Annotated in this window: 55 protein-coding genes, 2 tRNA genes and 3 pseudogenes (1 of these 60 only partly in view); 24 read left to right on the forward strand and 36 right to left on the reverse strand. The window is 65.8% G+C overall.

All coding sequences use genetic code 11. The features are described from left to right. Window positions 1–46 precede the first annotated feature (46 nt). The 8 genes and pseudogenes from J7I79_RS06820 to J7I79_RS06850 form a co-directional block, all read right to left on the reverse strand. Window positions 47–697 (reverse strand): DedA family protein, encoded by a 651-nt coding sequence (locus J7I79_RS06820; RefSeq protein ID WP_214951651.1) that lies wholly within the window; start codon window positions 695–697, stop codon window positions 47–49. A gap of 18 nt (window positions 698–715) precedes the next feature. Then, window positions 716–2,023, reverse strand: a complete 1,308-nt coding sequence (locus tag J7I79_RS06825) for a glycoside hydrolase family 27 protein (protein WP_251042481.1) — start codon at window positions 2,021–2,023, stop codon at window positions 716–718. 71 nt (window positions 2,024–2,094) lie between these two features. Beyond that, on the reverse strand, window positions 2,095–2,277 hold the full coding sequence (locus J7I79_RS24170) for a hypothetical protein (protein ID WP_251042482.1): 183 nt from the start codon (window positions 2,275–2,277) through the stop codon (window positions 2,095–2,097). A 25-nt stretch (window positions 2,278–2,302) separates the two neighbouring features. Beyond that, window positions 2,303–2,572, reverse strand: a pseudogene (locus J7I79_RS24910) (YciI family protein); the annotation flags it as partial. Between the two features lie 104 nt (window positions 2,573–2,676). Beyond that, on the reverse strand, window positions 2,677–3,138 hold the full coding sequence (locus J7I79_RS06830) for a TIGR03086 family metal-binding protein (RefSeq protein WP_214952096.1): 462 nt from the start codon (window positions 3,136–3,138) through the stop codon (window positions 2,677–2,679). Then, window positions 3,107–3,652: pseudogene (locus J7I79_RS24175) on the reverse strand (SRPBCC domain-containing protein). Before J7I79_RS24175 ends, J7I79_RS06830 begins: the two are co-directional and overlap by 32 nt. Continuing rightward, window positions 3,652–3,972: a helix-turn-helix transcriptional regulator gene (locus J7I79_RS06845; RefSeq protein WP_214951659.1), complete on the reverse strand. Its 321-nt coding sequence runs from the start codon at window positions 3,970–3,972 to the stop codon at window positions 3,652–3,654. Before J7I79_RS06845 ends, J7I79_RS24175 begins: the two are co-directional and overlap by 1 nt. Window positions 3,973–4,079: 107 nt before the next feature. Further along, window positions 4,080–5,420, reverse strand: a complete 1,341-nt coding sequence (locus tag J7I79_RS06850; RefSeq protein WP_214951662.1) for an MFS transporter — start codon at window positions 5,418–5,420, stop codon at window positions 4,080–4,082. 256 nt (window positions 5,421–5,676) lie between these two features. Between J7I79_RS06850 and J7I79_RS06855 the strand changes: the two genes are divergently transcribed. The 4 genes from J7I79_RS06855 to J7I79_RS06870 all read left to right on the forward strand — a co-directional run bounded on the left by J7I79_RS06855 (window position 5,677) and on the right by J7I79_RS06870 (window position 10,548). Then, entirely contained in the window at window positions 5,677–6,381 is a 705-nt protein-coding gene (locus tag J7I79_RS06855; protein WP_311380544.1) for a GntR family transcriptional regulator, read from the forward strand. A gap of 164 nt (window positions 6,382–6,545) precedes the next feature. Continuing rightward, window positions 6,546–7,892 (forward strand): L-fuconate dehydratase, encoded by a 1,347-nt coding sequence (locus J7I79_RS06860; protein WP_214951666.1) that lies wholly within the window; start codon window positions 6,546–6,548, stop codon window positions 7,890–7,892. Next, window positions 7,889–9,364 (forward strand): aldehyde dehydrogenase (NADP(+)), encoded by a 1,476-nt coding sequence (locus J7I79_RS06865; protein ID WP_214951668.1) that lies wholly within the window; start codon window positions 7,889–7,891, stop codon window positions 9,362–9,364. The genes J7I79_RS06860 and J7I79_RS06865 overlap by 4 nt, the downstream gene beginning before the upstream one ends. Beyond that, complete coding sequence (locus tag J7I79_RS06870) at window positions 9,361–10,548, forward strand: fumarylacetoacetate hydrolase family protein (protein WP_214951670.1); 1,188 nt, start codon at window positions 9,361–9,363, stop codon at window positions 10,546–10,548. The genes J7I79_RS06865 and J7I79_RS06870 overlap by 4 nt, the downstream gene beginning before the upstream one ends. A gap of 7 nt (window positions 10,549–10,555) precedes the next feature. Here J7I79_RS06870 and efeB read toward each other — a convergent pair whose 3' ends face one another. The 4 genes from efeB to J7I79_RS06890 form a co-directional block, all read right to left on the reverse strand. Then, a complete protein-coding gene (efeB, locus tag J7I79_RS06875) occupies window positions 10,556–11,971 on the reverse strand; it encodes an iron uptake transporter deferrochelatase/peroxidase subunit (RefSeq protein ID WP_214951671.1) in 1,416 nt (471 codons plus the stop codon). Then, complete coding sequence (efeO, locus tag J7I79_RS06880) at window positions 11,968–13,197, reverse strand: iron uptake system protein EfeO (RefSeq protein WP_214951673.1); 1,230 nt, start codon at window positions 13,195–13,197, stop codon at window positions 11,968–11,970. The genes efeB and efeO overlap by 4 nt, the downstream gene beginning before the upstream one ends. A gap of 34 nt (window positions 13,198–13,231) precedes the next feature. After that, a complete protein-coding gene (efeU, locus tag J7I79_RS06885) occupies window positions 13,232–14,086 on the reverse strand; it encodes an iron uptake transporter permease EfeU (protein WP_214951674.1) in 855 nt (284 codons plus the stop codon). A 106-nt stretch (window positions 14,087–14,192) separates the two neighbouring features. Next, the gene (locus J7I79_RS06890) at window positions 14,193–15,242 is read right to left on the reverse strand and encodes a LacI family DNA-binding transcriptional regulator (RefSeq protein WP_214951676.1); all 1,050 of its coding nucleotides are present in this window, start codon (window positions 15,240–15,242) and stop codon (window positions 14,193–14,195) included. 91 nt (window positions 15,243–15,333) lie between these two features. Here J7I79_RS06890 and J7I79_RS06895 point away from each other — a divergent pair, with 91 nt between their 5' ends. Then, entirely contained in the window at window positions 15,334–16,449 is a 1,116-nt protein-coding gene (locus tag J7I79_RS06895) for a family 43 glycosylhydrolase (protein WP_214951678.1), read from the forward strand. 24 nt (window positions 16,450–16,473) lie between these two features. On the opposite strand, the gene J7I79_RS06900 is transcribed toward J7I79_RS06895, so the two are convergent. Beyond that, window positions 16,474–18,009 (reverse strand): alpha-N-arabinofuranosidase, encoded by a 1,536-nt coding sequence (locus J7I79_RS06900; protein ID WP_214951680.1) that lies wholly within the window; start codon window positions 18,007–18,009, stop codon window positions 16,474–16,476. Between the two features lie 334 nt (window positions 18,010–18,343). Here J7I79_RS06900 and J7I79_RS24565 point away from each other — a divergent pair, with 334 nt between their 5' ends. The 3 genes from J7I79_RS24565 (at window position 18,344) to J7I79_RS24570 (ending at window position 19,593) form a co-directional block, all read left to right on the forward strand. After that, the gene (locus J7I79_RS24565) at window positions 18,344–18,478 is read left to right on the forward strand and encodes a hypothetical protein (protein WP_285291310.1); all 135 of its coding nucleotides are present in this window, start codon (window positions 18,344–18,346) and stop codon (window positions 18,476–18,478) included. A 181-nt stretch (window positions 18,479–18,659) separates the two neighbouring features. Then, entirely contained in the window at window positions 18,660–19,364 is a 705-nt protein-coding gene (locus J7I79_RS06905; protein ID WP_214951683.1) for an ice-binding family protein, read from the forward strand. Between the two features lie 103 nt (window positions 19,365–19,467). After that, the gene (locus tag J7I79_RS24570; RefSeq protein ID WP_285291311.1) at window positions 19,468–19,593 is read left to right on the forward strand and encodes a hypothetical protein; all 126 of its coding nucleotides are present in this window, start codon (window positions 19,468–19,470) and stop codon (window positions 19,591–19,593) included. Window positions 19,594–19,689: 96 nt separating this feature from the next. On the opposite strand, the gene araA is transcribed toward J7I79_RS24570, so the two are convergent. The 7 genes and pseudogenes from araA to J7I79_RS24915 all read right to left on the reverse strand — a co-directional run. Beyond that, window positions 19,690–21,210: an L-arabinose isomerase gene (gene araA, locus J7I79_RS06910; RefSeq protein ID WP_214951685.1), complete on the reverse strand. Its 1,521-nt coding sequence runs from the start codon at window positions 21,208–21,210 to the stop codon at window positions 19,690–19,692. A gap of 33 nt (window positions 21,211–21,243) precedes the next feature. Next, window positions 21,244–21,924, reverse strand: coding sequence for an L-ribulose-5-phosphate 4-epimerase (locus tag J7I79_RS06915; protein WP_214951687.1), 681 nt, complete (start codon window positions 21,922–21,924; stop codon window positions 21,244–21,246). Beyond that, window positions 21,921–23,693 (reverse strand): ribulokinase, encoded by a 1,773-nt coding sequence (gene araB / locus J7I79_RS06920; protein WP_214951689.1) that lies wholly within the window; start codon window positions 23,691–23,693, stop codon window positions 21,921–21,923. Before araB ends, J7I79_RS06915 begins: the two co-directional genes overlap by 4 nt. 141 nt (window positions 23,694–23,834) lie before the next feature. Further along, on the reverse strand, window positions 23,835–24,848 hold the full coding sequence (locus J7I79_RS06925; protein ID WP_104176170.1) for a LacI family DNA-binding transcriptional regulator: 1,014 nt from the start codon (window positions 24,846–24,848) through the stop codon (window positions 23,835–23,837). 4 nt (window positions 24,849–24,852) lie between these two features. Beyond that, window positions 24,853–26,511, reverse strand: a complete 1,659-nt coding sequence (locus tag J7I79_RS06930) for a substrate-binding domain-containing protein (protein ID WP_214951692.1) — start codon at window positions 26,509–26,511, stop codon at window positions 24,853–24,855. A 168-nt stretch (window positions 26,512–26,679) separates the two neighbouring features. Then, entirely contained in the window at window positions 26,680–26,844 is a 165-nt protein-coding gene (locus J7I79_RS06935; RefSeq protein ID WP_214951694.1) for a hypothetical protein, read from the reverse strand. Window positions 26,845–27,283: 439 nt separating this feature from the next. After that, window positions 27,284–27,340, reverse strand: a pseudogene (locus tag J7I79_RS24915) (hypothetical protein); the annotation flags it as partial. Here J7I79_RS24915 and J7I79_RS24920 point away from each other — a divergent pair. Both J7I79_RS24920 and J7I79_RS06945 read left to right on the forward strand, forming a co-directional pair. Then, entirely contained in the window at window positions 27,335–27,559 is a 225-nt protein-coding gene (locus tag J7I79_RS24920; protein WP_396020176.1) for an SDR family oxidoreductase, read from the forward strand. The pseudogene J7I79_RS24915 and the gene J7I79_RS24920 overlap by 6 nt on opposite strands. 64 nt (window positions 27,560–27,623) lie before the next feature. Further along, the gene (locus J7I79_RS06945) at window positions 27,624–28,427 is read left to right on the forward strand and encodes a dioxygenase (protein WP_214951698.1); all 804 of its coding nucleotides are present in this window, start codon (window positions 27,624–27,626) and stop codon (window positions 28,425–28,427) included. Window positions 28,428–28,539: 112 nt separating this feature from the next. On the opposite strand, the gene J7I79_RS06950 is transcribed toward J7I79_RS06945, so the two are convergent. From J7I79_RS06950 to J7I79_RS06960, 3 genes are all read right to left on the reverse strand, one after another. Then, window positions 28,540–28,653: transfer RNA gene (locus J7I79_RS06950), tRNA-Thr, on the reverse strand. 140 nt (window positions 28,654–28,793) lie between these two features. Next, entirely contained in the window at window positions 28,794–29,714 is a 921-nt protein-coding gene (locus J7I79_RS06955; protein WP_214951700.1) for a hypothetical protein, read from the reverse strand. A 49-nt stretch (window positions 29,715–29,763) separates the two neighbouring features. Continuing rightward, window positions 29,764–30,510 (reverse strand): AbiV family abortive infection protein, encoded by a 747-nt coding sequence (locus J7I79_RS06960; protein ID WP_311380546.1) that lies wholly within the window; start codon window positions 30,508–30,510, stop codon window positions 29,764–29,766. 90 nt (window positions 30,511–30,600) lie between these two features. Here J7I79_RS06960 and J7I79_RS06965 point away from each other — a divergent pair, with 90 nt between their 5' ends. Beyond that, complete coding sequence (locus tag J7I79_RS06965; RefSeq protein ID WP_214951704.1) at window positions 30,601–31,299, forward strand: HIRAN domain-containing protein; 699 nt, start codon at window positions 30,601–30,603, stop codon at window positions 31,297–31,299. A 60-nt stretch (window positions 31,300–31,359) separates the two neighbouring features. On the opposite strand, the gene J7I79_RS06970 is transcribed toward J7I79_RS06965, so the two are convergent. The 5 genes from J7I79_RS06970 to J7I79_RS06990 form a co-directional block, all read right to left on the reverse strand. Continuing rightward, a complete protein-coding gene (locus tag J7I79_RS06970) occupies window positions 31,360–32,553 on the reverse strand; it encodes a phage major capsid protein (RefSeq protein ID WP_214951706.1) in 1,194 nt (397 codons plus the stop codon). Further along, the gene (locus J7I79_RS06975) at window positions 32,550–32,945 is read right to left on the reverse strand and encodes a hypothetical protein (RefSeq protein WP_214951708.1); all 396 of its coding nucleotides are present in this window, start codon (window positions 32,943–32,945) and stop codon (window positions 32,550–32,552) included. The genes J7I79_RS06970 and J7I79_RS06975 overlap by 4 nt, the downstream gene beginning before the upstream one ends. Window positions 32,946–32,962: 17 nt before the next feature. Beyond that, window positions 32,963–33,208: a hypothetical protein gene (locus J7I79_RS06980; protein ID WP_214951710.1), complete on the reverse strand. Its 246-nt coding sequence runs from the start codon at window positions 33,206–33,208 to the stop codon at window positions 32,963–32,965. 703 nt (window positions 33,209–33,911) lie between these two features. Beyond that, window positions 33,912–34,682 (reverse strand): hypothetical protein, encoded by a 771-nt coding sequence (locus J7I79_RS06985; protein ID WP_214951712.1) that lies wholly within the window; start codon window positions 34,680–34,682, stop codon window positions 33,912–33,914. A 115-nt stretch (window positions 34,683–34,797) separates the two neighbouring features. Beyond that, a complete protein-coding gene (locus tag J7I79_RS06990; protein WP_214951713.1) occupies window positions 34,798–34,968 on the reverse strand; it encodes a helix-turn-helix domain-containing protein in 171 nt (56 codons plus the stop codon). A 138-nt stretch (window positions 34,969–35,106) separates the two neighbouring features. On the opposite strand from J7I79_RS06990, the gene J7I79_RS06995 reads away from it, so the two are divergent. Both J7I79_RS06995 and J7I79_RS07000 read left to right on the forward strand, forming a co-directional pair. Continuing rightward, complete coding sequence (locus J7I79_RS06995; protein ID WP_214951715.1) at window positions 35,107–35,700, forward strand: helix-turn-helix transcriptional regulator; 594 nt, start codon at window positions 35,107–35,109, stop codon at window positions 35,698–35,700. Between the two features lies 1 nt (window position 35,701). Further along, the gene (locus J7I79_RS07000; protein WP_214951717.1) at window positions 35,702–36,955 is read left to right on the forward strand and encodes a site-specific integrase; all 1,254 of its coding nucleotides are present in this window, start codon (window positions 35,702–35,704) and stop codon (window positions 36,953–36,955) included. Between the two features lie 94 nt (window positions 36,956–37,049). On the opposite strand, the gene J7I79_RS07005 is transcribed toward J7I79_RS07000, so the two are convergent. Beyond that, a tRNA-Lys gene (locus J7I79_RS07005) sits at window positions 37,050–37,122 on the reverse strand. A 223-nt stretch (window positions 37,123–37,345) separates the two neighbouring features. Here J7I79_RS07005 and J7I79_RS07010 point away from each other — a divergent pair. The 3 genes from J7I79_RS07010 to J7I79_RS07020 all read left to right on the forward strand — a co-directional run bounded on the left by J7I79_RS07010 (window position 37,346) and on the right by J7I79_RS07020 (window position 39,947). Beyond that, entirely contained in the window at window positions 37,346–38,005 is a 660-nt protein-coding gene (locus tag J7I79_RS07010; protein ID WP_104176160.1) for a hypothetical protein, read from the forward strand. A gap of 306 nt (window positions 38,006–38,311) precedes the next feature. Next, window positions 38,312–38,929, forward strand: coding sequence for a DUF47 domain-containing protein (locus J7I79_RS07015; RefSeq protein WP_214951719.1), 618 nt, complete (start codon window positions 38,312–38,314; stop codon window positions 38,927–38,929). A 1-nt stretch (window position 38,930) separates the two neighbouring features. Further along, window positions 38,931–39,947, forward strand: coding sequence for an inorganic phosphate transporter (locus tag J7I79_RS07020; protein WP_214951721.1), 1,017 nt, complete (start codon window positions 38,931–38,933; stop codon window positions 39,945–39,947). Window positions 39,948–40,027: 80 nt separating this feature from the next. Here J7I79_RS07020 and pstB read toward each other — a convergent pair whose 3' ends face one another. The 4 genes from pstB to pstS all read right to left on the reverse strand — a co-directional run bounded on the left by pstB (window position 40,028) and on the right by pstS (window position 44,212). Then, window positions 40,028–40,807, reverse strand: coding sequence for a phosphate ABC transporter ATP-binding protein PstB (pstB, locus tag J7I79_RS07025; RefSeq protein WP_214951723.1), 780 nt, complete (start codon window positions 40,805–40,807; stop codon window positions 40,028–40,030). 45 nt (window positions 40,808–40,852) lie between these two features. Continuing rightward, window positions 40,853–41,962 (reverse strand): phosphate ABC transporter permease PstA, encoded by a 1,110-nt coding sequence (pstA, locus tag J7I79_RS07030; RefSeq protein WP_214951725.1) that lies wholly within the window; start codon window positions 41,960–41,962, stop codon window positions 40,853–40,855. Then, a complete protein-coding gene (gene pstC, locus J7I79_RS07035) occupies window positions 41,962–42,894 on the reverse strand; it encodes a phosphate ABC transporter permease subunit PstC (RefSeq protein ID WP_214951727.1) in 933 nt (310 codons plus the stop codon). The genes pstA and pstC overlap by 1 nt, the downstream gene beginning before the upstream one ends. Window positions 42,895–43,090: 196 nt before the next feature. Then, window positions 43,091–44,212 (reverse strand): phosphate ABC transporter substrate-binding protein PstS, encoded by a 1,122-nt coding sequence (pstS, locus tag J7I79_RS07040; protein WP_214951729.1) that lies wholly within the window; start codon window positions 44,210–44,212, stop codon window positions 43,091–43,093. 236 nt (window positions 44,213–44,448) lie between these two features. On the opposite strand from pstS, the gene J7I79_RS07045 reads away from it, so the two are divergent. Together J7I79_RS07045 and radA are read left to right on the forward strand one after the other, a co-directional pair. Then, on the forward strand, window positions 44,449–45,576 hold the full coding sequence (locus J7I79_RS07045; RefSeq protein ID WP_214951731.1) for an aromatic acid exporter family protein: 1,128 nt from the start codon (window positions 44,449–44,451) through the stop codon (window positions 45,574–45,576). Window positions 45,577–45,646: 70 nt separating this feature from the next. After that, window positions 45,647–47,020 carry a DNA repair protein RadA gene (gene radA / locus J7I79_RS07050; protein ID WP_214951733.1) on the forward strand — a complete coding sequence of 458 codons (1,374 nt, stop codon included), beginning with the start codon at window positions 45,647–45,649 and terminating at the stop codon, window positions 47,018–47,020. Window positions 47,021–47,040: 20 nt separating this feature from the next. Here radA and J7I79_RS07055 read toward each other — a convergent pair whose 3' ends face one another. Next, on the reverse strand, window positions 47,041–48,126 hold the full coding sequence (locus tag J7I79_RS07055; RefSeq protein WP_214951735.1) for a LacI family DNA-binding transcriptional regulator: 1,086 nt from the start codon (window positions 48,124–48,126) through the stop codon (window positions 47,041–47,043). Between the two features lie 150 nt (window positions 48,127–48,276). Between J7I79_RS07055 and J7I79_RS07060 the strand changes: the two genes are divergently transcribed. From J7I79_RS07060 to J7I79_RS07080, 5 genes are all read left to right on the forward strand, one after another. After that, entirely contained in the window at window positions 48,277–49,155 is an 879-nt protein-coding gene (locus tag J7I79_RS07060) for an ABC transporter substrate-binding protein (RefSeq protein ID WP_214951737.1), read from the forward strand. 121 nt (window positions 49,156–49,276) lie between these two features. Then, the gene (locus tag J7I79_RS07065; protein ID WP_214951739.1) at window positions 49,277–50,065 is read left to right on the forward strand and encodes an amino acid ABC transporter permease; all 789 of its coding nucleotides are present in this window, start codon (window positions 49,277–49,279) and stop codon (window positions 50,063–50,065) included. Then, on the forward strand, window positions 50,062–50,844 hold the full coding sequence (locus J7I79_RS07070; protein WP_285291312.1) for an amino acid ABC transporter ATP-binding protein: 783 nt from the start codon (window positions 50,062–50,064) through the stop codon (window positions 50,842–50,844). Before J7I79_RS07065 ends, J7I79_RS07070 begins: the two co-directional genes overlap by 4 nt. Beyond that, window positions 50,844–51,887 (forward strand): Gfo/Idh/MocA family oxidoreductase, encoded by a 1,044-nt coding sequence (locus tag J7I79_RS07075; protein WP_214951741.1) that lies wholly within the window; start codon window positions 50,844–50,846, stop codon window positions 51,885–51,887. The genes J7I79_RS07070 and J7I79_RS07075 overlap by 1 nt, the downstream gene beginning before the upstream one ends. Before the next feature lie 54 nt (window positions 51,888–51,941). Next, window positions 51,942–53,063 (forward strand): FAD-binding oxidoreductase, encoded by a 1,122-nt coding sequence (locus J7I79_RS07080; RefSeq protein ID WP_214951742.1) that lies wholly within the window; start codon window positions 51,942–51,944, stop codon window positions 53,061–53,063. A gap of 70 nt (window positions 53,064–53,133) precedes the next feature. On the opposite strand, the gene J7I79_RS07085 is transcribed toward J7I79_RS07080, so the two are convergent. Continuing rightward, a complete protein-coding gene (locus J7I79_RS07085) occupies window positions 53,134–54,309 on the reverse strand; it encodes an acyl-CoA desaturase (protein ID WP_214951744.1) in 1,176 nt (391 codons plus the stop codon). Between the two features lie 13 nt (window positions 54,310–54,322). Beyond that, the gene (locus J7I79_RS07090) at window positions 54,323–55,447 is read right to left on the reverse strand and encodes a ferredoxin reductase (protein ID WP_214951746.1); all 1,125 of its coding nucleotides are present in this window, start codon (window positions 55,445–55,447) and stop codon (window positions 54,323–54,325) included. Window positions 55,448–55,546: 99 nt separating this feature from the next. Between J7I79_RS07090 and J7I79_RS07095 the strand changes: the two genes are divergently transcribed. Beyond that, window positions 55,547–55,800, forward strand: the 5' end (the start) of a protein-coding gene (locus tag J7I79_RS07095) for a CdaR family transcriptional regulator (RefSeq protein ID WP_214951748.1). The gene runs 949 nt beyond the window's last position; 254 of the gene's 1,203 nt are visible here — the first part of the coding sequence; it begins with the start codon at window positions 55,547–55,549; its stop codon lies off the right edge, out of view.

The raw sequence follows: 55,800 nt of genomic DNA on the forward strand, positions 1-55,800 counted from the left end.
TGGCCATCCTTGGAACAGGCGGAAGCTCCACGCCACTCCGCATTCACTAGCGTGTGTGGTCGGTGCGCCTGGCGTTGCGCACGGGCTGGCGACCGGCTGCTGCGCGGTGCCGGCGGATTTGCCAGATGACCAACACGGCCGCGGCCACGGCGGCCACCACGACGGCGGCGGCGCATCCGGCCGTGCGGGCCACCTCGTCGTACAGGTCTCCGGCGAGGAAGCCGAGCGTTACGAACAGGCTCCCCCACAGCACGCCGCCGGTGATGTTCCAGAGCGCGAAACGCCGGTACGGCATGCCGCTGAGGCCGGCCAACGCGGGCATCACGGCGCGGAAGAAGGCGGTGAACCGGCCCAGGAAGATGGCCGGTCCGCCGCGTCTTTTGAGGAAGTCCCGGGCTTTGTCCAGCTGAGGGCGTTTCCGGTCGAAGATCTTCCGCGAGATCAGCCGCGGTCCCAGGTGCTTGCCGATTTCGTAGCCCACGGTGTCGCCCAGGATCGCGGCGGAGACCACCACAGCAATCATCGCCGCGAGCGGGATGCTGCCCTTGGCCGCGATCACACCGCCCACCACGGCCGCGGTTTCGCCGGGGATGACGAAGCCGATGAAGAGGGCGTCCTCGGCAAAAACGAGGGCGAACACAACACAGGCCACCAGGAGCGGGCTGGCGTTGAGGAGTCCGTCGAAGAATGCCTGCATCAGGACCAGTGTGGCAGTTCAGGCCGGCGGCGTCAGTACCTTTGTGGCCGGCGTGAACCGGTGGAACCGGACGCCGTGGGGAGGAATCGTGGAGTGCAGAACGACGGAAGGCAAATCGGAACCAGAGTTCGCCGCCCCGGGCCGGACGTCCTCCCCGGACCACGCTTCAACTGCGGACCAGGAGTCCCACGAGGCTTTCTCCCCGAGGCCAAGATCCCCCAGGGGAAAAGCCGCCTCCAGGGGCTCCTCCCCGGTGTTGAACAGCGCGACGAAACGGTCCGCCGTCGTGGTGCTCTCGGCGGCCCAGACCACCAGCTCCCCGTCGCGGAGGAGCTCGCGGTTGTTGCGGCTCGCCTTGAGGACCTCGAGCAGGTCGGTGTTGGTGAGGAGCTCCAGGGTTTCGGGCGGCGAGGAGGGCAGGTCGCAGCCCAGCATCAGCGGCGAGCGGGCCATGCACCACAGCGTCATCATGGCGCGCTGCTCGTCAGGGGTAAGCCGGGTGAGGCGTTCGGGGCCGCGCTCCGCCCGGTGGGCGATCCTGCCCACCGGCAGCATGTCCGCGTCAGCCCAGGCTCCCGGCTGCTGGTGCGGCGCCCAGCGCGCCATACGCGCGAACTGCGCGTCGACGTCGTCCCATTTGTCCCAGAGGTCGTCCGAGACGCGCCACATCTGGGCGTTGGAACGGAGGTGCTCAAGGTGCGCGAGGGACAGCACCCGTCCGGGCGAGAGGCTGAGGACCATGTCCCGCCCGGATTTGCCGACGGCGTCCTGGTAGGCGGCGATCTCCGAAGTGAAGTACGGCCCCAGCATGTCGTCCGCCTTGACGAAGTCCACACCCCACTCCGCGAACAGTGCCAGCTGCGAATCGTAGTAGGCCTGCGCCCCGGGGTGGCCGTGGTCAAGCCCGAAGTTGTCAGTGTTCCAGTCGCAGACGGAGCCGGTGTCCGCCACCTGGTCCGCCGTGAAGGCCGTTCCGGCAACCGGCAATCGGTCGCGGACCGCCTGGCGCGGTATTCCGCGCATGATGTGCAGCCCGAACTTCAGCCCCAGGGCGTGAATCTTCGCGGCCAGCGGGCCAAAGCCCTTGCCGTCCGCAGCCGAGGGAAAGCGGTTCAAGGCCGGCAACTGGCGGCCGAAGCCGTCCAGGACAAGGGCGGCGCCGTCGTTGTAGCCGCCCGCTTTGGCAGCGGGTTCGTACCACTGGATGTCGACGACGACGGTGTCCCAGCCGTGCGGCGCCAGGTGGGCGGCCATGAACTCGGCGTTTGCGAGGACTTCGTCCTCCGTGACAGTGGTGCCGAAACAGTCCCAGCTGTTCCAGCCCATGGGAGGAGTTTGCGCTAACAACATCTGTACAACGTTATAGAAGGTTCCGCCCGAAGGGAACCCCCGGAGTTTCAGCGGACCTGGCGTGTTTCGACGACGGCCTTCAGTTCCCGGAGCCGGGCAACCTCCGCCTGCATGGTCTTGGTGACCAGGCCGTCGGGGACTTTCATGAGGCCGGGGAGCTTGAGGTCCAGGACGAAGCGGACGGCGGTGATGCCGTCCGCTTCGGTCAGGATGTACTGGCCCGATTTCAAGCCTGAACTTACCACTGCCTTGTGACAGGAACGGGTGGCCGTCCGCGAGCGCCGTGGCCCCGTCGAGGGTGTCGGCCTCCACGATTGAGTAGCCGTTCAGGTCGGAGGCTTCAGCGAGGGTTCCGTCGTCCACCACCGAGGTGCCGGCAGCGAACGGTGCGCCGGCGTCAAGCAGTGCCGGGCCCAGCTTCTCCATCCAGGCACCCCAGGCGGCCATCTGTTCCGCGGACTGCTCCGGCGCGAACTGGTCCATCGGCGTGGCCGGTCCTTTGTAGATGTAAATGAACTTGCTCATGACTTGTCCTTTCAGCGTGATGTTCGCTTTCTGCGCGGCCGGGCCGGAATGCCTCGGCCGCCCCCTGCCCGGCGCGAAGCCCACCGGACAGTCGCTGAGCCGGCCTAGAGTCCGGCAACCTGCCGGCCGGTGAAGGCAACCAGGCGTCCCATGCTTGCCGCCGATTCGTCAACCAATGTCTCGGCGGCAAAGCTTTTGCCGCGCATCTGGGGGCTGATGGTGTTCCGTGCGAGGCCCAGGACATAGTCGGACAGGGCCGGCGAGACGCTGAGCTCCTGCCCGGTGGCCGTGGCGAAGTCCCAGGCGTGGACCAGCAGTTCAAGGTTCAGGATGTTCGCAACCAGGGTTGCCGGCAGCTCGGCAAAGCCCATGTCCAAGGCTCCCTCCGTGCCGCGGGCGCGGAACGCCTCCAGCGTGGTTTGCGCGGCGTCGGCAATCCTGGCCTCCGGCGTGGCGGACGGCTGATCCGCAACCGTCACATCGAGCGCCTTGCCGATCGATGCGATCGAGCCAAAGAGATGGTCCAGGAGGGCATCAACTGTGAAGTCTTCGCACGGTGTTGCCACACCAAGGTCCGAATCCTTGAGCCGCCGGAGGACGCGCTGGGCAACCGCCAGGGACGCTGGCGCTGGAGAGTTCGTCGATGGGGTCCGGGGCCGCAGCCCACTCGTCGGGGCCGGCATCGCCGTTGGTGGCCAGCAGGACGAGCCGCTCGAGGAAATGGTTCCAGCCTTCGGCGTGGCTGGCCTCCTGCTGCTCTGTGAGCCCCTCGTGAATCAGCTGGACGGTGGTTCCGCCCTCGACAGCTACCAGGTTCACGGTCACCGTCGATGCTCCCGGCGGCAGCCCGGCGTCGCCCTCCCACCCCCAGGTCTAGACGATCCGCTTGCCGGGCTCGATTTCGGTGAAACTTCCCATCGCCGAATGCCCCGGCGTGACGGTCCAGCGGTAGTCCCCGCCCACGCGAAGATCCACCCGCGCCGCCACGGCCTTCCAGCGCCGCAGGCGCTCCGGCTCCGTGATGAGCGCGAAGGCGGCGTCCGGGTCAACCGGGATAAACACTGTCTTGTTGAATGTCATCAGATATTCCCTTGCGATGATTGCGGGCCCAGCCGGCCGGCGTCGGCCACCAGCAGGTCCAGTTCGGTTGTCCAGAAGGCCTCGAATTGTTCACGCAGCCGGACCATCCCGGCACTGTCCAGCCGGTAGTACCTGTTCCGCCCGTCCTTCCGGGCGGTCACGAGCCCCACTTCCGAGAGCAGCAGCAGATGCTGGGAAATGGCCGACCTGCTGACCGGAAAGTGGCCCGACAGCTCGGTGACCGTTTTCTCCCCTTCTGCCAGGAGCCGAAGCAGCGCCCGCCTGTTGGGCTCCGTCGCGACTTCCAGAAGATCAGGCACAGAAAATACGTTAGTCGTCACTAACGCATTAAGCAAGGGCTCCTCCAAAGGCGCACGCTTTAAGGGCGGCGGCAACCCGACCGGGGTCACCGCCGCCCTTTCGGCGGTTACGCCGCCGGTACTGCTTCCTTGACTTTCAGGGGTTCAATGTCGCCCATGACAAACAGGTAGTTGGCGGCACCCAGGAGCGACACTGCACCGATGACCGCGAGCGGGGCTACAAAGGATCCCGTCTGGTCCACCAGCACACCGATCAGGATCGGAGTGAAGATGCCTGCGAGGTTGGAGGCGAAGTTCTGCAGGCCGCCAATCGATCCCACATGCTTGGAGCTCGGCGCAACATCGGCGGGCAGCGACCAGATGCCGGTCGCGGCGACGGTGAGGCTTGAGTAGGCGACGGATAGGAGCGCCAGCGCCATCCATGCCTCCGGTGCGAGGGCGGCAAACATAATGACGGAACCGCCGATCAAGCCGCCGGCAATCGTGGCTTTGCGCACCTTGGTCACGGAGACGCCGCGCCGAACAGCACGGTCGGCCAGGTAGCCGCCCAGCCAGCCGCAAAGCACCGCACAGATACCTGGAATTGCACCGAAAAAGCCCAGCTTGAGCAAATCAAAGCCACGCTCTTTGACGAGGTAGCTCGGGAAAAACGTGATGAAGAAGTAGATGGCGCTGTTCAGGCAGAAGAAACCGAACATCATGCTGAGGATCGTGCGGTACTTGAAGAGTGAGCGCCAGGGCAGTTTCGCGGCATTTGCGTCGTCGCTGCCCTCGCCGCGGGCACCGCCTTCCTCGATGTAGGCCACCTCGGCGGCGTTCGCCCGGGGGTGATCCTGGGGGCTGCGGTATACCTTCCACCAGACGGCGGCCCAGATGAGGCCGGCGACGCCGATAATAATGAACACTGCGTGCCATGACGTCAGCGCCACGATCAGGGTCACGATGGGAAGCGCGATCACGGCCCCCACGCGGGAACCCGAATCCCAGATGCTGGTGGCAAAGGCCCGCTCCCGGACCGGGAACCAGGTGGCCACCACCTTGGCCGCGGTACTGGGAGCGGGGCTTTCGCCGACACCCAGGAGGAACCGTGCCGCGAACAGGGACCAGAAGCTTGTTGCGGCTGCGGTCACCATAGTGAAGACAGACCACCAGACGGCGGCCAGCGAGAACGACCTGCGCGGGCCGACCTTGTCCACGTACCAGCCGGCCGCCAGCTGGCAGAAGTCGTAGGCCCAGAAGAATGCAGCGAAGATGAGGCCCTGCTGCGTGGCAGAGAGTTCGAAGTCCTTGCCCATGAAGGGCAGGGCAACGCTAAGGCTGGAGCGGTCAAGGTAGTTGATGCTCAACCCGACAAAGGCGAGCCAGATAATGGCCCAGCGCTTCCGGGTCATAGTGCGGGGATTTTTGAGGGATGACGTACTGGCAACTTTACTTCCGAGCGCAGTCATGTGGTCTCCTTCGACGTAAACATGGCTTCGGGTGCCTCTGGCACCGGGGAAGACACCGAAGATATCGATGCCAAATCATATAGGAATCTGGTTAATCATATAGCTAATGTGATCGAGATCAAGCCTTCACCGAAAAAACATCCGCAGCGGCTCCGGCACGCCCGGTGGAATATGATTCCCCCAGCGACTCCAACCCGAGCCGCGCATCCAACCAGCACTAAGAGGTCAGCGCGTGCCCCCACGTCAGTCTTCCGATATCTCCCGAGGCAAAGCCGCTGTCAGTGACGTGTATTCGTCCATGCGCGCCTCCATCCTCGAAGGCGAAATAGCACCCGGCACCCGTATCAACATCGACGCAGTTTCGCGGAGCCTCGGCGTTTCACAAACCCCGGTGCGTGAGGTGCTGCAGCGCCTGGAAGGCGACAACCTCGTGGTTTACAACCCCGGCCGGGGCTATAGCACCACGCCCCTGCTGGATCTGGCCGAACTGCGCTCCCTCTTTGAATTCCGGCTGCTGGTGGAACCCTGGGCGGCACGCTCTGCCGCCGTTGACCGCCTCGCCAACCCGTCCGCCGCCCTCGAAAAGGAAATTGCGGCGTTCCGCCGCACCATGAAGTCCGATGGCGACCTGCGGCAGGATCTGGTGGCCCACGACACCCGGTTCCACGACACGATCCTGGCCGCGGCCGGCAACACCGTGGTCCGCCACGCCTTCGCGCAGACGCACTGCCACCTGCACACATTCCGCCTCTACCCGGCCGACATAGACGGCGCAATAACGGTTACGGAGCATTCGGCCGTCCGCGAGGCCATCAAAGCCTGCCAGCCCGAGCAGGCCGAAGCTGCCATGGCGGAGCATATCCGGAACTCCTTTGCCCGCTTCGCGCAGGCTTTCGAAGGCCACGCGGACCTCGCTCCACTGGTGGGCAGCGGCCCTCCCCGACGGCACATCATGGAGTGAACATAAGCCCCGGCCCGACGGCCGGGGCTTTTTTCTTCCTTCGGGACGTCGTCGGAGGGCCGCAACCCCGGCGTCGCTTGATCTGGATCACATCTCCTATATGATTATGGAAATTCATATAGGAAATCATGCAACCCTCCAGATCAATCCGAGAGAAGAGATCCATGCCTTCCATCATTTCCATCAACACCCAGGACGTCCGCTTTCCCACCTCACTGGAACTCGACGGGTCCGACGCGGTCAATGTTGACCCCGACTACTCCGCCGCCTACGCCGTCATCCGCACCGATTCGGGCGAAGAAGGCCACGGCTTTGTGTTCAGCTGCGGCCGGGGCAACGAGATCCTGACTGCGGCCATCGACTCCTATGCAGCGCTCCTGCTGGGTAGGGACATCGACGGACTGATCTACGACCTGGGCAACGCTTCCAAGCGCCTCATTCACGACTCGCAGCTCCGCTGGCTCGGCCCGGAAAAGGGCGTCACCCAGATGGCGGCCGGCGCGTTGGTCAGCGCGCTCTGGGACATCCGCGCCCGCCGCGAACGCAAGCCGCTCTGGCTGCTCCTGAGCGAGATGTCCCCCGAAGAGATCGTGGACGTCGTCGACTTCACCCATATCCGCGACGCCCTGAACCCGCAGCAGGCGCTGGACATCCTCCGCGCTGGCCAGGACGGCAAGGCCGCCCGCATTGCGGGTCTCAGGGCGGACGGCTATCCCGCCTACACCACCTCGCCCGGCTGGCTGGGTTACAGCGACGACAAACTGGTCCGGCTAAGCAAGGAAGCGGCCGCAGACGGCTTCTCAATGATCAAGCTCAAGGTGGGCGGCGACATCGCTGACGACCGCCGCCGCATGGCCCTCGCCCGGCAGGCCGTGGGCGATCTTCCCATCGCCATCGACGCCAATCAGCGCTGGGAGGTGTCCGAGGCGATCGAATGGGTCAACGCGCTTGCCGAGTTCAAGCCGTATTGGATTGAGGAACCCACCAGCACCGATGACATCCTGGGCCACGCGGAGATCCGGAAGGGAATCTCGCCGGTGCGCGTTGCCACCGGCGAAGCGGTGGCCAGCCGCATCGTGTTCAAGCAACTCCTCCAGGCAGGCGCCATCGACGTACTCCAGCTCGACTCGACCCGGGTAGGCGGCGTCAACGAAAACATCGCCAACCTGCTGCTCGCGGCCAAGTTCGGTGTCCCGGTCTGCCCGCACGCGGGCGGCGTGGGACTGTGCGAGCTTGTCCAGCACTTCTCCTTCTTCGACTACGCAGCCATCACCGGAACCCAGGACGGCCGCATGATCGAATACGTTGACCACCTCCACGAGCACTTCGCGGAACCGGTCCGGATCATCAACGGACGCTATGCCGCGCCCGAACGACCGGGCACGGGGGCGGAAATGTTGACCGCATCGCGGACCCGTTGGGATTTCCCTTCCGGCGCCGGGTGGCTTGAAGTGGGCAACCGCGCCGCCGTCACGGGCGCCAGCCTTGCACCCGCGGGAGCCGGCCGATGAACACCACCGGTGCAGAACTGAACGAATCCGTCGAGGCTGCCCACGCAGCGTTCGAGAAGGCCCGCCTGGCCAGTCCCGGAACGAGGGCAGCCTGGCTTGAAGCGGTGGCCGCCGGCCTGGAAGGCAACGCTGATGCCCTCATCCGGATCGCAGCCAGGGAAACGCACCTGGCCGAGCCCCGCCTCCGGGGGGAACTGAAGCGTACCGCCTTCCAGCTCCGCCTCTTCGCTGACGAAATTCGTCGGGGTGAGCATTTCGACGCGACGATCGACCAGGAAGATGGCGCCTGGGCCATGGGGCCTCGGCCGGATCTGCGCCGCTACAACGTCCCGCTTGGCGTCGTCGGGGTCTTCGGGGCGTCCAACTTCCCCTTCGCCTTCAGCGTGATGGGCGGCGATTCCGCGTCCGCGCTGGCGGCCGGCTGCGCCGTCGTCCACAAGGCGCACGACGGCCACCGGGAACTCGCGGTCCGCACGGCAGAAACGGTGACCGCCGCACTTGAGGCAGCCGGGGCGCCGTCGGGTCTCTTCTCCCAGGTCACCGGCCGCCAGGCGGCAGAAGCGCTGGTTGACCACCCGCTGGTGAAGGCCATTGGGTTCACGGGTTCGACGGCGGGTGGCCGGGCGCTGTTCAACCGTGCGGCTGTGCGGCCGGAACCTATCCCGTTCTTCGGCGAGCTGGGCGGCATCAACGCCGTTTTTGTCACGGGCAACGCATGGTCTGCGCGCCGCGAGGAGATCCTTAACGGCTATGCGGGCTCCCTCACCCTCGGTATGGGGCAGTTCTGTACCAAGCCGGGCGTGCTGTTCGTCCCGGCCGGGCAAACTGACGAGGTCCGGGACGGTCTCCGGCGGGCCCTCGCGGGCTTTGCCCCGGCGCAACTGCTCAGTGAACGGCTGCACGAAGGGTTCCGGCAGGCAGTTACTGACTTGCGGGACACGGCAGGCGTGCAGGTACTGGTTGAGGGCGACTTCGCCGAAGCGCCGGCCCCCACTGTTCTGCTGACGACTTCCGATGCGGTGCGCCACGACCCAGGGATCCTTCGACAGGAAATGTTCGGCCCTGCCAGCCTTGTGGTGGAGTACAGCGGCGAATCCGAACTCGCCGCCCTTGCCGGGCTGCTGGAGGGGCAGCTGACCACCACGCTGCACGCCGAATTGGAGGACGACGTGGCTGAGCTCGCCGGCAGGCTGGCGGATATTAGCGGGCGCCTGCTCTGGAACGGCTGGCCCACAGGAGTGACCGTCAGCTACGCACAGCACCACGGCGGGCCGTACCCGGCCACGACGTCGGGAACCACCTCCGTGGGGACAGCCGCCATCCGGCGGTTCCTGCGGCCGGTGGCATTCCAATCCTTCCCGGCGTCACGGCTGCCGGAACCCCTGCAGGACGCCAACCCGTGGAACATTCCGCAAAGGGTCGACGGCGCCTGGCAGCATCCGTTTGCTACCCGGAAGGACGGCAAGCTGTGACCGCGCGGACCGCTTCGCCCGCACTGGTTCTGCCGGAGGACGCGCAGAACGCCCTTCTCATCGGACGCCTCTGGGATGTGGAAACCTCAGGACCCCGGGTTGTGGCGGTGCGGGGCGCCGACGTGTTCGACCTGCAGCACGTTGCCGGTACTGTCTCGGAGCTGCTGGAACGCCCGGATCCGGCGGCTGACGTCCCCTCCGCCATGACGATGGCGCGCTGGAATACGGCTGACGTGCTGGAGGCGTCGCTGTCACAGGACACGTCCCGTCCGCACCTGCTGGCGCCCGTTGACCTCCAGGTCATCAAGGCCTGCGGAGTGACGTTCGTGGACAGCATGATTGAGCGGGTCATCGAGGAGCGCTGCGGCGGAGATGCCGGCAGGGCCGCCGAAATGCGTGACCTTGTGGGTAGGGCCCTCGGCGGCAGCATCGGCGACGTACGGCCGGGTTCCCCCGAGGCCGCAGAAGCCAAGCGGGTGCTAATCGCCGAAGGACTGTGGTCGCAGTACCTGGAAGTGGGCATTGGCCCCGACCCCGAAGTCTTCACCAAGGCACCGGCGCTCTCCTCCGTCGGCCTCGGCGCCGGCATTGGAATCCCATCGTTCTCCTCCTGGAACAACCCTGAACCGGAACTGGTGCTGATCGCCACGTCCACGGGCAGGGTTGTTGGCGCCACGCTCGGCAACGACGTCAACCTCCGCGACGTTGAAGGCCGCAGCGCCCTGCTCCTGGGCAAGGCTAAGGACAACAACGCCTCGAGCGCGCTGGGGCCGCTGATCCGGCTGTTCGACGACTCGTTCACACTCGAGACGCTGCGGCAGGAAGAGATCCTGCTCCGGGTGGAGGGCGTGGACGGTTACCAGCTGGAGGGCCGGAACACCGTGGCCCGGATCAGCCGTCCGTTCGAGGAACTGGTAGCGGCGACCTTCGGCAAGCACCATCAGTACCCTGACGGGTTCGCGCTGTTCACGGGCACGCCGTTCGCACCCACGCAGGACCGTGACGTGCCGGGGCAGGGATTCACCCACCGGATGGGGGACGCGGTCACCATACGGAGCCGCCATCTTGGCGCCCTGGTCAATACAGTGGGCGCCGCGGAGGAACTGCCGGAATGGCGCTTCGGACTCCAGCAGCTGTTCCGTTACCTTGCAGCACAGGAGCAAGCCACGGCTGCGGTCAACTAAGGCGCGGTCAGCTGAACAGGCCTTCGCCGATAAAGCCGCCGGGCCTGATGCCCGGCGGCACCGCGGCCAGCGCGGAGCCGGTGTGCTTGAGGTACTCGATGGCCAGCGTGTCCTGCTTGGCCATGGCCATCTGCATGGGCACGTAGTGCGTGCGCGGATCCTTGACGAAGGCGATGAAAAACAGGCCTGCGTCGAAGTGCCCCAGGCCGTCGGAACCGTCCGTGTAGTTGTACCCCCGGCGCAGCATCCTCACGCCGCCGTTCTGGTCGGGATGGGCGAGGCGGACATGCGAGTCGGCTCCCATCAGGGGCTCACCGTCCCTGCCCTGGATGTTGAAGTCCGGGGCGGTGAATTCCTGGCCACCGGACAGCGGAGCGCCCTCGGCCTTTGTCCGCCCGATCAGGCCTTCCTGTTCGCCCAGCGACGTCCGGTCCCAGATCTCGATGTGCATCCGGATGCGGCGCGCCACCAGGTAGCTTCCGCCCTGCATCCAGGCTTCGCCCGCCCGGGTGCCGCCCCCCGCCCAGACATGGCTGTCCAGCAGGCCGGCATCCTCGACTTTGAGGTTGTTGGTGCCGTCCTTGAAGCCGAAAAGGTTGCGGGGCGTCGTCTGAGCCCGGGAAGTGGAGGACGTGCGTCCGAAGCCCAGCTGCGACCAGCGGACGCGGACCTTCCCGAACCCCAACCGGGCGAGGTTCCGGATGGCGTGCACGGCCACCTGGGGATCGTCGGCGCATGCCTGCAGAATGATGTCTCCGCCGCTGCGTCCGGGCTGCAGGTCGTCGCCGGGGAAATGCGGCAGGTCTATCAGGGCGTCCGGACGCCGGCCCTCGAGCCCGAACCGTGCCTTCCCGTCCTTTTCAAACAGGCTGGCGCCGAAGCCGAAGGTGACGGTGAGCTTGCCGGCGCTGAGGCCCATCGCTTCACCAGTATCCTGCGGCGGGGCGTCATAGGACCCGCCGGCTGCCCCGGTTTCACCGGTTTCCCGCCCCTGGGTCATGTCCTCCGCAGCGGAAGTCCAGTCCTTGAGGAGCCGGATCAGGGCGTCGCGGTCCTCGGTGATGACATCGAAGGCGGCCATGTGCAGGCGGTCCTGTGCCGGCGTCGTAATTCCCGCCTGGCGGTCCCCGTAGAACGGGACCGTGTCGGCGGCAGTCACCTCGGCGGCAGGGTTCGACGCGAAGACGGCGTCGCGCCCCAGCAGTCCGGCGGCGAGGCCTGCCAGCGCGCCGGCGCCGCCGACACCGGCAAAGGAGAGCATGCGCCGGCGGGACACGCCGCGCCCGGCAACCTCTTTGTCAGCCGCGCCCCCGGTGGCGGCCCCGTCAGTGTCGGTTGCGGCGGCGGCAGCAGCCGGGGACGTGTCCCGCTGGACTCCGCCCTGGCCGCGGCCCTGGCCACCGCCGAAGGGGCAACCGGTCACAGCACTACTGCCGCGGTGAGGTTGGACAGCGGTTCGCCAAGGGAATCCACCAGTGCGGCGAGGCGCTGGATCTGTTCCGGGGTCAGTTCGTTGTAGTAGGCAAAGCCGTCGCCCCTGGCGTGGGTCTTCAGTTCAGCCTGCAGCTCCGAGAACTTCGTATCGAGGGTCTTGGCGAGCTCCGGGTCCTTCTGCTCCAGCACGGGCCTGAGGTTTTCGAACGCGATCCGGGCGCCGTCCACATTGGCCTGGAAATCCCACAGGTCGGTGTGCGACCAGGCCTCCTCTTCGCCGGTGACCTTGCCGGTGGCCACCTCGTCCAGCAGTTCCTTGGCGCCGTTGCCCAGCTTGTCGGCAGTGAGCTCCACCGTCCGCGTGCGCTTGGCCAGCTCCTCGGTGTCGGCCACCAGGTGGGCTGACAGCTTTTCACGCTCTGCGGCGCTCAGTGCCTGGAACCCGGCCGGCGGGTACAGATCCTTCTCGGCACGGTGCCAGCCGGTCCACTCCTCGCCCTCGGCCAGGTCCGCTTCGCGGGCGTCCAGCTTGGGGTCGAGGTCGCCGAAGGACTCGGCTACCGGCTCGATCCGCTCCCAGTGCATGCGGGTTGCGGCGTAGAGCTCTTTCGCGGTGGCAGCGTCGCCGGCGGCGTAGGCCTCGGCAAACTTCTTGGTGCCGGCCACCAGCTGTTCGGTCTGGTCCTTGACATACGCTGCGTACTGCGCCGTCCCCTGGCCGATGAGCGCCTGCAGGTCCTTGTCCACTGCCGGCTGGGTGCCCGAGTCGGCCACGTCAAAGCTGGCGCGGATGCCCTCACCCACCATTCCGGGCTTGCAGGCGGTGTTGTACTTGCCGGCAGGGACCGTGACCACCAGGTTCCGGGTCAGCCCCGGGCCGATGTTTTCCACTTCGCCCAGGATCCGCAGGCCGTCCTCCGCCAGCAGGTAGAACTCGGTGACCTGATCGCCGTCGTTCTTGACGGTGAAGGTGAGGTTGCCGCTTCCCGCGGTGGCCGTGGACACCTTGCAGGCATCGCTGGTGCTGGTGACCTGGATGGGTCCGGCCGCCCCCGCGGTCGGTGAAGGTGCGGCGTTGTCCGTGCACGCGGCCATAGTCAGGGGGAGGGCGACGACGGCGGCCGCTGCGGCCAGGCGGCGTGCAGCTCCAGGCCGGCGGCCCTGCCTAAGGGCTGATGCCGAGCGGTCACAATCGGGCAGGCTGGGGCTTGGCATGAGGGTGTTCCTTTGGTGGTGCGGGAGTGGTGGGTCAGGAGGCCGCGACGGCAGTCCGGGCGGATGTTTCGGCCTGCGGGGAGACGCGGGTGCGGCGGTTGGCGCGAAGGTAGAAGAACAGCACGGCAGGGACGTACAGCAGCCAGGCCGCCGCTTCCAGCCAGGTGGTGGCAGGCGAGAAGTTCAGGGTGCCTTTGAGTACCGTTCCGTACCAGGACGACGGCGGGACTGCCGCCGTCACGTCGAAGGCCAGGCTGTGGAGGCCGGGAAGGATTCCGGCCTCCTGGAAATCGTGGACAGCGTAGGCGAGAACACCCCCTGCGATGACGACGAGGGCGGCACCGCTCCAGGTGAAGAACACCCCGAGGTTAATCTTCAGGACTCCGCGGTGCAGCAGGAAACCGAGCAGGACGGCAGTCGCCAGGCCCAGGAGGGCACCGAGCAGCGGAGTTGCCGACTGCCCGGCGGCTTGGGTGGCCGCCCAGAGGAACAGGGCAGTCTCGAGGCCTTCGCGACCCACGGCGAGCGCGGCCACGGCGGCCAGGCCCCAGCCGGCGCCGCCCGCAGCCCTGTCCACGTGCGAGCGGAGTTCGGCACCGAGGGTGCGGGCGGTGCGGGCCATCCAGAACACCATCCAGGTCACCAGCGCCACGGCCACGCCGGAAAGGCTGCCACCGATGGCTTCCTGCGCTTCGAACGTGAGTCCGCGCGGGCCGAAGGTGAGCAAAGCCCCGAATCCCGCCGACACGGCAACTGCGAATCCGACGCCCGCCCAGAGCCGGGGCAGGAGGTGCCGCCGTCCGGCCTTGATGAGATAGGCCATCAGGAGTACGACGACGAGAGTCGCCTCAAGGCCTTCGCGCAGGCCGATCAAATAGTTTGCTGTCATGAACGTGGAGCCTCAAATATCCGCAGCCAAGGTTAGGCTGGCCTTATAAGAGGATTACCCACGAGTCCAAATTAAGCAACTCAAACGTGCGCTAATTCGCCGAACATTACGCCCGCTCCGGTCCCACAACGCCGCGGGCCGCGCCCGGACCGTACGGGGCCGAGTCCCGCACCTTAAGTTCGAAACCCGCCTCGATGTGGAGTCCCCCGGGGGCGGACTCCGCACCTTCGATCCGGTCGATGAGCAGCTTGATGGACCGCTCGGCGATCTCCTCCATCCCGGGAGACACCGTGGTGAGGGAGGGGGAGGCGAAGCGTGCCTCGTCGATGTCGTCAAAGCCCGCCACTGCGACGTCATCCGGCAACCTGATGCCGCGGACCAGGAGCTCGTGCAAGGCACCGAGCGCCATCGCGTCATTCAGGCCAAAGACGGCGTCGAACCGGACTCCGCTGTCCAGCAGGCTGCCGACGGCGGAGGCCCCGCCGTCACGGCGCCAGTCGCACTGCACCACCAGGTCCGGGTCAAACTCCGCCCCGGCAGCCTCCAACGCTTTCCGGTAGCCGTTCAGGCGCAGGCCGGGGCTGTCCGTCGTGGCGCCCGCCGTCGCGCCCAGGACGGCAATCCGGCGCCGGCCCCCGGCCAGGAGATGGGCGGTGATGGCTTCCGCGGCCTCGGCGTTCTTCATGGTCACCAGATCGAAGCGCGAATCCGTGATGTGCTCCCCAAGCATCACGATCGGCTTGGTGCCCTGGTGCGCGGCAATGGTGTCGACATCGAGGGTCAGCGGGGTGAACAGCAGCCCGTCCGTGAGCTGGCGGAACGGACCCTGGAGCGCGCTCAGCTCGTGTCCCGCGACGCCGCCGGACTGCTCCACCAGGACGCGGTAGCCCCGGCTGGCCGCAACGGTCATCAGCCTGGACGCAAGCTCGCCGTAGTAGGGAATGGACAGGTCGGACAGCACCAGTCCCAGCATCCGGGTTTTGCCGGAACGCAGGCTCCGGGCCGTCAGGTTGGCCTCGTACCCCAGCTCGGCGATGGCGTCCAGCACCTTCTGCTTGGTGGCTGGCCGAATGAACTCGTAGTCGTTGAGCACATTGGATACTGTCTTCAACGAGACGCCGGCGGCGCGCGCAACGTCGTTCATGGTCACAGCCACAGGTGATTCCCTTCCCCGTCAACACTTTCAGCTACATCGTTGCAGACGCGCTCCGGTTTTGCCCTTTCCGCAACATTTACAACGTTATAGAATGGATTCGGCCGCGGCATCCGAACCGGCCCTCCGCCAGCACTTCACAAAGGAAACCGCCATGCCGTCCGCTGCCTCTCCCCTCTTCCGCTGCCCGGTGTTCGACGGCGCCGCCGACCCCACGGTCATCCACCGCCGCGGCACGGGCGAGTGGTGGATGTTCTACACGGCCCGCCGCGCCACGCTCGCCACCGATGGCGTGGACTGGATCACCGGCACCAGGATCGGAATCGCGGTGTCCTCGGACGCAGGAGCCAGCTGGCAGTACCGCGGCGTGGTGGAGGGCCTCGATCCGGAGGACTCCCCCGGCCTGAACACCCATTGGGCCCCGGAGGTGGTGTGGCATGACGGCAGGTACCACATGTTCCTCACCTGGGGCGCCGGCGCTCCGCGCACCTGGGCCGAGCAGACCCGGCGGCGGCTGGTGCATTTCACCAGCCCCGACCTGGAGCAGTGGGAGTTCCGCGGGCGGGTGGATGTCGGTTCCGAGAACGTCATTGACGCAGCCTTCGCCGTGGTGGCGGACGGCCGTCCGCGCCTCTGGTTCAAGGATGAGGTGGACGGCTCCACCACCTGGTCGGCGGTCTGGGAGGGTCCGGCCCTCCGGGAAGAAGCGGACGGCGGCAGCGGCAGCATCGCCGTCGGACGCCCCGGGCGCCGGGAAACGGTCGGCCGCTGGCGCGCCGAGGGGCAGGTGATCGGGCTGCCTTCCCATGAGGGTCCCAACGTGTTCCGACTGGGCGGCTGGTACTGGATGGTGGTGGACGAGTGGCGCGGCCAGGCCGTGCACCGCTCGGCGGACGGCCTCGCCTGGACCCGGCAGGAAGCCAACAACGGCCTCATCCTGGATGCGCCGGGCGCCGGGGCGGACGACGCCACGTACGGCAGGCACGCCGACGTGGTCACCCAGGGCGACCACGCCTACATCTTTTACTTCACGCACCCGGAGTGGCAGGACACCGAAATGGCCAACGGCCTGGCGGACCCGGCCCGGGCGGTCCGTGAACAACGCACCAGCATCCATGCGGCGCGGCTGCACGTGGAAGGGGACGCCCTGGTCTGCCTGCGCGACCTGGACGCCCCCGTCCACCTGGATCCGGCGCTCCTTGCGAGCTAGTTCCGGCGCCGGGTTCCCTCTCGCCTAGTGTCCGACTCCGTCGACGGAGAGGCGGATCATGCTCCAGGACACCGCGGGAAGCTCGGCGGTGAGCCGGCCGCCGTCGACCTGGACACTGACGTTCTCGCCGGGCAGCACCGAGGTGGAGTCATCCGCCGTCGCCTGCCAGTAGGGATCCTTGTTCGTGTAGGTTACCGCTTCAACAACCTTGGCGTTCCCCAGACCGGCGACGGCGGCGTCCAGCGTGAGGGCGTCCGTTGCCGAACGGTTCACGGCAAACACCACCGCCTCGCCGGCGTCCGCATCGAAAGTGGCGACGGCGGACAGGGCGGCAAAGTTCGCGGTCTTGCCGCCGCTGAGCAGCGGGGATTCGACGGCGAGCTGCAGCACCGTGCCCTTGGCGTGCTGTGACGTCAGGGCGAACGGGTGGAAGGTGGTCTGCTTCCAGGCGCGGCCGCCGGGTTCGGTCATGATCGGGGCGATGACGTTGACCAGCTGCGCCAGGCTGGCGGAGTGCACGCGGTCGGTGTTGCGGAGCAGCGTGATGAGGAGGTCGCCCACCACCACGGCGTCCGCCACGGTGTAGCGGTCCTCGAGCAGCACCGGGGCCACGGGCCAGTCTTTCCCGGTGGGTGCCTTGGATTCGTCGCGGCTCATGTGCCAGACGTTCCATTCGTCGAAGGAGATGTTCACCTGCTTGGCGGACTTCTTGACCGACTTCACGTGGTCGATGTGGGCCACGATGTCCTTGATGAAGGCCTCCATCCGGTGGCCGGAGGACAGGTGTTCCTGCAGGTCGCCGAAGTCCTCGAAGTACTGGTGTGCGGAGATCAGGTCCACCAGGTCGTAGGTTTCCGTCAGCACAACCCGCTCCCACTCGCCGAAGCTGTCCATCGTGGGGGCGGAGCTTCCGCAGGCCACCAGCTCCAGGTCCGGCTCCACCATCCGCATGGCGCGGGCGGTGTCCGCCGCCAGCCGGCCGTACTCCGTGGCGTTCTTGTGGCCGATCTGCCAGAACCCATCCATCTCGTTGCCCAGGCACCACATCTTGATGCCGTAGCCGTTTTCGGCCCCGTTGGCCCGGCGCTGATCGGAGAACGCCGTCCCGCCGTCGATGTTGCAGTATTCCAGCAGATCGAGGGCTTCCTGGGTCCCGCGGGTGCCAAGGTTCACGGCCATCATCGGCTCGACGCCTGCTTTGGCGGACCATTTGGCAAACTCGTCCACCCCCACATGGTTGGGGTCGGTGGAGTGCCAGGCCAGGTCGAGGCGCGCCGGACGCTCTTCCACCGGCCCAACGCCATCCTCCCAGCGGTAACCGGAGACAAAGTTCCCGCCCGGGTACCGGACCGTGGACACGCCCAGTTCGCGGGTGAGTTCCAGGACGTCGGTCCGGAAGCCGTCAGCGTCAGCCTTCGGATGGCCCGGCTCGAAGATGCCGGTGTAGACGCAACGGCCAAGATGTTCCACGAAGGCGCCAAAGGTGCGGCGGCGGACCGGCCCCACGGTGAAGGCGGGATCCAGGGTGATCTTGGCGGTGGCGTGTTCGGAAGTGCCCACGTAAACATCCTCGTTTCTAGGTTTCTACAACGTTATAGAAACCCATTCTTAGGGCTGGAACCGCCCGCCGTCAAGAGAAGGCCACGGACACGCCGGGCCCGGGAGCCGGGCCCCGGCGCCGATGGCACCCGGACACGCTACGCAGGCATCACCAAATGATTCTTCGACACCCTCCACGAGCCCACCTTCTATGAGTCAGCGCGACCTATTGACTTCAACTTGGATGAGGTTCAGTGTGGGGGCCTACACACCACGTCGTTGGTGATATTCGTTCATGGTGGGGGCCACAGAACGTATTCTCTAGGGTCGCTCCTACGCAGAGATCCAGTAATTAATGGCAGGCCGGAAGCCGGTATCCGGCGACTCCTTCAACACGCCCAGCGCGATCGCGCAGCTCTCCCAGACCAGAGCGGGCGCCAGCATGCCCGGAATCGTCGAAGCACCAGCAAAAGGGCTGATTACGGCCTAATCAACGCCCCGTCCCAACACAACGTCGTATTGATCACTATGAGTCTCCGGCGGGAACACCCGCGGGGGCAGTCAACCTGGGGGAAGACCATGATGTTTAGTAATATGCTTCGGACCAATGCTGCAGAAGAAGGTCCCGGAACGGCCCGTTGGGCAGCAGTTGTCTGCGCCGCAGGGCTGACATGCACCTGCTGTTTGCGGGCCTTCTGTCAACGCCTACTCCGGCTCATGCCTCGGGTGCGATGGTGGGACTGGGCGCTGCGGGGAGTTTCTCGGTGCTGGGCGCTTCGACGGTGACCAATACCGGCCCGACGAACCTTGGCGGGAACCTCGGAGTCAGCCCGGGAACAGCGATCACGGGGTTCCCGCCGGGAACCCTGGAAGGCACCACCCACTCCGCCGATGCGCAGGCCGGCGCCGCCCATACGGACCTGCAGGCCGCCTACAATGATGCCGCCGGCCGCACCCCGACCGAGGCAGCCGCGGGGGACCTGGTGGGCCGCACACTCAACGCCGGGGTCTATAGCTCCGCCAGTTCGCTCGCGCTGAGCGGGACCCTGACACTCGATGGCAAGGGCGATCCCGAGGCGGTCTTCATCTTCCAGATGGGCTCCACCCTCACCACAGCCTCGGCCAGCAACGTCAAGCTGATCAACGGCGCCCAGGCCTCCCACGTCTTCTGGCAGGTCGGCAGTTCCGCGACCCTGGGCACCGGATCCTCCATCGCCGGGACCATCATGGCGCTGGCATCGATCACAGTGACAACCGGAGTCACCATCGAAGGCCGCGCCCTGGCACTAAACGGGGCAGTCACCCTGGACAGCAACACCATCACCACAACCCCGGCCACCGCACCGCTGCCCCTTCTACTTGCGGCCCAATTCTGATTCGGCGGGCAGTTGTGGCTCACGGGACTATTTCAGCCCGGTGGTGGCGTTGCCGTTGATGAGGTATTTCTGGCCGGCGATGAAGAAGCCGATGATGGCCGCCATGGCGGTAGGCATCCTGGTGGAGCAGATCGGGCATGCGCCGAAAAGCCCCCAGTCCGTGGAGCTCGCCACCGAACTGATCGTGCGGAGTTCAACGGCAGCTCCGCCGGACGCCGGCACGCGCTAACCGCCCGCCCGGCCCGGGAGGGCTGGCAGGCGGCAAGGGTGGAACCACGGGCTTATGGGCCGCGGCGGCCCCCACCGGGGCCGCCGGAGTGGGCTGCTACAGCCCGCCGGCCAGCTTGTAGTAGGCGGCGTTCCAGTTCAGTTCCTTCTTGAACTGTTTGATGGTGGTGCCTTCGTCGATGGTCAGCAGTTCGGTCTTCGCAATCTCGGCGAAGTCCTCGAAGACGTCCATGCCGACGGCGGTGGAAAGCACCGTGTGGTGCGCGGCTCCGGCCGTCAGCCATGCGGCGGCGGACGTGGCGAAGTCGGGCTTGGGCGACCACAGCGCGCGGGCCACCGGCAGGTTGGGCAGGGGTTCGTCCAGGTCCACCACGTCGACGGCGTTTGCCACGAGGCGGAAGCGGTCACGCATGTCGGACAGGGCCACCACGACTCCCGGGCCGGCGTCGGTGTCGAACACCATTCGGACGGGGTCTTCCTTGCCGCCGATGCCCAGCGGGTGGATCTCGACGCGCGGCTTCGTGGCGGTCAGCGACGGGCAGACCTCGAGCATGTGCGCACCCAGGATCTTCTCCTGGCCGGGGGTGAGGTGGTAGGTGTAGTCCTCCATCAGGGAGGCACCGCCGGGGAGGCCGGAGCCCATGACCTTGGCGGCGCGGACCAGGATGGCGGTCTTCCAGTCGCCCTCGGCGCCGAAGCCGTAGCCGTCGGCCATCAGCCGCTGCACGGCCATGCCGGGCAGCTGGCGCAGTTCGCCCAGGTCCTCGAAGGAGGTGGTGAACGCGGCGGAGCCGTTGGCTTCGAGGAAGCTGCGCAGGCCCAGTTCGATCCGCGCGCTGTAGCGCAGCGATTCGTGCCGCTCTCCCCCGGCCTTCAGTTCCGGCACCACCTCGTACAGGCGCTCGTACTCCGCCACCAGGGCGTCGACGTCGGACTCGTCCACGCCGTGTACGGCGTCGGCGAGCTCGTTGACTGACCAGGTGTTGACGGAGACGCCGAAGCGCAGCTCGGCTTCGGTCTTGTCGCCTTCGGTGACGGCCACGTTGCGCATGTTGTCGCCGAACCGGGTCAGTTTCAGGGTGCGGACGGCGGCCCAGCCGGCCGAGGCGCGCTGCCACACGCCCACCTGGCGGGAGACCTCCGGGTTGGACACGTGGCCCACCACGGTCTTGCGGGGAATGCCCAGGCGGGACTGGATGTAGCCGAACTCGCGGTCGCCGTGGGCTGCCTGGTTGAGGTTCATGAAGTCGAAGTCGATGTCCGCCCAGGGCAGCTCAACGTTGGCCTGGGTGTGCAGGTGCAGGAGCGGCTTGCGCAGCAGATCCAGGCCCTGGATCCACATCTTGGCCGGGCTGAACGTGTGCATCCAGGCCGTCACGCCGATCACCGAATCGTCGGAGTTGGCTTCCAGCGCGGTCCGGCGGATGGCCTCCGAGTCGGTGAGGACGGGCTTCCAGACCACCTTGACCGGGACATCGGATGACGCGTTCAGCGCGGCGGCAATCTCCTGCGACTGCGCTGCGACCTGCTTGAGGACGTCCTCGCCGTACAGGTGCTGGCTGCCGGTGAGGAACCAGACCTCGTACTGCTCAAGGGACGTGTTGTTGGCGTTGCTCATGGGTTCTCCTGAAAAAGCGGGTGGGCTGCGGCGCTACTGGCCGTAGACGTTCTGGTAGCGGGCGTAGAGGGAATCGATGCTGCCCTGGTCGATGGGCAGCGGTTCGCCCAGCTGGCGGGAAATATGGACTGTGCGTGCCACTTCCTCGCACATCACGGCGGCCTTCACGGCGGAGCGTGCGTCCTTGCCGATGGTGAACGGTCCATGGTTCTGCATCAGGACCGCCGGTGAGGTGGAGTTCCGGAGGGTTTCGACGATTCCCTGGCCGATCGAGTCGTCGCCAATCAGCGCGAACGGGCCCACCGGGATGCTCCCGCCGAACTCGTCGCTCATCATGGTCAGCACGCACGGGATCGCTTCACCGCGGGCGGCCCACGCCGTGGCGTAGGTGGAGTGTGTGTGCACCACGCCGCCCACTTCCGGCATATGCCGGTAGACGTATGCATGCGCGGCGGTGTCCGACGACGGCGAGAACGGCGGGTTTCCCCACTCGCCCTCCGCGGGAGTGCCGTAGAGATCCGTGACAACCATGCTCTCGGGCGTGAGGTCCGCGTAGGAGACTCCGGAGGGCTTGATGACCATCAGGTCATGGCCGGGAACACGCGCGGAGACGTTGCCGGCCGTCCACACCACCAGTTCGTAGCGGGTGAGCTCGGCGTGCAGTTCGCAGACCTCGCGACGGACCTGCGCGATGGTTTCCAGCAGGTTGCTCATGCGGACACTCCCTCTGCAGCGGAGTCGGCGGAGATGGCGTTCTGCTGCGGAGCGCCGGCGGCGGCGGCAAATGACGGCCTGGCCGCACGCTGGATCGCCTTGAGGCGGTGCATCACGCTGTTGGTGCCACGGCCGAAATAGTCGTGCAGCTTGCGGTACTCCTGGAAGAGCTTTTCGTAGGCGGCGACATTTTCCGGAATGGGAATATAGATGCTGCCGGGCTCCGATCCCATGGCAGCGGCAGCGGCGCGGATATCCGCGTAATGACCTGCGGCCACGGCGGCGTGGATGGCCGAGCCCAGCGCGGGCCCCTGGGTCGAGCCGATGGTGGAGAGCGGCAGGCCGGTGATGTCCGCGTAGATCTGCATGAGCAGCTTGTTCTTCAGCAGGCCGCCGGCCACGATGAATTCCCTGACCGGCACTCCCGAGTCGCGGAAGGCGTCCACGATGGTGCGCGTGCCGAAGGCCGTGGCTTCCAGCAAAGCCCGGTAGGTGTCTTCCGGCTTGGTGGCCAGGGTCTGGCCCACCACGACGCCGGAAAGTTCGTGGTCCACCAGCACTGAACGGTTGCCGGAGTGCCAGTCCAAGGCAATAAGCCCGTGTTCGCCGATGGCCTGCCGGGAGGCAAGTTCCGTGAGGTACTCGTGGATGCCCAGGCCTGCCGCTTCCGCCGCCTGGTGGTACTCGGGCGGGACGCCGTTGTTGGTGAACCAGCCGAAGATGTCCCCCACCCCGCTTTGCCCGGCTTCGTAGCCCCACAGACCGTCGACGATTCCGCCGTCCACCACGCCGCACATGCCCGGCACTTCACGCAGCTCGGCACCGTTCATGACGTGGCAGGTGGAGGTTCCCATGATGGCCACCAGCTGCCCGGGTTCAACGGCCTTCGCTGCGGGCGCCGTGACGTGGGCGTCCACGTTGCCCACCGCGACGGCGATGCCTTCCGGGAGCCCGGTCCAGGCTGCGGCCTCGGCCGTCAGGTAGCCGGCTGCATCGCCGAGCCGGCCGATGGTGTGCGCCAGCTTGGCGCTGACAAAATCCTTGAAGTCCGGGTTCAGGGCGGACAGGAATTCCTCGGACGGGTAGCGGCCGTCCTGGTAGATGCCCTTGTACCCGGCGGTGCAGGCGTTGCGGACGTAGTTGCCGCACAGCTGCCAGACGATCCAGTCAGCCGCCTCCACCCAGTGGTCCATGGCGGCGTAGGCTTCCGGGTCTTCCTCCAGCAGCTGCAGGCCCTTTGCGAACTCCCATTCGGAGGAGATCAGCCCGCCGTAGCGCGGCAGCCAGTTTTCGCCGAGTTCCGCGGCCAGGGCGTTGATGCGGTCCGCCTGCGGCTGGGCGGCATGGTGGCGCCACAGCTTCACATAGGCGTGCGGGCGGTTGGCGAATCCGGGAAGCTCGTTCAGCGGTGTGCCGTCGCCCTTGACGGGGACCATGGTGCAGGCCGTGAAGTCGGTGGCGATGCCCACCACCGCGGCGGGTTCGATCCCGGCGTCGGCGATGGCCGCGGGCACTGCCCGGCGGAGCACCTCGCGGTAGTCGTTGGGCACCTGCAGGGCCCATTCGCCGGGCAGGCGGGCGGCCGCTCCGTCCGCTGCGTCCGCCAGATCGGCCGGGAGCGCATCGGTGACCACGGCATGGGGGTACTCAAATACGCCGCTGCCCAGTTCCTTGCCATCCCGGACGCGGACCACCACGGCCCGCCCGGACAGCGTGCCGTAGTCGACGCCGATCACATAGCTGTCTGAACCGTCTGCTGTGACGTCCATCAATTCCTCCAATAGTCTCCGCTGCTCTGCGGCTGTCCTTAATTGTTAGCGCTAACAAACAACCTGTCAAGACATGGTCACTACGGCAAATGGTGTCAACGGCAGGAATCGCCAGGTCAGGCGGGCCGGAGGAGGGCGTGCTCAGGCGGGCGGGGCGGTGCTCGCGCGCACTACGATCCGGGGGTCAACCACCGTGGTTCCGGCCACGGCGCCGTCTTCGAGCAGCGCCAGCATCATGTCCATGCAGCGGCGTCCGAGCTCCTCAAAATCCTGGCGGACAGTGGTAAGGGGCGGCATGAAGTAGCCCGCCTCCGGCTGGTCGTCAAAGCCCACCACGGAGACGTCCTGCGGCACCCGCACGCCCGCTTCGCCGAAGGCCCTCAGGACGCCCAGGGCCATCTGGTCGTTGCCTACGAACACAGCCGTGGCAGCGCGTTCAACGGCAAGCTGCTGGCCGATCCCGTAGCCGCTGCCGGCACTCCAGTCGCCCTCGACGAGGAGGTCGTCGTCCAGTCCCGCCTGGGCGAGGGCCTCGCGCCAGCCTTCCGCCCGCTCAGCGGCATCGATCCAGTCCTGGGGTCCGGAGATATGACCGATCCGCTTGTGGCCCTGCTCAATCAGATGGGCAACGGCAAGCCTGGCTCCCAGTTTCTGGTCCACCATGGCGCCGCTGAACCTGCCTTCTCCGCTGGAGCCGACCACCACCACCGGAACGTCCAGGTTGAGAACTTCCAGGGCCTGCAGGGTTCCCGCATGCGGCACCAGGGCCACGATCCCGTCCACGCCCTGGTCCATGAAATGGCGGGCAGCGTCGGTGATCGAATCCGCGCTGACTTCCCGGAGGGCGGCGATGCTCACGAAGTAGCCGGCGTTGCGTGCCGCCTGCTCCACGCCGAGCAGCGTGTTGGCTGGCCCGTATTGGGACAGCTCGCTGGCCAGGACGCCAATGGTGTGCGAACGCCGGGTCACCAGGCTGCGCGCGGCGGTGTTCCGCCGGTATCCCAGCTCGGCGACGGCAGCCTCGACCCGCTCCCTGGTCGCCTTGCTCACATTGGGGTGGTTATTGATTACCCGGGACACTGTCTGGTGGGAGACGCCGGCGCGTTCCGCCACGTCTTCAAGTCGCGGAAGGCGCCGCTCGCTGCTGTAGGCCATGAAGCTATTGTGCTCGAGCCTGCAGCGCATCCACGAACACGCTCGGGATGTCCTGCGGATTCCTCGCCACATAGCTTGTGCCACCGGTGGCCTCGGAGATCTTCCGCAGGGTCTCTGCGTCCGCGTCTTCGGTAATGCCTATGCTGACAATCACCACGGGCTTTGCCGGGTCCTGTTCGCGCTGCAGAGCCTCCAGCAGCTCCTCGAGGCTCAGGGAATCAGGGTCTTCGTTGGCTCCGTCGGTGAACAGGATCACGCTGTTGACAGCCCGGGCATCGTAATTCGCCTTGACCGTCCGGTAGGCGGCCAGGGTCGAGTCATAGAGCCCCGTGGCGCCGCCTGTCCGCTTGTCCAGGCCGGAGATGTCCGCCACCAGGCGGTCCCGCTGCGTCACGCCGCCCACCAGCTGGTCCATTTTCCGGATGGGGTCGAGCTCCACGTAGTCCTGGCTGCCGCCGCCGAGGCCGATGGAAAACGCCCACATCCCCAGCGCAGCGGTGTTGGGAAACAGTTTGCTGCCCGCGATCGCCGCCTGTTGCGTGAGCTGCATGCGGGTCTGTCCACCCGCCTGGAAGTTCATGGAACCGGAAACGTCCATAACCACCAGCGACCTGAAGGGAATGGCCTGGAGGGACCAGCCTTTCAGCGTCCTCTGCACGGTTTCCGCGGAAGCGGGCTTGAGGGCGGCAACACTGCCCACGCCCTTCTGGTCCGCTGTGCGGCTGCCGTCCGCGGGCCGAAGGCCGTTGTCGGCGAGCGCCCTCTTTCCGTCCTCGGTTGCCATGGCGGAAGCCAGCGCCTGGGCGGCGTCAGCTGCGGCACCGCCGCGGGCCCGGCCGGCAGCGGTGAGGGCCACCGGATAATCCAGCGACACGGACCCGGTGTGCGGCATCGACGCTGAAAGCCGGGCCCCCGGAGCCGTCTGCGCGAAGGCCAGCCAGGCCTGCTCGGTGACGATGGCGAATCCCCCGCCGGAAGCCACGGCCTCGAGCTGGCTGGCATCGGTCAGCTTCTCTCCCGTGCGCTGGCTCTCGCTCTGGGCGAGCTGGGCGGTGGCGGCCTGAAGCGTTTTGGCTTCCGCACGGCCGGCCTCCACTTCGGAGAGGGCCCCCAGCAGCGCCACTTCCCCGCTGCCGGTCACCAGCGGATCGCTGAACCTGACGCCGGGAGCCTGCAGCGCGCTGAGCCAGGTGGCGAATCCGGGGACTTCCCCCTGGCGGCCGACAATAACGCCGGGCGTCGAGGCGAGGGACGGCACGGTGATCTCAGGCGCTGCGGCAGTCACGACGCGCTGCACCCGGACCGCCGAATCGGCCACCCACAAGTCCGGGGCATCCTTTCCCGCGGTCACCGCGGCAGCGAGCTCGGGCTGCGTCTGCGTTTCGATGGTGTACTTCACACAGGCGCCGGCGGGCACCTTAGCGGCCGCGCTTTGCAGGGCCGGGGCCATGGTGGCGTCGGCACCGACGCGGACTTCAGCGGGGACGTCACAGCGCGCGGCCGCCAGGGGTGACTGGCTGCCCGTGATCCAGATGACGGCAGCGGCGGCGACGGCGATGGCCACCGTCACGCCGACGATCATCAGTATCCGGGGCCAGAAGAACGGTGACTTGCGGGGGTATCGGCCGTGGCGCTGCGGGCCTGCTGCTCGGCGACCTGACATGGGCGCGGTACCTAACTGCTGGGGATTCTGGTGGGCGGTTGGTGTTTGCCGGCCACTACCCCACGCGTGCGGGAAGCCCCAAGATTGGCTGCAAAAACCCACTCAGTATACGTAAGTGAGTGTCCGGCATCACATCGGACCGCATTTCCCGCCCGGAGCATGGCAGCCTCAGGCTTTGGCGAGCCTGTCCAGCCATTCCCCGAGGAGAAGCGACTCCCCTGCCGTCAGCAGCCCGTCCGCCCCGGCGCCGGCCTCCCCCAAGGTGGCCTTCAGCGCGACAGCATGCCGTGCGGCGGCCGAACCGGAAACGTCGCCTGCTGCGGACCCTGGCACAGCGTCGGCAGTAATCGCGACCTGGCACTTCCCGGGTTTTTCCGGCAAGTGCCAGGTCGCGGCGGTCCGCCGGCAGCGCGATCAGGCTGAGAGTGATGCCGCAGCCGGCCGCGTGGATCATTCCCACCGCAGTGTCCACATCCACGGCGAGCCTTCCGGCCTGGGCGACGCGTTCCACCAGGCCCCGCAGGATGGCGAGGGCATCAGCTGCGGCCTGCGGGGCGGGCCCCGAGCCCGGTTGCCCGTACATCAGTGCGTACACAGCGGGATGGCCCAGCCCAAAACCGATATGCACATCCCAGCCACGCCGCAGGCCATCGACGGGGTCGGACTCCGGTGCCGCCGCGGTCTTCTCCGCAAGATATTCACTGAATCCGAAGCTGGCCACAGCCCCCAGCAATCCCTGCATGTCGCCAAAAATCCGGTAGATGGCGGGCGGCTGGACCCCGGCGGCGGCACTGACCGACCTGCTGGACAAGGCCTCCCGCCCCTGCACGGCCGCGACGTCACCGTAAATGCGGTGGCCCCGGGACCGACGGCCACAGCCCTGTTCCTCGACGGCAAGGACCAGGAAACCATCGACCGGCTCGCGCAGATGAACCCCCTGGAACGGCTGGGGACCCCGGACGATATCGCCGGGCTGATCGCATTCCTCGCGGGTCCGGGCCGCTGGATCAACGGTCAGACCATCTATGCCAACGGCGGCCTCGCTTAGTCGAGGCGAAATGAGTTCAAAATTATTGGTTGAAGATTCAACTAAAAGGTCCTAGAATGGAGTTATGACGCAGACACTTGACCGCCCGCCGGTACTCTTCCTCAGCCACGGCGCCCCTCCCCTGGCTGACGACGCCCGTTGGACCAGCGAGCTCAGCGCCTGGTCCGGCACATACGGCAGGCCCAAGGACATCCTGATGGTGTCCGCGCACTGGGAGAACGCGCCGGTGACGCTCAGCGCCACGTCGCGGAACCCCGGGCTGGTCTACGACTTCTGGGGCTTCCCGCAGAAGTACTACGACGTCACGTACAACGCACCCCAGGCGGTGGAACTCGCCGCCGAAGTGGAGAAACTCGTTTCCACCCACGGCCACCACGTGGAACGCGACGAGGAGCGCGGCCTGGACCACGGCGCCTACGTTCCGCTCGTGGAGATGTACCCGGAGGCCGATATTCCGGTGCTCCAGATGTCCATGCCCACCCTGGATCCGCAGGGCCTGTTCAACCTGGGCAAAACGCTGGCGCCGCTGCGGGACCGTGGCACGCTGATTGTGGGTTCCGGCTTCACCACGCACAACCTGCGCTGGTTCAACCCTGCCGGCGGACCGGACACTGCCCCGCCCTCCGCTTCGAGCGAATTTGACCACTGGGCTCAGGAAACAATGGAGGCCGGCGACGTCGATTCCATCCTCGACTTCCTGCACAAGGCGCCGGCGGCGCGTGAGGCGCATCCGCGCAGCGAGCACTGGGCGCCGCTTTACGTGGCATTGGGTGCCGCGTACCAATCCGGTGACCTGAATGCGAAGACGGCCATCGACGGCTTCTGGTTCGGCCTGTCCAAGCGCTCGTGGACGCTCACCGGCAGATAGCCCAGCCGCGAAGTGCGCGGGGAAGGGGCACGGAAACTAGTTCCGGGCAACAAAAAACCTCCGGCCTCCTGTTACCAGGAAGCCGGAGGTTTTCCACTCTTCGCTAAAAGAGTGGGCCCTGTGGGGATCGAACCCACGACCCACGGATACAATCAGGCAGCGTCGGCCCTGACATGTCCAGGACTCAATAGCCCGAAAATCCCGGAAATACGCGCCGTAAAGGCCCGTGCGCCGTCACCCAATTACTTGCCAAATCTTGCCCATTCTGGAACGCATGTCCCCAAAATGTACCCAACCGCGCTGGCTACTGCGGCCGTTCGATGGGGTGGCCCTGCGTAACCGAGAAGCCTCCCTCTTCGGTTCCACCTACGCCTGAGTCTCCTCTAAGGACTTCCAGTGAATTTCTGGCAACTTTTCATTCCTCCGCCTGGAGAGAAAGTACATGCGCTCAATAGGTTCCACGAACGCAGTCAGGTTTTCCTTCATGTCATCCGCGGTCCGGTGAACCCAAGCGCCTTTTTGTTGAGGCAGCGGCACCAAAGCGCTTCCTGCCAGGGAGATGTAGTGCAACTCGTGGGCTCCAGTATCGGCATCGGTCAGGCTCCGAATAGTGAATTGATGCTGTTCTGACTGTTCTCTTCGCTCCCGCGCCTCGAACGAATTTATCCAATCCCGAACACTCCTGCGCACCACGTATTCGCCATTCAGCGTGTGCCCCACGCCAAGCGGTATTACCTGTTCCGCCTCAGTCAACTGTTGAATGGATTCGTGGCTGGCAGAATCCACAGTGTGGTACTTGATGGGTTCGCTGCAGCGTAGCTTCGCGCTTCCGGGCCCATCGTTCTTCATCTGGAATTTCATCAGGTGCGTTAGTTCTCGGCTGTCGTCCCCAGGTTCCACGAAGACAACCGGAGTTCCGTTTTGGTCTAGTGCTTCGGCAGGATAAACGGACGCCGATTGCAGGAGTAGGCGGGGCATCTCGGCGTCAATCCTGGCCTTCACGCCTTCTGCCGCCATGTACATAGATTGCATGTGCTGACGTTGCGCGTAGTCCAACTGCTTTTGCGAATGCTCCAGGGCTTGGTAGGCCGCGTCGGCGCTTCGCTCGGCCTGCTCCGCTGCCTTCCGTGTGGCCCGTGTCTGCTTGAAAATGAAAACTATGGTGACAGCTGTGACAATGGCCGCAACCCCCGTAGCAATCGAGCTTATTGCCGTCCAGTCCCAATCTCCGGGTTCGAGTCGAGTTTCGGAGACGGCGCGGAACACAAAGTTCTGAGTTGAGACCATAGGGCAAGTATTTCAGCACTGGACACCAGCTTGGAGCCACCTCACACCCCTAAGACGTGGAAGCGTCCCCCGGCTCATGCAACTCCGGATGTGCGAGTAGCCCGAGTCGGAGGCTCAGCTGGTCGCCCGGGCGGTACTGGTCGAATTTTATGACAGCGCGGGACCAGTCCTCGAAATAGAGTAGATGAGCGGCTTGGGCCACCGCTCGCAATTCATCCTGAACCGCCGCGTGGGCAGCCACGTTCGAAGGCTGCCGCAGCACGCCGGCTTTCCAATCCACGTAAAAGCCAGCCTGCTTCAAGTCGTTGAGCTCGTCTGCGATTGCCGAGAATTCAGTGCCGTCGCCGTCGTCGTCGCGTGCCGGCCATTCACCTGTGAAGTCCTTCTTCAGCCAGGATCTGTACCGCTCCGACGTCTTGAGTTTCGGTGGATGCTTCCGAGCCAACTTCTCGAAGTCCACCGGGACTCTCACGAAGTCCGCCACACCGTCCCATGCCTCGTGGGCGGCCCGATAGACCCAGACGGCCTTTCCGAGCTCTTCGGAGGCCAAGACCACCAGTGAGAGCGCACGGCCGGCAGAGCCGCGGTCCAGTAACGACGCGGCATCTTCCAGCAAGCCGGCGACATTTTCCATGAGTGCCCGCCACCAGGCCAGCGAGTCCCCGGCCGACAACCGCGATGGAACGTCCCCCACGTGAATCCCCCTCAAGTTCTCTGTCCATAGTCTATAGACGGCGGCACACCCCCTTGCGCCCACGCGCGCGACCCCGGCCACCCCTGGGGGGAGACAGATCACTGCCGCCAACTTGCGTTATCCAGCCGTCGCCGCAAGATTCCGACGCCCCTTACCCCAGGGAGAGCGCGCCGGCCCGTTATAGTCAAGGCCATGGGGATGTGGGAGCGATTCAAATCGGCGTTCGTCAGCGAAAAGACTGTTGAGCAGGTAGACCGGGCGGCGCAGCCGACACCGATTCAGCCAGCGCGACCAGCGCCGCAGTGGCAACCGGAAGTCCACAAGGAATCCACCAGCTACAAGCAATCGGCGGCGACCGCCAAGTTCTACGAAGCGGAGCGAGAACGTGCCAAGGCCGCCGGGCAGACCGTGAAAGGGTACCGCGCCGGGTACATCTCGGCCGCCGACGCCAAGGCCCAGTTGGTCGCCGGACCGGACGGGTTGCCGCCTCTCAAACTGGTCACTTCCGACAACGGCCTCGACCTCGCCCTTCCTGACGGGAAGCTGATCGACTACAACACGCTGGCCCTGCGCCATTTCCAGATTTTCGCGTTCCGTGTCGTTGGCATGGGCTATTACGAGGACCCCGAGAGGCCTTTCAAGTTCCGGAACGGCCAGCGCGTCGCCGTGAAGCGTGAGGCAGACAATGAACACGATGCCAACGCGGTCGCGATTACTACCAGCCGGGCCGCAACCAAGATTGGATACGTCAACAAACAACGCGCAAAATGGGTCGCGGACCTGTTGGACAAAGGCGGAGAACTGGACGGCATCGTCATTCAGACCAAATCGTCCTCGCCGCGTGTCTTGCTGACAACGCCCGAGATGCTCGCACACCTTCGCCGCTCCTAACTCCTTGTTGTGGCGACGGCCGGAACCGTTATGGAAGGGGCCCCGGCCGTCACCACCGCACTATGCGGCCAGGTCCACCACGGCGAACGACGCCGGCCGCTTGACCGCCAGCCCGAACCGGCCCTCCACGCGCATGGTTACGAGGTTCTTGGTGAAGTTCTCCCCGGACCGGTCAAGGGAAAGCGTGGCATCTTCCCGAACCACGATTTCGGCCTGGTTCCAGTCCGCCAGCAGCGCAGTACCCGCGGCCACGGCGTTGGACGGAATCCGCGGAACGGACCAAATGTTCGTGGCACTCTCCGCCGACGGGTCACCGAGCAGGAACGCACCCGTTGCGCCGTCCGCGCGGAGCAGGTCCAGCGCCTCAAGGTCCGCCGGATTCAACACCAGCGCGTTAGGAGTGACCCCGGTAGCCTGCAACTGAGTAAGGCCCTTACGGATCGACGTCAGCCGGTCCGTCACAAACGCCTGCGAGATAATCCCGGACGTGGCAAGTATGCCGGTCAGGTTCTCGTCCTCCCCGTCGCCGTTCACCACCTGATCCTGCAACGCGTCCAGGATGCCGGCCTCCATCTCGGAGCGCAGGAATTCCTCAAGCGCCGCGTGATCCGCGAAGTAGCGCTCGGGGACAGCTTCAGAAAGATGCGCGATCACTCGCACTCTGTCGTCAATCTCGGCAATGCTGAACACCGAAGTTGGCTTGAGGGCCCCGTCCGCGACCGGTGCCGCGTTGTTCGTCCGGACCGTCTGCCGCAGGAACGAGAACGAGTTGCCCACGCCGAACCCGCCGCCCATCGGCTTGACCGGGATCAGTTCCAGCAGGGAACGCGGCGTCGTGGACAGCGCGACCACGTCAGTTTCCAGCGGCGACGGCACCCCGATAGTGCCGGTAACGAGCGCTTTCTGCCCGCCGGCCTCAGAAATGAGGGCCCCGGCAACACGCGCGGCCGCCGCCTTGGACCACCGGGAGCCGGCTCCTTTCCGGCGGCCGTCGAAACCGCCGACCGCGGCAGGTTCGCCCACTTCCGCCGCCAGCGTCTTGGCGTGCTCCAGGACCGACTCGTCAGCTTTCGCGGACTTGAGGGAATCGAGCGCGCCGCGTGCCGCCGTCATGTGCGCGTCGTAGGCTGTCTTTTCGTTGGCTGTCAGGTCACGGCCCGCGGCCGCCGCTTTCTCGGCAATGCCCCGCGCGGCCTGCGCTTCCGCCGCCGCTTTGGCCCGCCACATTTCACTACGGCTGGAATTGAATGTCATTGTCCCGGCCCTTTCTGGTTGTCTGGTTTGCCCGCCGTGGCCACCCGGTACGCCTCAAGGTCCGCGTCCGCGAACTTCCGGAGGATCCGGTCGTACCGGTCTTTCAGCCGCCGTTCGTCCCGTGTCATATCCCGGTCTTCTTTCCAGGTCCGCCGGATGAGGGCCGAGAGCGCTTCGCGCGCTTTCGCTTCTTCCGGAGCTTGGTAAGGGTCGCCGTGCTCGTGACGGTAGACGGCCGCCAGGTAGCGTTCGGACGCTCCGGCGGTTGACGGTCCGGGTCCGCGGGAGGTTACTCGACCGCCGGCCGTATCGTCATGTTTCGTTGGGTCCGGCGGATCACCAGCCGGGACGCCGGCCGGGATAGCCGCGGCCTGGTCTTCTGAGGTTAACATCGGTTCCCGGTCTTCCATCACTTCCCGGCCCCCGGATTCTGCACAAACGCGTGAGTGTACTTGTTGAGGATGCCCTCCTCGTGGCCGGGAGCAAGCCCCAGCAGCAGGGCACCGGCCAGGCCGCACGCGGCGCGCGCGAGCTGCAACGGGTCCTCCGTTTCCGTCAGCATGATTTTTGCCGCCGCGTCCCCCTCATTCCGGATAATTAGCCGGACAATGGCGATGGCCTCAAGGTTGGCTGTCTGTTCCGCGTTGGTTGTCATCGTTTGGTCCTTTCGTTGTTCCTCAGTTGCCGCCCACTTCCCGGCCTCATAGCCGGCCCGCCCGTTTCGTCAGGGCCGGAGTGCCCGGACTCCCCGCCCCGTCCTGCCCGACACCACGCGGCCGCGGCTTGCGCGGGGCCGCCCCCGATTCCACGGCGTCACACGCCTCGTGGATTGGTCAGCCAACACGCGGGCTCGCTCCACCGTGAGCCACTGCAGCAACTTGCCCGGAAACCAGGCCGGCCCGACCTTGAGCGCCACACCGTCCTCGACGGTCCCCGTCCTCGCGTCAGTCCAGACGAAGGCCATTGCATGGATGAACCCGCGCTCCGACGCCGGCCGCTTGGAACACAGCCGCCGCGTCTCGTCAGTCCTCATGCCGTGCCCCCGCCCCGAAGGCCCGCCAGGCCCGGTCCCAGGACGTGACACAGTTGGGTCAGAACCCGCAGTTGACCCGGTTGTGCCACTACCCGCCGGCATCCCCGCCCGGACCGCTCCGCCGCGCCTCATCGTGTCGCCGTCCAAGTTGCCCGGCCGTCCGGGAGCCGTCCGGCGCGGAGATGAGTCTTGCACCGCCGGCAAGGCACTGCGCGGCCGGCCGCGTCCGGCAACCAGCCGTCCCGGCAGTTGTGCGCCGCCGGTTCCGGTTCGGCCGGCAGCCAGGGCAACCCAAGATCCTGCCGGCGGTCCGCGTCATCGTTGCTCATGAGGCCACCGCCCCGACGTGGGCAAGGCAAACCTGCCCATACGTGCGCCGCAAATAGTCAGTGACCACCCCGCCGCAACCGGCAACGGAGCAGCCGCCCGGATCAGCCGCCGGCAGATCAGCAGCAACGGGCCCAGGCAGCGCCGCGGCCTCCGGCCCGGCAGAGCAAGCCGAGCAACCAGCGGAGCAGCCCAAACAATGTCCGGCCACAGTGCCGCTGGTCCAGTCGTCCAACTCCTGCCCGCACCCGTGACAGAAAACAGATTCCATAGACGACGGCCCACGAATATTAGACGACTCCGGCAAAGCCCCAGCTTCTTCTTCTTGTAAAGGCTGTCCTTGTCCTTGTCCTTGTCCTATGTCGTCACGTGATTCCGTCACGTGACCGTCACGTGACTCCTTCACGTGATGACCAGGAGAGGAAGCGGCCCTTTTGTCCCGGTCGCGTTTAGCCTTCTGCCGGTCCGCGTCTTGACGCTTCCGAGCGTCGAGCCCGTCCAGCTGCTCCTTGCTCGTTTGAGTGGCCCCGAAGTCCAGAATGAGCCAGCCGGCCCCAGCCGGAGCCCAGAGCTCGACCTCAACCAGCCGGCCCGCGTGATCGGGCACAAAATCCGGAATAATCGCCAAATCTTTAGCCGGCACATCGCCGTCCGTGCGGTTGAGTACCGCCCACATAAGAGCCTGAGAATAGCTCCGGTACTCGCCGTCGGACAGCCGGCGGAATCGCCGGTCGCTGAGCCAGCGGTCCGGGAAACGCGCGTCGGTCATGGCGTCACCGACGGCGCAGCGCGACAAGCCCGCCACCCTGCCCCTTCCAAGCGGCGGCCCTGCAACAGTTCCCGCGGTTCAAGGCCTGCCAGGACTTCCGCCGGGACTTCGCATTTCACGGGGCACCGACCATATGTTCGTTTTCATAAGCCTCAACGTCCATGAGGCGATACCGGACAGCGCCACCAATCTTCACGTACGCGGGCCCTTTGCCTTCATAGCGCCACTGCCCAAGAGTCCGCGCCGGCACCTGCCACCGCTCCGCCAGATCAGCCGGCGTCAACATCCCCCAGCCCTTCTTTCGATCTGCATCAGCTATTTCCTCCGTTGTGTTGAGAAGTGCAACACCACGATGTAACTACGCAGAACCGTCTAGAAACAACAGGTTGTTGAAAGAAACAACACCAGCGCGTAGCCTGACACCATGACCAAACGAAAGACCACCGAAACCCAGGACCCCCGCCTTCCGTGGGAGGCCACCTTCGCCAAATCCCTGGCCCGCGCCCGGCAGGCCGCCTCCATGTCACAAAACGAACTAGCCCGCCGCGCCACAGAATCAGGTCTGCCGCTTTTCCAGCAGCAAATCCAGCGGATCGAAAACCTAACCCGTCCGGTCAGCCTCAACGAGGCTGTGGTACTTGCCCGCGTACTGCACGGGGACCCGTGGGACATGGCAGCCCAAATGGTTGACGACGCCACCGCGTGGGAGCTCCTGAACGCGGCCCACCAAGCGGCCGAGGAGGCCGCACTTCGCACAATTCGCGCCCTCCGCGACGAGTACTTCCGCTTCAACGCAGCGGTGCACGAAGCGGCCAACCGGTTCGATCAGTTCGACAAATACAGGCAAGAACGGGGACCCGAAAAGTTCAACCAAGAGGACTTGGAAGCCTTCCGATCACGCCACAGCCGCCTGGCGGCAACCGATAGCGTTCTCGCCGACGCACTAGAACAACTCACGAACCCTTTTGATGATGAGCCCCGGCTTGTGAGCCTCCCCGCAGACGCCCAGGACGCATGACATGGCACGCGCATGGATTCAGGACGAGTGGCTCGACGCCAACCGGCAGCCCACCGCCAGAAACGGCACAGGCAGCAGGTGGAGAGTGTACTGGTGGGAGGAAACGCAGACAGGACGCCGCCGCCGCTCTAAGAGGTTTCAGCGGAAACCCGACGCGCAGCAGTACGCCGCCAAACTCGACAACGACCTCAGGGCCGGCACCTACAGGCCACCGGAGCACGCCGAAACCCTCCTCGCTGACGTCGCCGCGGAATGGCTCAGCACGCGACTGGACATCAAACCGGCCACATACCTCCACTACGAAAGGAGCCTCCGCGCCTACGTTCTCCCACAATGGGGATCCCGGAGAATTGGCACCATCACGAAACCGGACGTCGCCGCGTGGATCAGCGCCCTTGCGGCCGGAACCGCGCTGGCATCCGGCAAGGTCCGCGGCAGTAAGCCGGCCAGGTTCGAGCCGGCACCAATGCGGGGACCACTCAAACCCTCAAGCATCGGCCACATTCACACCGTCTTATCCGCCGTCCTCGCGTGGGCCGTCGAAACGGACCGGATCAGCCGAAACCCCGCCGCCGGTGCCCGGCTCCCCCGCGTCGCCGCGCCGGAACAGGTCTATCTCAGCCACGGCCAGGTGGAGGACCTCGCAGTAGCCGCCCAGGACCTAACCGGCCGCAGCATGGACGGCACTCTCGTCCGGTTCCTTGCCTACACAGGCCTTCGGATCAACGAGGCCCTAGCGCTGAAAGTCTCAGCCCTCGACCTCATGAGGGCCCGCGCGGCCGTCAACGCCACGTGGACACTCGACAGGGCCGGCAAAAAGGTACTGGGAACGCCCAAGTCACACGAGAAGCGCGCCGTGCCGCTAGGATTCCTCGTCACCGAGCTACAGGAGCTCACCGCCGGCCAGGCGCAGGACGCCTACGTCTTCCAGACGCCCACCGGAGAGGCCCTCAACGACCACAACTGGCGGAACCGCGTGTTCAACCTCGCGGCCCGAGACGCCGACCTCGACGGCCTAGGAGTAACCCCCCACAAGCTCCGCCACACAGCAGCAAGCGCCGCGATAGGGTCCGGGGCCGACGTCAAAGTCGTTCAGCTCATGTTGGGACACAAGGACGCCACGGAAACCCTCAACACCTACGGACATTTGTGGCCGGACCGGCTGGATGAAGTCTCCGCATCCCTCGAAGCGGCCAGGAGGACGGCCCTTGCCGCCCGCAGCCATGTCTCCATAATGTCTCCACGGTCCGCCTGACAGCAGAGCCGGGACCGTCTGGAACGGCGCGCAAAAAACCCCCGATCCCCTGCAATTGCAAGGAATCGGGGGTATCCACTCTTCGCTAAAAGAGTGGGCCCTGTGGGGATCGAACCCACGACCCACGGATTAAAAGTCCGATGCTCTACCAACTGAGCTAAAGGCCCCAGCTGACGGCCGTGATTACGGGCGGCGAACGCACGCAGTCGGGCTGTCAGCCCAGTCCATTTCTGGACGTTAAATACTGTACCCCACACCGGGGGCCAGCTTTTACACGACGGCGCGTGGCGCCGTCGTGCATTCATGATGGTGCCGCGGCTGCCTGCATTACTCCTTAAGCCGGCCGCCGGCAAGCTCGATAACAGAACAGCACAGGAGTAGCGTGGGGGCATGAGCGAGCAAGCAGGGTCCAAGGCCTACGGCGGCGCAAACCGGCATCACAAGCCGAAACCTTTTGCGCCCATCGACTTTGAGCCGTTCGCGGGCGGCGCAGACCCTGCACGGGTGTCCGAGGCAGCGCACTTGGCCGCCCAGGCGCTGGTCCGCCACGGCCGCGACAGCGACGATCCCAAGGTCACCAAGCGCCTGGTCAAGCTTGCGGACGAACAGGGCCTGGAAGCCATCGCTGAAATGTGGGCCGAAAGCCCCGCACGCTCCCTGCCCGGCGCCCTCTGGCGCCTGTACGCCCTGCGTGCGGCCACCATCCAGGACCCCGAACGCATCTCCGTCTACTTCAAGGCAGGCAAGGACACGGCGCAGGTATCCAATGTGGTTGCCGGCGCTGCCGAACCGCCGGGGGCGGACGAAATGAAGACGATGGCGGACGCCATCCTCTCCGGCGCGTTCGACGGCGAGTTCGACGTCGCGCTGGAACGTTCGGCTGCTTTTTGCCGGGTGGTGGCCCTGGGCCAGGCCACTTTGGCTGACGGCGCCGACCACAGCAACGAGAACCACGCGAGCAAACTGACGCGCAACTCCCACCTCCTGGTGAAAACCGCCGAGGACCTGGAGCACGCGGCTAACGCATGGCGGCTGGGCGAACTGGACTGACAAGGCCCCGCGGCAGTGGCAGCTTCGCAAGTCCACCACTGTTACGCACGGAGGGGGCCGGCTGTCAATGTTGACTTGGTCCAGCCAAAGTAGAAAACTGAAACTGGTGCCGAACCGCGAAACCCCCGGGCTTCAACATCTAGCCGCCTAGAGCGGCCTACCGCCGAGAGGCGTATCCGGTTCGGCACCACTTTTATGCCCGGATGCATCTGCCGGTAAAGTAGGGCCCATGTGCGGGTCAACGTCAAGTCACATGGCCCAAAGGCCACATTCCATGCCTTCGCCTTCCCAAGCCGGAACCCGAAGGTGAAGCTCCGACTCTTCCCGCAGGAGCCCGCAGGGCTGCACCTGCTCTCGCAGATGGCACGCCAGATTGTCCTCGCCACCGGGACATTGGCTGAAATCCTCGGCGTCCCGGCCACGGAGCACAACCGCCTCGTTGAAGACATGCACGATCACGAGGCCAAGTCCGCTGAGCTGCAGTTCGCGCTGCTGACGCACATGCGCACAAGCTTTGTGAATCCCCTGCCGCGCGAGGACATGTACGCGCTGTCCCGGTACCTCAACGAAGCCATGGAGAAGCTCGACGCCGCCGCGGAGCTGGTGGCCCTGTACAAGCTCGAACGATTCCCCAAGCGTGCCGCGGACCAGCTGGAGATCATCGCCCGGCAGGCGGAACTCACGGTGGACGCCATGCGCAGGCTGAACAACCTGGACGATCTTGAGGACTACTGGATCGAGATCGCGCGGCTCGCCAAGCGCGCGGAACGCACGCACCGGGTGTGGGTGGCGGACATGCTCAAGGACATGAAGGGCGCCCAGTATGCCCGGAACCGGGACATTGCCAACCAGCTGGTGGAGGTCACCAAGGATATGCGGCGCATTGCCACCCAGGTAGGCAGCATCATCGTCAAGGAATCCTGACGTGACCCTGTTCTTCTTCGCCGTAGTTGTGGTGGTGACTGCGGCGTTCACCTTCCTGAACGGCTTCAGGGACGCCTCAACATCCGTCGCCCTGGCCGTGCGGACCCGGGCGCTCACACCCACCGTGGCTGTCCTGCTGGCGGCCCTTTTCAACTTCGTGGGCGCATCGCTCAGCGCGGCCCTAGCGCTGCAGGTCAGCAGAAGCTGGATCTCGCTGCCGGACGGCGAAAACGGCCTGACCATCCTGGTTGCAGGCCTGCTCAGCGCCGTCCTGTGGGGCATCTACACGTGGTGGCGGGGCATTCCGTCCTCGTCCACGCACGCCCTGGTGGGCGGCCTGGCCGGCGCCGGGCTGGCCAGTGTGCTGGTGGGCGGAAACTACGTCGGCGGCGTCAACAACTCCCTGCTGTTCCAGGTGGCGCTGCCGCTGCTGCTGTCCCCCGTGATCGCGTTCGTGGGCGCTTACCTGCTGGTGTGGCCTGCCACTTGGGCTGCACGGTACACGCCGCCCAACGTGGTGAACAGCCGCTCGCGCCGGACCCAGGCCATCGCCGCCGGAGCGGTGGCCTTCGGCCACGGCCTGCAGGACGGCCAGCGGACCAGCGCGGTGCTGCTCCTGGCTCTTTTCGCCTCGGGACTGTCCGACGGCGCCGCCATGCCGGCGTGGGTGGCCCTGCTGACGGCCACGATGCTGACCGCCGGAACCCTGGCCGGGGGCTGGCGGATTTCCTACACCATCGGCTACAAACTCACCCGGATCGATCCCCTGCGCGGCTTCGTGGCGCAGATGTACAGCTCTGTGATCCTGCTGCTGGGCGCGATCGGGCTGCACTGGCCCGTGTCCACCACGCACACGGTCACGGCGGCCGTGCTGGGCGCCGGCAGCAACCAGGGCTTCCCGGTGACCAACCGCAGGCTGGTGATCAGGATCCTGGCCTTCTGGCTCTTCACGCCGGTGGTCACGGCGGCAGCGGCCTTCGTGCTGGAACTGTCGCTCTCGCCCCTTACGGACCTTTAACGCAGCATCGGTTGCTCCGCAGGTGCCGTTTTGAGGTGTCAAAACGGCAGTTACGGAGCAACCGATTGAGGAAAAGCCCCTTATCCGAAGCGGCCGGAGACGTAGTCTTCCGTGGCCTTCTGGGTGGGGTTACTGAAGATGGTGTGCGTCTCGCCCACCTCGATCAGCTTGCCCGGCTTGCCGGTGCCGGCGATGTTGAAGAACGCGGTGCGGTCCGAGACGCGCGCTGCCTGCTGCATGTTGTGGGTGACGATGACCACCGTGTATTGGTCCTTGAGGTCGTTGATGAGGTCCTCAATTGCCAAGGTGGAGATGGGGTCCAGTGCCGAGCAGGGCTCGTCCATCAGGATGACCTGCGGCTCCACGGCGATGGCGCGCGCAATGCACAGGCGCTGCTGCTGGCCGCCGGAGAGTCCGGAGCCCGGCTTGGCAAGGCGGTCCTTCACTTCGTTCCACAGGTTGGCGCCTTGCAGGGAGCGTTCCACGAGGGCATCGGCCTCGCCCTTGGACATCTTCTGGTTGTTCAGCTTCACGCCGGCCAGCACGTTATCCCGGATGGACATGGTGGGGAACGGGTTGGGGCGCTGGAACACCATGCCGATCTGCGAGCGCACGGTCACGGGATCCACGCCGGCGCCGTAGAGGTTGTCCCCGTCCAGCAGCACTTCGCCTTCCACCCGGGCGCCCGGAATCACTTCGTGCATACGGTTCAGCGTGCGCAGGAAGGTGGACTTTCCGCAACCGGACGGGCCGATGAACGCCGTGACGGACTTGGCCTCGATGTTGATGTTGACGTCCTCAACGGCCAGGAACTTGCCGTAGTAGACGTTCAAATCCTTGACGTCGATTCGCTTAGACATGGTATTCCTTCACTTACTGGATACGTATTGAATATTACCGGCGGACTAGCGGCCGGTCTTGGGTGCGAACATCCTGGCAATCAGCCGTGCGCCGAGGTTCAGCAGCATGACCAGGATGATCAGCACCAGCGCGGCACCCCAGGCCCGCTGCGAGGACGGATCCGGGTTGGACGGCGAGGTGGGGTTCAGGATTTGGGTGTAGATGAACGTGGGCAGCGAGGCCATCCAGCCACTGAAGACATTGCTGTTGATGTTGGTGGCGAAGCCTGCGGTCACCAGGATCGGAGCAGTTTCGCCGATCACGCGGGCAATCGCCAGGGTGACGCCGGACGCGATGCCGGAGATCGCCGTCGGGATGACCACTTTGAGGATGGTCCGCCATTTGCGGACGCCGAGGGCGTACGCTGCCTCGCGAAGTTCATTGGGGACGATCTTGAGCATTTCCTCGCTGGAGCGCACCACCACCGGGATCATCAGGACGGAAAGCGCGACGGCGGCCACGGCCCCCGTTTTGGTACCCGGCCCCACCACCGCGAAGAAGAACGCGGCGGCGAACAGGCCGGCGACGATCGACGGAATGCCCGTCATGACGTCCACAAAGAACGTGATGGCCCGGGCCAGCGGGCGGTCCTCGCCGTACTCCACCAGGTAGACCGCGGTCAGCAGACCTACCGGAACGGAGATGGCCGTGGCCAGCAGGGTGATCTGGATGGTGCCCAGGAGGGCATGGTAGATGCCGCCAATAACGGGCGCACCCTCTTCAACACTCTTGTTGTCGAAGGCGCCGGTGACGCCGTTCATGGAGGTGGTGAGGAAGCCAGGGTCCAGGAGCCCGGGGAGCCCGTTGACCAGGACGGTCCAGATCACCGAGATCAGCGGCAGCAGGGCCACAAGGAAGGACCCGACCACCAGGCACGTGGCCAGTTTGTCCTTGGCCTTGCGGCCCCCCTCTGCAGCGGCGCTCCAGCCCACGAGGCCGACCGTAAACAGGATGGCGGAGACGATGCCCCAGCCGAAGGCGTTGAAGCCGATAAGGGCCAGGATGGCGGCGCCGATGATCAGTGCCAGGCCCAGGACGACGTACGGGGCGTATTTGGGCAGCTGGCCCTTGGTGAGCGCGGAACGCTTGCGGACCGGCGTGAGGGTGGAGGTCATTAGTTGGCTCCCGAGAATTCTTTGTGCCGGCTGATGATCCAGCGGGCAATCATGTTGACGCCCAGGGTGATGACGAACAGGACCAGGCCTGCCGCGATCAGCGTGCTCACCTTCAGGCCGCTGGCCTCCGGGAAGTTCAGGGCGATTTCAGCGGCGATGGTCTGGTTGCCGGACTGGATCAGGCTGGCGGTGAGGGCCCCGGAGGACAGCACCAGCGCCACGGCCATGGTTTCGCCGAGGGCGCGGCCCAGGCCAAGCATCACGGCGCTCACGATGCCCGGGCGGCCGAACGGGAGGACCGCCATCTTGATCATTTCCCAGCGGGTGGCGCCCAGCGCCAGGGCGGCTTCCTCGTGCAGCTTGGGGGTCTGCAGGAAGATTTCGCGGCTCAGGGACGTGATGATCGGAAGGACCATCACGGACAGCACGATCCCGGCGGTGAGGATGGTCTTGCCCGTGGCGGACGCGGGTCCCTGGAAAATGGGCAACCAGCCCATGTTCGCGGCCAGCCATTCGTAGGCCGGGGAGATTTCCTTGGCCAGGAACGCGGCACCCCAGGCGCCGTAGACCACCGACGGAATGGCGGCCAGGAGGTCGATCACGTAGCCCAGGCCGGAAGCGAGGCCGCGCGGCGCGAAGTGCGAGATGAAGAGCGCGACGCCGATGGCCACGGGCGTGGCGATGACCAGGGCAATAACGGCCGCGATCAGCGTGCCCACGACGATCGGCCAGATGTAGGCGAAGAAGCCTTCGCCGCCCTGGATCTTGTCCGGGGAGGCCACCAGGGCCGGGATCGCCTGAATTACCAGGAACAGGGCAACACCAAAAAGCACGGCAAGGATCAGGCACCCAGCGGCCAGGGCGGCCCCGGAAAAGACTTTGTCTCCGGCGGGCCCTGTGCCCCGGGACTGTGTCAGGGAGGTGGTGGTCACAAACGATCCTTTGGGTTCGAATAGAACCGACTGCCGTGTCCGGACCGATCCGGTAGCAGCAGCGGTGAAACTGGTTTTACTTCGGACAAACACCTAGGTTCCCTGCCCCGGACGGCGGTCTGTGACCGTCCCGTCCGGGACAGGGAACCTGGCTCAGGCTCGTGTTTCCACTATGCCTTGCTGTTCGGCGAATCCCCTAGGACTTGACCTTGATGGCCTCGATGGCCTTGGCGGCCTTGTCCTGGAGGGTCTTGGAGAGCGGAGCCGACTTCGCAGCGTCCGCTGCAGCCTGCTGGCCGGCGTCCGACACAACGTAGGTCTCGAAAGCCTTCACCAGGTCAACGGTTTCCTGGGTGGCGTAGGTGGAGCAGACAACGTGGAAGGACACCAGGACAACCGGGTAGGCACCTTCGACGGTGGTCTTGCGGTCCAGCTTGATTGACAGGTCGCTGGCGGAACGGCCTTCAACCGGCTTGCCGGCGTCGACAGCCTTGGCTGCGGCATCGGCTGAGATCTTGGTGAAGGTTTCGCCCACCTTGATCTGGGCGATGCCAAGCTTGCCGCTGACGGCCGAGTCATCGGCGTACGTGACGGCGCCCGGGGTGTCGGTGACGGTCTTGACCACACCGGAGGTGCCCTTGGCGTTCTCGCCCTTCAGGGATGCGGGCCAAACGCCGGCAGCCTTGTCAGTCCAAGCCTCCGGAGCTGCGGCGGCCAGGTAATCGGTGAAGTTGCTGGTCGTGCCGGAGTCATCGGAACGGTTCACCGGGGTGACCTTGAGGTCCGGCAGCGTGACCTCGGGGTTCATTGCCGCGATCACGGGGTCGTTCCAGTTGGCGATTTCACCGCGGAAGATCTTCGCCACGGTGGCGGCGTCAAGCTTCAGTTCCTTGACATCCGGAATGTTGAAGGCGATGGCGATCGGGGAGATGTAGACGGGGATGTTGATGGCGCCTTCGGGGCCGCACTTATCCTTGGAGCTGGCGAGCTCCTCGTCCTTCAGGTAGGCGTCCGAGCCGGCGAACTGGGCCGAGCCGTCGAGGATGGCCTTGCGGCCTGCCCCGGAACCGTCGGGGGAATACTGGACGTTGGCACCCTGGTTGGCGGACGCGAAGTTGGTCTTCCACACATCCATGGCTGCGCCCTGGGCGGACGAGCCAATGCCGGTCAGCGTGCCGGTGACATTGGCCCCCGTGGCAGACGGAGCGCCGGACTGGGCTGCGCCCGTGGCGTTGTCGGAACCACAGGCGGTGAGCGCGAGAGCGCCGGCTGCGATGACAGCGATAGCCGCGTGGCGGCCGAAGCGGAGTGCCTTCACTAGATGTACCCCTTCCAGGGATTTTCTGATGCGTACCGGACCGGAGACGTCCGAACATAAGAAGTTGCGTACTTTTTGTACCTCTACTGAAGTTATGGGCCCTAGGTAACGGGATGTGTGGACCAAGATGAACGGACGGTTAACGACGGCGGGACATCGGCTTACATGTGCAGCGTCACCATTGCGCACATCACATCTCCGGCCGTACTACAACGCCAGTGAATACACTGGAACGCATGGCCCCCGCGACAGGAATTTCCGCAAGCAGAAGATTCCTGCGAACCAGGATCCGCACCGGTGTGGTCCGGAGCAGGAACTCCCTGATGCCCGCCATCCAGATGACGGTCTGCGCTGTGGGCGCGTACGCGTTCGCCGAACACGTCCTGGGCCATTCCGGACCGCTCTTCGCGGCCACGTCCTCACTCATCGCCCTTGGTTTTTCCCGGGATCCGCGGCTGCGCAGGGTCCTGGAAGTCGGCCTGGGCTGCACCATAGGCATTGCGGTGGGTGACCTGCTGCTGCACTGGCTGGGCGCCGGGATCTGGCAGGCCGCCGTCGTGCTTCTGTTCTCCATCCTGCTGGCGCGCTTCCTGGACAGCGGCAACATCTTCACCACGCAACTGGCGCTGCAGTCGCTGCTCGTGGTGCTCCTCCCGGCCCCGGCCGGCGGCCCGTTTACCCGGAGCCTTGATGCCGTGGTGGGTGGAGTCTTCGCGCTGCTGGTCACCATCCTGGTTCCGAAGGATCCCCGCCGGGAGCCCCGGAAGGATGTGCAGAAGCTGCTGCACGAGCTTGCCGAGGTGCTGCGTGAATGTGCGTCGGCGCTGACGAACAGCGACTCCACCGAGGCCTGGCTTGCCTTGGTCCGCGGCCGGAACTGCCAGCCGCTGGTGGACGCGATGCGCCAGTCCCTGCGTGCCTCCGGCGAGGTGGCCACGCTGGCCCCGGCCTACCGGCGCCACCGCGACGAGCTCGACCGGCTGGAGCAGTCGCTGGATTACATCGACCTGGCGCTCCGCAACAGCCGGGTGTTCGCGCGCCGCCTGACCAGCGCCATCAACCACGCCGCCCTTTCTGACGAGGCCACGGAGAACATCGCGGAGGTCCTGCAGGAAACCGCTGCCGCCATCGACGAACTGTCCCTGGGCTTGGCCGAAATGCACGAGGGCGCCCGGCGCGCGCACCTCCGGACGTCGCGGCTGGAGCTGGCCGAGATCGCCGGGCGGCTGCATCCCCGGCTGCTGGACGTGCAGCGCCTTGAAGGCGAAACGGTGGTCATGCTGTTCCGCCCGCTGATGGTGGACCTGCTAGAGGCGACCGGAATGGATTCGAAGGAAGCCCGGGACATCCTCCCGCCGCTGTAGCTGCTGCTGAAAAGTGGCTGCTGCTAGTGGCTGTCGCCACCATGTCGCTGCCCCCGGATAGTGTGGAGCAATGGCAACCAAGACTTCCCGGGCGTCCAAAGCCCCGGCCTATAAATGCGCCGAATGCGGCTGGACAACCGTCAAGTGGGTGGGCCGCTGCGGTGAGTGCCAGGCCTGGGGCACCGTTGAGGAAACCGGCGCCGCCGTTGCGCGTACGACGGCGGCCACCACCGTCCTGGAGCCGGCCCGCCGGATTGCCGAGGTGGACGCCACCACGGCAGCGTTTTTGCCCACCGGGGTGGACGAGCTTGACCGCGTTTTGGGCGGCGGCCTGGTGCCGGGCGCCGTCATCCTGCTGGCCGGTGAACCCGGCGTGGGCAAGTCCACCCTCCTCCTGGATGTGGCGGCCAAGTTCGCCCGCACTGCGCAGGACGTCCTGTACATCACGGGCGAGGAGTCCGCGGCGCAGGTGAAGCTCCGCGCCGAGCGGATCGATGCCGTCGCGGAATCCCTCTACCTGTCGGCCGAAACGGACCTGGGCCAGGCCCTCGGCCAGGTGGAGAAAATCGAGCCGAGGCTGCTCATCGTTGACTCCGTCCAGACCCTCAGCAGCGCGGATGTGGACGGTAGCGCGGGCGGCGTGTCGCAGGTCCGTGAGGTCGCCGCCTCCATCATCTCCGCGGCCAAACGGCGCAACATGACCACGCTGCTGGTGGGCCACGTGACCAAGGACGGTTCCATTGCCGGTCCGCGCCTGCTGGAGCACCTGGTGGACGTGGTGTGCCAGTTCGAAGGCGAGCGGCACTCCCGGCTTCGGCTGCTGCGTGCGGTCAAGAACCGCTACGGGCCCACCGATGACGTGGGCTGCTTCGATCTGAACGAGGACGGCATCGTCGGGCTGACGGACCCCAGCGGGCTTTTTGTGAGCCGCACCAAGGAGCCGGTGTCCGGCACGTGCATCACCGTGACGATGGAAGGACGCCGGCCGCTGCTGGCCGAGGTGCAGTCGCTCCTCGCCGAAAGCCCCAATTCACAGCCCCGCCGAGCCACCAGCGGCTTGGACAGTTCACGCGTGTCCATGCTGCTGGCCGTGCTGCAGCAGCGCGCCGGCTGCCTGCTGCACAAGGACGATTCCTACGTGGCAACGGTGGGCGGCGTAAAACTCAGCGAACCCGCCACCGACCTGGCCGTCGCGCTGGCAGTGGCCTCGGCCAAGGCACGGAAACCCCTGCCCATCCGGCTGATCGCGTTCGGCGAGGTGGGCCTGGCCGGGGAAGTCCGCGCCGTCCCCGGCATCAACCAGCGCATCCAGGAAGCCCACCGGCTGGGCTTCACGCACGCGGTGGTCCCGGCCAGCCACAACGGCCCGGGCCCCATCCCGGCCGGGTTCTCCGTCCGGGAAGTGGAACACCTGACGGAGGCGCTGAGCCTGCTTATTGGCTAGGGGTGGTTTTGCTGCGTTGGTCAGGGCTGTGTTTGCTCAGATTTGCGCGGCGCTCCGACTGAGTTTCGCCTGATCAGCCGTGCAGTAAAGGCGGGTGCCGCGGCGGCGGGCTTGCGGCCCTCGATCTGCCGGATCAACGCTTCGGCTGCCGCCACGCCCATCTCGTAGACAGGCTGGGCGATGACCGTTAGCGGTGGACTGGTGAGCCTCGTCCAGGCAAAGTCGTCGTACATGAGGAACGAAACGTCTTCGGGGATGGACAGGTTCAGTTCCTGAATGGCTTCGACGACACTGAGCGCAATGAGGCCGTCCGAGGCGACTACTGCGGTGGCCGGGTCGGGCAGAAGGAGAACCTCGCGTGTGATGTTCCGGATGGATTCGGCGTCCCCTGCGTTGAGTCGCACCAGGTCCTCCGGAAGTGTCAGGCCGGATCCCAGGAAAGCACGCCTCATGCCGTTGACACGCTCAGCTATTTGCGATGAATCCAGCGGGACCCCTTCGCTGTAGGGGACCGCAGATTTAAGCGTGGAGATGAACGCGATCCTCCGGTGCCCGGCTTCGATGAGGTAGCGCGTGGATTCGTACGCTACCCCGGTCATTTCGACGGTGACGGTGTCTATCTGGAGGCCGTCTGCCGCACGGTCGAGAAGGACCAGGGGGCGGCCGGAATCCTGAACCCGCTGAAGGTGCTGCGTTTCGGTTGACGACGCGGGTGCCACGATGAGTCCGTCCACCCGCTTGTCCAAGAGCACTTGGACGGCGTCGACTTCGGCCGCCCTTTCCTCATCGGTGTTGATAAGGATGACGTTGAAACCGCTCTTCTTTGCGGTGTCCGTGATGCCCCTCGTGGCCAGGCCGAAGTGCGGGTTTTCGATGTCGCCCACCACCACGCCGATGGTGTTCGATTTTCCCGTATTCATGCTGCGGGCCAGCTCATTCGGGCGATAGGAAAGCTCCTCCGCGGCGGCCAGGACGCGCTCCCGCACGTCTTCGCTCACGGCCCCGTAGTTTCCCAGCGCGCGCGCCGCCTGGGCTTTCGACACGTTGGCGGCCTTTGCCACGTCAGCGACGGTGATGTCACGTCGCCTCGAACCATTGCTGCTCATTTACGCCTTCCGGAGGGGCCTTGACGGCCGGTGTGGCTTGGGTTACATTTTTAGCAACCCCTTGTGAGTCCGGTCTCAATCGTAAGCGGTGAGACCGGACTCAGCAAGGGGATTTCGACAAAAGGGCCAAAGGCCGCCTGCTTCCCAAGATTGGAAAATGCTGTGACTAAACGACTGAACTTCCGCCCCGGGGTGATCGTTGCAGCTGCCGTTGCAACCGTCCTGGCGCTCTCCGGCTGCGGCGGATCGACCCCCGCTTCGTCCGCCACGTCAGCCGAGAACCCCTACGGACTGATCCAGGCCGGCACGGTCCGGGTTGCCAGCCTGGGTGATTCGAAGCCGTACACCTTCGCAGATGCGCAGGGTAACTTCACCGGCTTCGACGTTGAGCTTTTCAAGGACGTGGCCCACCGCGCCGGCGTAGACAACGTGGTCTTCACCGGCCAGGACTTCTCCGGCCTGCTCGCCGCGGTTGCCAACGGCCAGTTCGACGTCGGCGTGGCCGCCATCGGCATCACGGACAAGCGCAAGGAAACCGTGGACTTCTCCGAGGGCTACCTTGCCGGCTACCTGACTGTGATCACCACCAAGACCTCGGGCATCACGGACGCCAACGGCCTGTCCGGCAAGCGGCTCGGCGTGGTGCAGGGAACGCTTCAGGAAGCCTACGCGGTAAAGAATTTCACCTCGGCCGGCCTGGTACGTTTCCCGGACAACAACACCGCAATTGCCGCGGTCAACAGCGGCTCCGTCGACGCCCACTTCCTGGACTACGAGGCCGCCAAGGCATACCAGGAACAGTACGGCCTCGTCAGCGCGGCGGACATCCCGTCCTTCGACGCACCGGCCGGGTTCGCGGTCGCGAAGGGGAAGACCGCCTTCAAGGAGGCCCTGAACAAGGGCCTGGCGGAAGCGATGGAAGACGGCACCTGGAAGAAGCTTTACCAGAAGTGGTTCCCCGGATCTCCGATGCCCGAGCAGTACCTGCCTAAGGCAGAACAGACGGCTACTCCCGCCCCGAGCAAGTAGTCCGACACAAGCCGATCGCCGGGCACCCCTGTCTGGCAAAGAGTCCGGCTGTCAATGACCGGGCTGGCCGCCCTCCGCGGCCAGCCCGGGACACACAAGCTACCTACGTCTGAGAGCAACCATGGACTGGCTCAACACCATCATCCGAACATTTTTCGACTTCGGCGCAATGGCCGAAGTCCTGCCCCAACTTCTCGGGGTGGGCCTTCTCAACACCCTGATCATCTCCGTCGCGGCGACCATCATCGGGGTCGCACTGGGCATGGTCGTCGCGGTCATGGGCATCTCGCCGTCCAAGTGGCTGCGCGTGCCGGCCCGGATATACACCGATCTCTTCCGCGGCCTGCCCGCCATCCTGACCATCCTGCTGATCGGGCAGGGCTTCGCCCGGCTCAGCCAGTCAATCTTCGGGCCCTCGCCGTACCCCTTGGGGATCATCGCGCTGAGCCTGATCGCCAGCGCCTACATCGGCGAAATCTTCCGCGCGGGCATTCAAAGCGTAGACAGAGGGCAGGGAGAGGCCTGCCGCGCCCTGGGCATGAGCTATGCCAAGTCGATGGCCCTGGTAGTGGTGCCGCAGGGTATCCGCAGGGTCCTTCCGGCCCTCGTGAACCAGTTCATCGCCATCGTCAAGGATTCCTCCCTTGTCTACTTCCTGGGCCTTCTGGTCACTGAGCGGGAACTCTTCCGCGTGGGACAGGACGCGGCCGTACTGTCCGGAAACCTCTCGCCGCTGGTCATGGCAGGCATCTTCTACCTGGTGATCACAGTGCCCCTGACCCACCTGGTCAATTACTTCGACAACAGGTTCCGGACCGGCCGCCGCCGCCCCTCAGCCCCCAGCAGCGGACTGAACGAAGTCAAAGAACTCGACGCGGCCTCGCCGCTGATCACCGGGAGCAACACATGAGCCTCGCAAGCAACACCGCCAACACCGCGGCCGCCGCGGAAGGCCACACCTTCCACGGCTCCAGCCTGGAACTGAAGAACCTGACCATGGCCTACGGGGACATCGAAGTACTCCGCAACGTCAGCCTCACCGTCGCCCCCGGAACCACTACCTGCATCATCGGGCCCTCAGGCTCCGGAAAATCCACGCTGCTCCGCGGCGTCAACCGCCTGCATGAACCCAAGAGCGGGGACGTGCTCCTCGCCGGAGAAAGCGCCCTGCAGGTCAAACCGGACCTCCTGCGGGCCCGCATCGGCATGGTCTTCCAGCACTTCAACCTCTTCCCGGACCACACCGCCCTCGAGAATGTGGCCCTGGCGCTGTGGAGCGTCAAGGGCCTGTCCAAAGCCGAAGCAAAGGAACGCGCCGGCCGCCGCCTCGCCGAGGTGGGTCTCGCCGAGCGCGCTGACCACCGGCCCCGGGACCTCTCCGGCGGCCAGCAGCAGCGCGTCGCCATCGCACGCGCCCTTGCCATGGAACCCGAAGTGATGCTTTTCGACGAAGCAACCAGCGCCTTGGACCCTGAACTCGTCAAAGGCGTGCTGAACCTCATGGCGGGGCTCGGCAGGCGCGGCATGACCATGCTCGTGGTGACGCACGAAATGGGCTTCGCCCGCAAAGTTGCCGATCAGGTGGTCTTCATGGACGAAGGTGAAGTCGTGGAGTCCGGAACACCGACTGACCTGTTCGACAACCCGCGCAGCGAGCGTCTCCAGCGGTTCCTTTCGGAGGTGCTGTAATGCCTGATGCTTCAACGGCACCCATCCGCACCGCCGTCGTCGGGTTCGGGATCTCGGGCGGGGTGTTCCATGCACCGCTGATCGCGGCTGATCCCGCCTTTTCCCTCGACGTGATCGTGACGGCGGATCCGGCGCGTGCCGCTGAGGCGGCCCGACGCTACCCGGAGGCCCGGATCGTTCCCACACCGGAGGCACTGTTCGCCCTGGCCGCCGACCTCGACCTCGTGGTCCTCGGCACTCCCCCGCTCACCCACTTCGACCTGGCTGCAACGGCAATGGCCCATGGCCTCCATGTGGTGGTGGACAAGCCGTTCGTCACCACATCGGCCCACGGTGTTGCACTCACCTCCCGTGCGTCCGACGCCGGTGTGCAGCTGACGGTGTTCCAGAACCGCCGGTGGGACGCCGACTTCCTGACACTCCAAAAGCTAGTGCGGGAGGGCGCCCTGGGTGAAATCCGCACCTTCGAGTCGCGCTTTGAATGGTGGCGGCCGGAAGGGTTCGGGAACTGGCGCGATACTGCCACCCTCACGGACGGGGGCGGCATACTCCACGACCTCGGCGCCCATCTGATAGATCAGGCCATCCAGCTGTTCGGTCCCGTTCAGGACAGCTACGGGGAAACAGCAAACCACAGTCCGCACCCGGAGGGCGCCGACACCGAAGCGTTCGTGTCCCTGTTCCACGAATCCGGGGTCCGGTCCAGGCTGTGGATGAACGGCATGGCAGCCCGGGTCGGCCCACGCTTTCACGTCCTGGGCGCCAAGGCCGGCTACACCAAATGGGGCCTCGACAGCCAGGAGCGGGCCCTCGCAGCCGGAGTGACGCCGTCGGATCCTGCCTACGGCGTTGAGCCCCAGGCTTCCTGGGGGGTCCTGGGAATCGACGGAGACGCTGCGCCCGTACCTGCCGAGCGGGGTAGCTACCCCACGTTCTACGGCGAGCTCGCCGCGGCCCTCCGTGGCCGGGGGCCATTGCCGGTTCAACCCACGGAGTCCCTCGAAGTCCTCAAAATCATCGAAAAAATCCACGCCTTCGCGTAGCCGCGCGGCCATCCGCGCGAACCATCCACCGATCATCGAAGAAAGGGAAGACGTATGTCCTCCACCGCCTCACCCAAACGCGTCGCCGTCATCGGCGGCGGCATCCTCGGAGTCTCCACTGCGGTCCACTTGCTCCGCGACGGCGCATCCGTGGTCCTGCTGACCGAACGCGGCCTTGCGAGTGAAGCCACCGGCCGATCGCTCTCCTGGCTGAATTCCGCCGGAGAACGGTCCACCCCCTACCACCAGCTCCGGCTCGCCGGCGTGGACCGCTACCGCACCCTGTTCGCGGCAGAGCCTGACAGGGAGTGGCTCCAGTTCGGCGGCGGCCTCATGTGGAATGCGGCCGGACAGCAGGCTGTGACCGAAGCCCGTCACGCCTACGAGAAATCCGTCGGCTACGACTCCAAGCTGCTCGCGCCCGAGCAGATCGCCGCCGTCACTCCCGGTATCGATTCCAGTGCCGTGCCGGAGAACGCCATCTTCAACCCGGGCGAAGGCTGGGTCAGCCTCCCGGACCTGGTGGACTTCCTGATGGAGGAATTCCACGCCCGCGGCGGCCAGCTTGTCCTCAACGCCGGCAAAGCCTCCGTAACGGTCGAGGATGGCCGGGCTACCGGCGTCGAGACGGCAGCAGGCCAGACCTACGCGGCTGACGCCGTGCTGGTGGCCTGCGGCGCCGCCACGCCCGCCGTCGTTGCGCCCCTCGGCGTCCACATTCCCAACGGTTCCCCAGTCTCCATGCTCGTGCTGACCAAACCGGTGGACCACGACGTCAAGGCCGTGATGAACACCCCGCGGGCCGCGGTCCGCCCCAACCCCGGCAACACCTTCGCCCTGGACCACGACTGGTATGAGGATCACATCACCGGGCACGCCGATGGCTCGTTCAGCATCCCCGATGACGTGGTCCAGGAACTGGCCGACGAGGCTTCCAAGCTGATCGCCGGCAACCCCGACCTCAAGCCGGCCTCCTGGAAGATTGGCTACAAGCCTATTCCCGGCGACGGTGAACCCGTCTTCGGTGAGCTGGGCCAGGTTCCCGGCTGCTTCGTGGCATTCACCCACTCCGGAGCCACCCTCGGGCTCATCGCCGGAGAACTTCTCTCGGGCGAAATCATGACGGGGTACAAGCACCCCATGCTGGCCACCTTCCGCCCCGGGCGCTTCGCCTAAGGGGACGCTCAACCGGGCATGACAAAGGGCGCCTGCCAATGCGGCAGGCGCCCCTTTGTCGTTTGAGCTGTTAGGCCTTCTTGGGCGGCAAGGCCAGCTTGAAGACCTTGGCCCACGTGGAACCGACCTGCTTCCAGATCGGGCCTGTGGTGTACGGCAGGCCGTAACGGCTGCAGATCTCCCGCACTTTCGGCGCTACCTCGGCATAGCGGTTGGACGGAATGTCCGGGAAGAGGTGGTGCTCGATCTGGTGCGAAAGGTTTCCGGTCATGAAGTGCATGAACTTGGAACCGGAGATGTTGGCCGAACCGATCATCTGCCGCACGTACCAGTCACCGCGGGTCTCCCCTTCCACCATTTCCTCGGTGAAGGTGTCAGTCCCGTCGGGGAAGTGACCGCAGAAGATCACCGCGTGCGCCCAGACGTTGCGGACCGCATTCGCTGTCAGCGTGCCGTAGAGCGCCTGCTTGCCGGAGCCGGTCAGCATTGCCACGGCCGGGGTTGCGGCGTAGTCCTTGGTGAACTGCTTGAGGGCCTTGACCCCGAGGGCCTTGAGGTCCTTGACCAGGGCTTCCTTGGACTTGTTGCCGTCCTTGAAGTCCTGCAGCTCAAGGTCGTAGATCGCGATGCCCCACTCGAAGACCGGGGCCAGGATGGCGTTGTAGAGCGGGTTGCCGAGGTTGAACGGCTTCCACTCCTGGGAGGGGTCCATGCGCAGGAGGTTGTATCCGACGTCGTTGTCCTTGCCCACCACGTTGGTCCAGCGGTGGTGCAGGTCGTTGTGGGTGTGCTGCCACGCGCGGGCCGGGGTGACGAAGTCCCATTCCCAGGTGGTGGAGTGGATGTCCGGGTCCCGCATCCAGTCCCACTGGCCGTGCAGCACGTTATGCCCGATCTCCATGTTTTCCAGGATCTTGGCCAGGCTGAGCAGCGTGGTGCCCGCAACCCAGGCGCCCTTGTTCCGGCTCACCAGCAGCGTCGCGCGGCCGGAGATCTCCAGAGCCCGCTGGATCTTGATAACACGGCGGATGTAGGCGGCGTCTGAGGCGCCGCGCTTGGCCAGGATGTCGTCCTTGATCGCATCAAGTTCGCGGCCCAGCTCGGCCACCTGCTCGTCGGAGAGGTGCGCTGCGGCGGGCGGACGGACCAGGGGGCTGCCGGAAGTGGCCAGCGCACCTCGCCGCGTCTTCGCGGGCACGACGGCGTCTTCCGTGGACTCGGCTTCGTGGTTAATAACTATTGCCATGCGGTGGTGCTCCTCAAATGTCGAGGTTAACGGGTCCGGCGGCTGCCGATACACACGTCTGGATTAGTTGGCCCGGCTCGCCGTGGACTTCGCCGGTGCGGAGGTCGCGGACATGCCCTGCCCGCAGGGGGGTGAGGCAGCTGTGGCAGATGCCCATCCGACAGCCGCTGGGCATCAGCACGCCGGCGTCTTCGCCGATGTCCAGAAGCGGGGTGCTTCCGTCCGCTTCCACCTCGCGGTCCGACGCCTCAAAGGTGACCAGACCGCCGTCGTGCCCGGCGCCGGCGGCCAGGCTGGTGGTGAAGCGTTCGATGATCAGGTTGATCGGGTCAGCCGCAAACGGCCCCTCAGGGTGGTGGGACTCTCCGGCGGCGGAACCCTCGGCGGCCGCGGCAACGGCGGCTTCCGCGGACCACAGCGCTTCGGCGTCGTCCAGGTAGCCTTCCGGTCCGCAGGCGTAGGCTGCGCGGTGGCGCCAGTCCGGGCACAGTTCGTCGAGCGCCGCCGGTGAGGAGAAGTCCACCCGTCCGCGTTCGCCGGTGAACCAGTGCGTGACCTTGAAGTTGGGGAACTGGTCGGCAAGCTCGGACAGTTCCTCGCGGAAGATGCTGTCTTGGGGGGTCCGGGCGGAATGGATCAGCACGACGTCGGCGTCCGGGCGGTGCGGCACCAACGTGCGAACCATGGACATAACGGGAGTGATACCGCTGCCGGCGGTGAGCATCAGCAGCGGGCGGGGGTGCTCGGGAAGGACAAAGTCGCCCTGCGGCGGTGCCAGGAACAGCACGTCGCCGGGGCGGGTTTCGCGGACCAGGACACCGGAAACGGCGCCGACGTCGGTCACCGTGATGGCGGGATCCTGGCCGGCGGGGGCGCTCAGCGAATAGGACCGCCAGTGCCGGACGCCGTCGAGTTCGACGCCGATGCGGGCCCACTGGCCGGCCTGGTGGGCCTTCCAGCCGCGCCCTGGGCGGAAGAAGATGGTGGCGGAATCGGCCGTCTCGGCGACCACCCTGGTGACCACGCCGCGCAGTTGGCGGGCGGAGAACACGGGGTTGAACAGCGACAGAATGTCTTCTGGAGCTAGCGGGGTGGTCAGTACAGATGCGGCGCGCGCCAGCTTACGGAGCCGGATCATGTTATTAACCTTATGTTAGACCGAGGCATATTTCTTCTCCCAAGGCATACGATCGAACGTTCTAAACTGTTCCCCCGAAACAACTTATGGAAGTCTCTCATGAACCCTCCGGCCTCGAAGAGTCCAACCGCCCCCACGTACGATCCGCCGTGGCTCGCCTTGCCGCGGGAAGTCAGTGACTTGCTCCGCCCCATGATGCCCGGCATTGTGGAGGCGATCATCGATGCCGTGCCGCAGCTGGTTCCTGCCTACGCCAGGCCCATCGAAGGGCGCTTCGGCCGCGGGCTGCGGCGGGGGGTGGCCGCTGCGCTGGAGCGTTTCCTCCAACTGCCCGGCACCACGCTGCCTGCATT

This window comes from Arthrobacter sp. ISL-69, assembly GCF_018613775.1.
GTDB lineage: Bacteria > Actinomycetota > Actinomycetes > Actinomycetales > Micrococcaceae > Arthrobacter.

Coding starts and splice junctions, on each gene's coding strand:
- J7I79_RS06905 (WP_214951683.1), top strand. CDS start 18,660: ATGCACCTGCTGTTTGCGGGCCTTCTGTCAACGCCTACTCCGGCTCAT.
- J7I79_RS06850 (WP_214951662.1), bottom strand. CDS start 5,420: ATGACTGCGCTCGGAAGTAAAGTTGCCAGTACGTCATCCCTCAAAAAT.
- J7I79_RS07075 (WP_214951741.1), top strand. CDS start 50,844: ATGCCTGATGCTTCAACGGCACCCATCCGCACCGCCGTCGTCGGGTTC.
- J7I79_RS07055 (WP_214951735.1), bottom strand. CDS start 48,126: ATGAGCAGCAATGGTTCGAGGCGACGTGACATCACCGTCGCTGACGTG.
- J7I79_RS06965 (WP_214951704.1), top strand. CDS start 30,601: ATGGGGATGTGGGAGCGATTCAAATCGGCGTTCGTCAGCGAAAAGACT.
- J7I79_RS06990 (WP_214951713.1), bottom strand. CDS start 34,968: ATGTTGACGCCGGCTGATCTGGCGGAGCGGTGGCAGGTGCCGGCGCGG.
- radA (WP_214951733.1), top strand. CDS start 45,647: ATGGCAACCAAGACTTCCCGGGCGTCCAAAGCCCCGGCCTATAAATGC.
- J7I79_RS06930 (WP_214951692.1), bottom strand. CDS start 26,511: ATGTCAGGTCGCCGAGCAGCAGGCCCGCAGCGCCACGGCCGATACCCC.
- pstA (WP_214951725.1), bottom strand. CDS start 41,962: ATGACCTCCACCCTCACGCCGGTCCGCAAGCGTTCCGCGCTCACCAAG.
- J7I79_RS07085 (WP_214951744.1), bottom strand. CDS start 54,309: ATGGCAATAGTTATTAACCACGAAGCCGAGTCCACGGAAGACGCCGTC.
- J7I79_RS07070 (WP_285291312.1), top strand. CDS start 50,062: ATGAGCCTCGCAAGCAACACCGCCAACACCGCGGCCGCCGCGGAAGGC.
- J7I79_RS24565 (WP_285291310.1), top strand. CDS start 18,344: ATGGCAGGCCGGAAGCCGGTATCCGGCGACTCCTTCAACACGCCCAGC.
- J7I79_RS06820 (WP_214951651.1), bottom strand. CDS start 697: ATGCAGGCATTCTTCGACGGACTCCTCAACGCCAGCCCGCTCCTGGTG.
- pstB (WP_214951723.1), bottom strand. CDS start 40,807: ATGTCTAAGCGAATCGACGTCAAGGATTTGAACGTCTACTACGGCAAG.
- J7I79_RS06955 (WP_214951700.1), bottom strand. CDS start 29,714: ATGGTCTCAACTCAGAACTTTGTGTTCCGCGCCGTCTCCGAAACTCGA.
- J7I79_RS07010 (WP_104176160.1), top strand. CDS start 37,346: ATGAGCGAGCAAGCAGGGTCCAAGGCCTACGGCGGCGCAAACCGGCAT.
- J7I79_RS07065 (WP_214951739.1), top strand. CDS start 49,277: ATGGACTGGCTCAACACCATCATCCGAACATTTTTCGACTTCGGCGCA.
- J7I79_RS07080 (WP_214951742.1), top strand. CDS start 51,942: ATGTCCTCCACCGCCTCACCCAAACGCGTCGCCGTCATCGGCGGCGGC.
- J7I79_RS06945 (WP_214951698.1), top strand. CDS start 27,624: ATGACGCAGACACTTGACCGCCCGCCGGTACTCTTCCTCAGCCACGGC.
- J7I79_RS07000 (WP_214951717.1), top strand. CDS start 35,702: ATGGCACGCGCATGGATTCAGGACGAGTGGCTCGACGCCAACCGGCAG.
- efeO (WP_214951673.1), bottom strand. CDS start 13,197: ATGCCAAGCCCCAGCCTGCCCGATTGTGACCGCTCGGCATCAGCCCTT.
- J7I79_RS06975 (WP_214951708.1), bottom strand. CDS start 32,945: ATGTTAACCTCAGAAGACCAGGCCGCGGCTATCCCGGCCGGCGTCCCG.
- J7I79_RS24570 (WP_285291311.1), top strand. CDS start 19,468: ATGGCGGTAGGCATCCTGGTGGAGCAGATCGGGCATGCGCCGAAAAGC.
- J7I79_RS06895 (WP_214951678.1), top strand. CDS start 15,334: ATGGATTCGGCCGCGGCATCCGAACCGGCCCTCCGCCAGCACTTCACA.
- J7I79_RS06980 (WP_214951710.1), bottom strand. CDS start 33,208: ATGACAACCAACGCGGAACAGACAGCCAACCTTGAGGCCATCGCCATT.
- J7I79_RS06825 (WP_251042481.1), bottom strand. CDS start 2,023: ATGGGCTGGAACAGCTGGGACTGTTTCGGCACCACTGTCACGGAGGAC.
- J7I79_RS07090 (WP_214951746.1), bottom strand. CDS start 55,447: ATGATCCGGCTCCGTAAGCTGGCGCGCGCCGCATCTGTACTGACCACC.
- J7I79_RS06915 (WP_214951687.1), bottom strand. CDS start 21,924: ATGAGCAACCTGCTGGAAACCATCGCGCAGGTCCGTCGCGAGGTCTGC.
- araB (WP_214951689.1), bottom strand. CDS start 23,693: ATGGACGTCACAGCAGACGGTTCAGACAGCTATGTGATCGGCGTCGAC.
- J7I79_RS06925 (WP_104176170.1), bottom strand. CDS start 24,848: ATGGCCTACAGCAGCGAGCGGCGCCTTCCGCGACTTGAAGACGTGGCG.
- J7I79_RS06860 (WP_214951666.1), top strand. CDS start 6,546: ATGCCTTCCATCATTTCCATCAACACCCAGGACGTCCGCTTTCCCACC.
- J7I79_RS06985 (WP_214951712.1), bottom strand. CDS start 34,682: ATGACCGACGCGCGTTTCCCGGACCGCTGGCTCAGCGACCGGCGATTC.
- J7I79_RS06865 (WP_214951668.1), top strand. CDS start 7,889: ATGAACACCACCGGTGCAGAACTGAACGAATCCGTCGAGGCTGCCCAC.
- efeU (WP_214951674.1), bottom strand. CDS start 14,086: ATGACAGCAAACTATTTGATCGGCCTGCGCGAAGGCCTTGAGGCGACT.
- J7I79_RS07045 (WP_214951731.1), top strand. CDS start 44,449: ATGGCCCCCGCGACAGGAATTTCCGCAAGCAGAAGATTCCTGCGAACC.
- araA (WP_214951685.1), bottom strand. CDS start 21,210: ATGAGCAACGCCAACAACACGTCCCTTGAGCAGTACGAGGTCTGGTTC.
- J7I79_RS06970 (WP_214951706.1), bottom strand. CDS start 32,553: ATGACATTCAATTCCAGCCGTAGTGAAATGTGGCGGGCCAAAGCGGCG.
- J7I79_RS06995 (WP_214951715.1), top strand. CDS start 35,107: ATGACCAAACGAAAGACCACCGAAACCCAGGACCCCCGCCTTCCGTGG.